Source organism: Arthrobacter sp. TMT4-20, from assembly GCF_054510775.1.
The window spans coordinates 173015-216371 of record NZ_JBTNDW010000004.1; the positions used below are offsets into that span (position 1 = coordinate 173015).

General features: G+C 65.5%; 36 protein-coding genes (1 of these 36 only partly in view). 16 read left to right on the top strand and 20 right to left on the bottom strand.

Features of this window, described 5'->3' with window-relative positions:
* Together ACX80Z_RS06145 and ACX80Z_RS06150 are read left to right on the top strand one after the other, a co-directional pair.
* Positions 1-2723: the 3' portion of an FAD-binding and (Fe-S)-binding domain-containing protein gene (locus tag ACX80Z_RS06145; protein WP_459315276.1), read on the top strand. It extends 100 nt beyond the left edge of the window; only the last 2723 of its 2823 coding nucleotides appear in the window; its start codon lies off the left edge, out of view; its stop codon occupies positions 2721-2723.
* Positions 2714-3355, top strand: coding sequence for an MBL fold metallo-hydrolase (locus ACX80Z_RS06150; protein ID WP_459315277.1), 642 nt, complete (start codon positions 2714-2716; stop codon positions 3353-3355). Before ACX80Z_RS06145 ends, ACX80Z_RS06150 begins: the two co-directional genes overlap by 10 nt.
* On the opposite strand, the gene ACX80Z_RS06155 is transcribed toward ACX80Z_RS06150, so the two are convergent.
* Positions 3352-3759, bottom strand: a complete 408-nt coding sequence (locus tag ACX80Z_RS06155; protein ID WP_459315278.1) for a 2-polyprenylphenol hydroxylase — start codon at positions 3757-3759, stop codon at positions 3352-3354. The genes ACX80Z_RS06150 and ACX80Z_RS06155 overlap by 4 nt on opposite strands.
* Positions 3760-3795: 36 nt before the next feature.
* The gene (locus ACX80Z_RS06160) at positions 3796-4254 is read right to left on the bottom strand and encodes a DUF3817 domain-containing protein (RefSeq protein WP_116778164.1); all 459 of its coding nucleotides are present in this window, start codon (positions 4252-4254) and stop codon (positions 3796-3798) included.
* A gap of 183 nt (positions 4255-4437) precedes the next feature.
* Here ACX80Z_RS06160 and ACX80Z_RS06165 point away from each other — a divergent pair, with 183 nt between their 5' ends.
* A complete protein-coding gene (locus tag ACX80Z_RS06165) occupies positions 4438-7980 on the top strand; it encodes a TM0106 family RecB-like putative nuclease (RefSeq protein WP_459315279.1) in 3543 nt (1180 codons plus the stop codon).
* 22 nt (positions 7981-8002) lie between these two features.
* Here the strand turns inward: ACX80Z_RS06165 and ACX80Z_RS06170 are convergent, their stop codons facing one another.
* Complete coding sequence (locus ACX80Z_RS06170) at positions 8003-8545, bottom strand: helix-turn-helix domain-containing protein (protein WP_459315280.1); 543 nt, start codon at positions 8543-8545, stop codon at positions 8003-8005.
* Positions 8546-8641: 96 nt separating this feature from the next.
* Here ACX80Z_RS06170 and ACX80Z_RS06175 point away from each other — a divergent pair, with 96 nt between their 5' ends.
* Positions 8642-9838 carry a benzoate/H(+) symporter BenE family transporter gene (locus ACX80Z_RS06175; RefSeq protein ID WP_459315281.1) on the top strand — a complete coding sequence of 399 codons (1197 nt, stop codon included), beginning with the start codon at positions 8642-8644 and terminating at the stop codon, positions 9836-9838.
* Between the two features lie 120 nt (positions 9839-9958).
* Here the strand turns inward: ACX80Z_RS06175 and ACX80Z_RS06180 are convergent, their stop codons facing one another.
* Positions 9959-10162, bottom strand: a complete 204-nt coding sequence (locus ACX80Z_RS06180) for a cold-shock protein (RefSeq protein ID WP_019483883.1) — start codon at positions 10160-10162, stop codon at positions 9959-9961.
* Positions 10163-10462: 300 nt separating this feature from the next.
* Here ACX80Z_RS06180 and ACX80Z_RS06185 point away from each other — a divergent pair, with 300 nt between their 5' ends.
* The gene (locus ACX80Z_RS06185; protein ID WP_459315282.1) at positions 10463-11233 is read left to right on the top strand and encodes a hypothetical protein; all 771 of its coding nucleotides are present in this window, start codon (positions 10463-10465) and stop codon (positions 11231-11233) included.
* A gap of 21 nt (positions 11234-11254) precedes the next feature.
* Here ACX80Z_RS06185 and ACX80Z_RS06190 read toward each other — a convergent pair whose 3' ends face one another.
* Entirely contained in the window at positions 11255-12226 is a 972-nt protein-coding gene (locus tag ACX80Z_RS06190) for a hypothetical protein (protein ID WP_459315283.1), read from the bottom strand.
* A gap of 148 nt (positions 12227-12374) precedes the next feature.
* Between ACX80Z_RS06190 and ACX80Z_RS06195 the strand changes: the two genes are divergently transcribed.
* Positions 12375-15656 carry a DEAD/DEAH box helicase gene (locus tag ACX80Z_RS06195; RefSeq protein WP_459315284.1) on the top strand — a complete coding sequence of 1094 codons (3282 nt, stop codon included), beginning with the start codon at positions 12375-12377 and terminating at the stop codon, positions 15654-15656.
* 10 nt (positions 15657-15666) lie between these two features.
* A complete protein-coding gene (uvrA, locus tag ACX80Z_RS06200; protein WP_459315285.1) occupies positions 15667-18201 on the top strand; it encodes an excinuclease ABC subunit UvrA in 2535 nt (844 codons plus the stop codon).
* 23 nt (positions 18202-18224) lie between these two features.
* Here uvrA and ACX80Z_RS06205 read toward each other — a convergent pair whose 3' ends face one another.
* A complete protein-coding gene (locus ACX80Z_RS06205) occupies positions 18225-18464 on the bottom strand; it encodes a YegP family protein (protein WP_459315286.1) in 240 nt (79 codons plus the stop codon).
* Between the two features lie 246 nt (positions 18465-18710).
* Between ACX80Z_RS06205 and ACX80Z_RS06210 the strand changes: the two genes are divergently transcribed.
* Together ACX80Z_RS06210 and fdhA are read left to right on the top strand one after the other, a co-directional pair.
* Positions 18711-19181 carry a DUF4383 domain-containing protein gene (locus tag ACX80Z_RS06210; RefSeq protein WP_019483876.1) on the top strand — a complete coding sequence of 157 codons (471 nt, stop codon included), beginning with the start codon at positions 18711-18713 and terminating at the stop codon, positions 19179-19181.
* 177 nt (positions 19182-19358) lie between these two features.
* Positions 19359-20576: a formaldehyde dehydrogenase, glutathione-independent gene (gene fdhA / locus ACX80Z_RS06215; protein WP_024476496.1), complete on the top strand. Its 1218-nt coding sequence runs from the start codon at positions 19359-19361 to the stop codon at positions 20574-20576.
* An 82-nt stretch (positions 20577-20658) separates the two neighbouring features.
* Here the strand turns inward: fdhA and ACX80Z_RS06220 are convergent, their stop codons facing one another.
* Entirely contained in the window at positions 20659-21129 is a 471-nt protein-coding gene (locus ACX80Z_RS06220; RefSeq protein ID WP_459315308.1) for an acyl-CoA thioesterase, read from the bottom strand.
* Positions 21130-21400: 271 nt separating this feature from the next.
* Here ACX80Z_RS06220 and ACX80Z_RS06225 point away from each other — a divergent pair, with 271 nt between their 5' ends.
* Positions 21401-22102: a LysM peptidoglycan-binding domain-containing protein gene (locus ACX80Z_RS06225; protein WP_019483873.1), complete on the top strand. Its 702-nt coding sequence runs from the start codon at positions 21401-21403 to the stop codon at positions 22100-22102.
* Positions 22103-22216: 114 nt separating this feature from the next.
* On the opposite strand, the gene ACX80Z_RS06230 is transcribed toward ACX80Z_RS06225, so the two are convergent.
* From ACX80Z_RS06230 to ACX80Z_RS06240, 3 genes are all read right to left on the bottom strand, one after another.
* Positions 22217-24541 carry a Tex family protein gene (locus tag ACX80Z_RS06230; protein WP_459315287.1) on the bottom strand — a complete coding sequence of 775 codons (2325 nt, stop codon included), beginning with the start codon at positions 24539-24541 and terminating at the stop codon, positions 22217-22219.
* A 115-nt stretch (positions 24542-24656) separates the two neighbouring features.
* On the bottom strand, positions 24657-25325 hold the full coding sequence (locus ACX80Z_RS06235; protein WP_459315288.1) for a hypothetical protein: 669 nt from the start codon (positions 25323-25325) through the stop codon (positions 24657-24659).
* A 125-nt stretch (positions 25326-25450) separates the two neighbouring features.
* Positions 25451-26476: a hypothetical protein gene (locus tag ACX80Z_RS06240; protein WP_459315289.1), complete on the bottom strand. Its 1026-nt coding sequence runs from the start codon at positions 26474-26476 to the stop codon at positions 25451-25453.
* Positions 26477-26548: 72 nt separating this feature from the next.
* On the opposite strand from ACX80Z_RS06240, the gene ACX80Z_RS06245 reads away from it, so the two are divergent.
* The 4 genes from ACX80Z_RS06245 (at position 26549) to ACX80Z_RS06260 (ending at position 30065) form a co-directional block, all read left to right on the top strand.
* Complete coding sequence (locus ACX80Z_RS06245) at positions 26549-27019, top strand: SRPBCC domain-containing protein (RefSeq protein WP_019483869.1); 471 nt, start codon at positions 26549-26551, stop codon at positions 27017-27019.
* A gap of 75 nt (positions 27020-27094) precedes the next feature.
* Positions 27095-28225: a type III polyketide synthase gene (locus ACX80Z_RS06250; RefSeq protein WP_024476268.1), complete on the top strand. Its 1131-nt coding sequence runs from the start codon at positions 27095-27097 to the stop codon at positions 28223-28225.
* The gene (locus ACX80Z_RS06255; RefSeq protein ID WP_019483867.1) at positions 28226-28945 is read left to right on the top strand and encodes a methyltransferase domain-containing protein; all 720 of its coding nucleotides are present in this window, start codon (positions 28226-28228) and stop codon (positions 28943-28945) included.
* On the top strand, positions 28938-30065 hold the full coding sequence (locus tag ACX80Z_RS06260; protein ID WP_459315290.1) for an FAD-dependent oxidoreductase: 1128 nt from the start codon (positions 28938-28940) through the stop codon (positions 30063-30065). The genes ACX80Z_RS06255 and ACX80Z_RS06260 overlap by 8 nt, the downstream gene beginning before the upstream one ends.
* Positions 30066-30093: 28 nt before the next feature.
* Here the strand turns inward: ACX80Z_RS06260 and ACX80Z_RS06265 are convergent, their stop codons facing one another.
* The 3 genes from ACX80Z_RS06265 to ACX80Z_RS06275 form a co-directional block, all read right to left on the bottom strand.
* Positions 30094-31764, bottom strand: a complete 1671-nt coding sequence (locus tag ACX80Z_RS06265) for a thiamine pyrophosphate-binding protein (protein WP_459315291.1) — start codon at positions 31762-31764, stop codon at positions 30094-30096.
* On the bottom strand, positions 31765-32757 hold the full coding sequence (gene speB / locus ACX80Z_RS06270; RefSeq protein WP_459315292.1) for an agmatinase: 993 nt from the start codon (positions 32755-32757) through the stop codon (positions 31765-31767).
* A gap of 180 nt (positions 32758-32937) precedes the next feature.
* Positions 32938-33516, bottom strand: coding sequence for a helix-turn-helix domain-containing protein (locus tag ACX80Z_RS06275; protein WP_459304661.1), 579 nt, complete (start codon positions 33514-33516; stop codon positions 32938-32940).
* 185 nt (positions 33517-33701) lie between these two features.
* Here ACX80Z_RS06275 and ACX80Z_RS06280 point away from each other — a divergent pair, with 185 nt between their 5' ends.
* Positions 33702-35234, top strand: coding sequence for a sodium:solute symporter family protein (locus tag ACX80Z_RS06280; RefSeq protein ID WP_024476269.1), 1533 nt, complete (start codon positions 33702-33704; stop codon positions 35232-35234).
* Between the two features lie 135 nt (positions 35235-35369).
* Here the strand turns inward: ACX80Z_RS06280 and ACX80Z_RS06285 are convergent, their stop codons facing one another.
* The 4 genes from ACX80Z_RS06285 to ACX80Z_RS06300 all read right to left on the bottom strand — a co-directional run bounded on the left by ACX80Z_RS06285 (position 35370) and on the right by ACX80Z_RS06300 (position 39174).
* Positions 35370-36611, bottom strand: a complete 1242-nt coding sequence (locus ACX80Z_RS06285; protein WP_459315293.1) for an AI-2E family transporter — start codon at positions 36609-36611, stop codon at positions 35370-35372.
* Between the two features lie 35 nt (positions 36612-36646).
* The gene (locus tag ACX80Z_RS06290) at positions 36647-38353 is read right to left on the bottom strand and encodes a long-chain-fatty-acid--CoA ligase (protein WP_459315294.1); all 1707 of its coding nucleotides are present in this window, start codon (positions 38351-38353) and stop codon (positions 36647-36649) included.
* 79 nt (positions 38354-38432) lie between these two features.
* Positions 38433-38768: a DUF202 domain-containing protein gene (locus tag ACX80Z_RS06295; protein ID WP_019483860.1), complete on the bottom strand. Its 336-nt coding sequence runs from the start codon at positions 38766-38768 to the stop codon at positions 38433-38435.
* A 10-nt stretch (positions 38769-38778) separates the two neighbouring features.
* On the bottom strand, positions 38779-39174 hold the full coding sequence (locus ACX80Z_RS06300) for a YidH family protein (RefSeq protein WP_459315295.1): 396 nt from the start codon (positions 39172-39174) through the stop codon (positions 38779-38781).
* A gap of 266 nt (positions 39175-39440) precedes the next feature.
* On the opposite strand from ACX80Z_RS06300, the gene ACX80Z_RS06305 reads away from it, so the two are divergent.
* Positions 39441-40538: a VIT1/CCC1 transporter family protein gene (locus ACX80Z_RS06305; RefSeq protein WP_459315296.1), complete on the top strand. Its 1098-nt coding sequence runs from the start codon at positions 39441-39443 to the stop codon at positions 40536-40538.
* A gap of 18 nt (positions 40539-40556) precedes the next feature.
* On the opposite strand, the gene ACX80Z_RS06310 is transcribed toward ACX80Z_RS06305, so the two are convergent.
* Genes ACX80Z_RS06310 through ACX80Z_RS06320 form a run of 3 tightly spaced genes read right to left on the bottom strand, consistent with a single transcriptional unit; the run spans position 40557 to position 43184 of the window.
* Positions 40557-40994 carry an SRPBCC family protein gene (locus ACX80Z_RS06310; protein ID WP_459315297.1) on the bottom strand — a complete coding sequence of 146 codons (438 nt, stop codon included), beginning with the start codon at positions 40992-40994 and terminating at the stop codon, positions 40557-40559.
* 4 nt (positions 40995-40998) lie between these two features.
* On the bottom strand, positions 40999-42564 hold the full coding sequence (locus ACX80Z_RS06315) for an MDR family MFS transporter (RefSeq protein WP_459315298.1): 1566 nt from the start codon (positions 42562-42564) through the stop codon (positions 40999-41001).
* Complete coding sequence (locus ACX80Z_RS06320; protein WP_459315299.1) at positions 42561-43184, bottom strand: TetR/AcrR family transcriptional regulator; 624 nt, start codon at positions 43182-43184, stop codon at positions 42561-42563. Before ACX80Z_RS06320 ends, ACX80Z_RS06315 begins: the two co-directional genes overlap by 4 nt.
* Positions 43185-43357: the final 173 nt, after the last annotated feature.

Here is a 43357-nt window from a genome sequence, read left to right on the forward strand (position 1 = left end):
TCATCCCCCAGGCGGTGGTGGTGCCCTCCGACGCTGCCGAGGTGGGGGCCTTGCTGCGGGCCAGCGCCGCGCAGGGCCTTCCGTTGACCCTCCGCTCGGGAGGCACCAGCCTCAGCGGGCAGGCTGTCACCGACAGCGTGTTGGTCGACGTGCGCAGGAACTTCCGGGAGATCGAGGTGCTCGACGACGGCGCCCGGGTGCGGGTCCAGCCGGGCGTCACTGTGAGGGCACTCAACGCCCGGCTGGCCCAGTATGGGCGGAAGTTCGGCCCGGACCCCGCCAGCGAAGCGGCGTGCACCATCGGCGGGGTGGTGGCTAACAACTCGTCGGGAATGAACTGCGGCACCACTGACAACGCCTATCGGACCCTCGAGTCGGTGACGGTGGTGTTGCCCAGCGGCACCGTCGTCGACACCGCGGCCGCCGACGCGAACCCCAGGTTACGGGCCCAGGAACCTGACCTTTTTGACGGGTTGCTGCGCTTATCCGCACGGCTGCGGGACAACCCCGCGTCCGTGCGGACGGTGCGCCACCAGTTCTCCATGAAGAACACCATGGGGTACGGGCTGAACTCCCTGCTCGACTTCAACACCCCCGCCGACATGCTGGCCCACCTGATTGTGGGCAGCGAGGGCACCCTGGGCTTCATCGCCGAGGCGGTGTTCCGCACCATTCCCCGCCCGGCGTTCGCGGCGACGGGCCTGCTGGTGTTCCCGGACCTGGAAACCGCGACTGCAGCCCTGCCCGCCCTGGTCGATTCGGGAGCGGCGACCGCTGAGCTGATGGACGCCGTCTCCCTGAAGGTGGGTCAGACCCTGACGGGGGCTCCCGACGTCGTCCGCGGCCTCAACATTCTGCAGCACTGCGCGCTGCTGGTGGAGTATTCGGCGTCGTCGGCGGCTGAACTCGACGATCTGCAGGGCGACCAGTCGCGGCTGCTCGCAGGTCTCGGGCTGAGCGAACCTGCCCGTTTCAGCTCCGACCCGGCGGCCCGGGCGAGCCTGTGGCAACTCCGCAAGGGCCTCTATGCGTCGGTGTCGGGGGCCAGACCGCCGGGCACCACTGCCCTGCTGGAGGATGTGGTGGTCCCCGTCCCTGCGCTGGCGCGCACCTGCACCGAACTGACCAGGCTGTTCGGCGAGCACCGTTACAGCGACAGCGTGATTTTCGGGCATGCCAAGGACGGCAACATCCATTTCATGCTTACCGACCGGTTCGCTGCCCCCGACGAGCTGGAGCGGTACCGGGCATTTACCGAGGACATGGTGGATCTGGTGCTGGGCGAGAACGGGTCGCTGAAGGCCGAGCATGGCACCGGCCGCATGATGTCGCCGTACGTCCGCCGGCAGTACGGCGCTGAGCTGTACTCGATCATGCGTGAACTCAAGCAGTTGTTCGACCCGGCCGGCATGCTCAACCCGGGAATCATCCTCGACGACGACCCGGAGGCCCACCTCCGCCACATCAAGACCGCGCCACCGGTGGCCCCCGAGGTGGACCGCTGCGTCTCCTGCGGCTTCTGCGAACCAGTCTGCCCCAGCAAGGACATCACCCTCACCCCACGCCAGCGCATCGTGACCCTGCGCGCCATCGAGCAGGCACGGCTCGACGGCGACCCCGGCTTGGCGGCGCGGCTCGAGGACGATTACGACTACGAGTCGGTCCAGACCTGCGCCGTCGACGGCATGTGCCAGACCGCGTGCCCGGTGGAAATCAACACGGGGTCGCTGGTCAAACGGCTGCGCCGCGACGGTGCCGGACGAGCCGCGAACCTGGCGTGGGACGGGGCGGCGCACCGGTGGAACCTGGTCACGCGCGGCGGCGGGCTGGTGCTCGACGCCGCAGCGAAGGTTCCCGACGCCGTCGTCGTCCCGGCGAACCGGCTGGCCCGGGCGGTGCTGGGGCACGACACGGTGCCCCTGTATTCCGCCGAGTTGCCGTCGGGCGGGGCCCGGCGGGCGCCGCCCGCCCCCACCACAGCACCCGACGCCGTGTACTTTCCGGCTTGCGTCGGGACGATGTTCGGGCCGGCCGGGACCGGTTCGGGAGTACAGACGAGTTTCGCGTTGCTCTGCGAGCGCGCGGGGCTTTCACTGCTGGTACCGGCTGGGATTGACGGGCTGTGCTGCGGGACGCCGTGGTCGTCGAAGGGCATGGCCGCGGGTGAGGCGACGATGCGGGCGAAGACTGTCGCAGCGTTGCGGGAGGCCACGCACGACGGCGAGCTCCCGATCGTCTGCGACGCCTCCTCCTGCACGGAGGGGCTCAACGGCGCGCTTGGACAGGCCTCTCGTGAACTGGAGGCGTCCGGCAGGCCACCGCTGGTAGTGCTGGATGCAGTGCAGTTTGTGGCCGACCGGGTGCTGCCCCTGCTGGGTGCCGTCGAACCGCTCGAGTCGCTGGCACTGCATCCCACCTGTTCCTCGACGCGGCTGGGCCTGAACCCGGCCCTGGAGGCGGTGGCCGGCGTCGTCGCGAGTGAAGTGCTGGTCCCTGAAACGTGGGGGTGCTGCGCCTTCGCCGGTGACCGCGGGATGCTTCACCCCGAGCTCACCGCGTCCGCCACGAGCCGGCAAGCCGTCGATGTTGCCGGCTTCAACGCCTCGGCCCACGCCTCGTGCAACCGCACCTGCGAACTGGGAATGACCCGGGCCACCGGGGAGGACTATCGCCATATCCTTGAACTACTAGAGGAAAGAACGAGGATCCCCCCATGCGACTGATCGCCCCGAATTGCTACCAGCTCGAAAATTCGAAGGGTGCAAACGGGTATCTGGTCAGCGCCAACGGGTCCACAGCGATCATCGACCCGGGCATGCCGGGCGGGTATGCCCGGTTGCTCGACGAGCTGCAGGACGCGGAGCCGGTCATTGGCCCGGTCACTGACATTCTGCTGACTCACTACGACGCCGATCACACCCGGGTGGCGAAACGCCTGCAGCAGACCCTGGGGGTGCCGGTCTGGCTCGGCGCCGAGGACGCGGCGATCCTGCGCGGCGACGTGCCGCCACCAACCCGTTTCAGGCGCTTCCTGGCCAGGGTGTTCCCCACCGACTATCCGGCGCGGGTGACCGAACTGACCGGCGAGCAGAGCATCTTCGACGGCCTCGTGGCCTTCCCGACGCCGGGCCACACCCCCGGGCACATGGCGTTCCAGTTCGGTGAGGTGCTCTTCTCGGGCGACGCGGTGTCCGTCTCCACACACGGTGAGCTCAGGCAGTTCTACCGGCTCACGATCAGCGACGCGGCACAGGCCCGGCAGACCGAGGAACTCCTCAGGGCCAGGATCGCTGGCGGCTCGGTGCGGTGGGTCTGCGCCGGCCACAACGCCCCGGCGAAAACCCGGACCCGCTAGCTGTCCTTGGCCGGCCCATCCTGGGGTGAGGCCTTGGGAGAGGCCTTGGGTGAGGCCTTGGCTGGTGCGGCGTCCGCTGCGGGTTCGTCGGGAGTCCTCAGGTCGTCGAGGGCCTTCAGGGCTTTTTCCCAGCGTTTCTGCCGTTCGGCGGGTGACTGCTCCCACCAGGGGGTGCCGCGCTCACCGAGGCCCTCCTTGGCGAGCTGCACGCGGCGTCGCGCGTCCTTCACCTTGGGTTCCTGTTTGGCCTTGCGGTATTTGTTGACTGCCGAGCGGCCTCGGCCCAGTTGGGACAGCAGCTGCTTCTCGACGTCGTCGGGCAGCGTCGGATCGGCGCGGCGCCATTTCCTGCCTTCATGCAGGAAGAACCGGTCGTCGTCGGGCGTCTGGGGTGTGCTGGTCATGCCCGCCTATCGGTGAAGTGGTGTGGTATCAACTTACTAGCTGCTGGGGACCGGCGGGCCGATGACGAGCAGGGCGGCGAAGACCACGGCGATGCCTGCCACTGACACCACGGCGGCGATCAGCGGTTTGCGCAGCACCCAGGCCTGCAGCTGTTCGATTGGGCCGCGCGGGGTGTCAGCTCCGGGAGCGAGCCGCCAGCCGCCGTCGAGCTTCCCGCGGCGTTCCATGGTCTGGTCGAACACGACCGACGCGAGCGGCACCACTGCGGAGAGCAGTCCGAGCAGCCCCACCTTGGGTGACCAGCGCTGGTTCACCCAGACGAAGATGGTGACCACCACGAACATGAGGAACACGAAGCCGTGGATCCCGCCCGCTGGCGAGATGAGCGCCTCGGTTGTCTGGGTGACGTATTTGAGGAACATCGCCAGGAGCAGGAAGGCCCAGGTCAGCGCCTCGGCAACGGCGACGGTGCGGAACAGGATGCGGGGGCTCATCGGTTTCTCCAAAGGGGTCGGTCCTTCCAAATTACCGCAGCCCGGCCCGCCGGACCTCACCGGGCTGGCGTTGGACATGTCACACCCGACCGGGCCGCCCGCCAAACTGTCAGGGGGAAATGGTTAGCTGAGAGCGTCCTGATACCGTGAACAGCTCCAAGGTTGCAGCCGCTGGGAGGCACAGTGTTTCTTCTCGACCCGACGGTCCCCGGTGCATTGCCGGACCTGGTTTTTTCGGCCACCGATCTGGTGACTGCCGCCGAATGCGAGTACCGGCTGCTCTCCGTCCTCGACGAGAAGCTGGGCCGCTCCACCAAACCGGAGTTCGACGTCGACGCCATGCTGGAGCGCACCGCCGTCCTGGGTGACGTTCATGAACGCAAGGTCCTTGACGCCCTGATGGCCGAGCACGGACCGTGGAATCCGGCTGCCGGGACTGGCGTGTACGACGTCGTACCCGCTGCGGGCATGGAACGTGCCCTGCTGGAAACCAAGCACCGGGAATCGATAGCCGCACTCCGGTCGGGCGCCGACGTCGTCTTTCAGGCCGCGTTTTTCGACGGCCAGTTCCATGGCAGATCCGATTTCCTGGTGAAAACCGCCGAAGGCTCCTATGCAGTGTGGGACACCAAACTGGCCCGCCACGCGAAGGTGAGCGCTCTCCTGCAGTTGGCGGCCTACGGCGACCAGCTGCTCGCGGCGGGCATCCCCACGGCACCCGAGGTCACCCTGGTCCTGGGCAACGGCGCCCATAGCGTCCACAGCCTGTTGGACATCCTGCCCGTGTTTCGCGAGCGTCGCGACCGGTTCCTGCGCCTGATCGACACCCACCGCAGCCAGCCCGAGCCGGTGCTGTGGGACAGCCCCACGCATTCTTCCTGCGGCCGCTGCAACTACTGCCAGCTGAAAGTCGCCGAGACCCGGGACCTGCTGCTGGTGGGCGGGATGAGCACCACCCGTCGGGCGAAGCTGCACGAGATCAACATCAGGACCATTGACCAGCTCGCTGCCATGGAGGTTCCCGCGACGGACAAGAGCCTGCTCCGGCTCCGTGACCAGGCCCGCATGCAGACCGGTACCGCCCACCCTGATGGCAGCGTCGAGTACACCGGCAAGGACGGCGTGCCCACCACACTGAGCTACCGGGTACTTCCCGATCACACGCTGGCCACGCTCCCGGCGCCGAGCCAGGGCGACATCTTCTTTGATTTTGAGGGCGACCCCCTGTGGCAGGACAGCGCCGGACGGTGGGGGTTGGAGTACCTGTTCGGCGTCGTCGAGAACCCGGACCGTGCCGGCGACCCTCCGCCGTTCCTGCCGCTGTGGGCCCACTCGCGCGTCGAGGAACGTCATGCCTTCACCGACTTCCTGGAATACGTTGCGCAGCGCCGCGCCCTGTACCCCGACCTGCACATCTACCATTACGCCTCCTATGAGAAGACGGCGCTGCGCAACCTGTCGCTCGCCCATGTGGTGGGCGAGGACGCCGTGGACACCCTGCTCCGGGAGGGCGTTCTGGTGGACCTCTACGAGACGGTGCGCCACAGCCTGCGCATTTCGGAGCACTCCTACAGCATCAAGAAGCTTGAGCCCCTCTACATGGGCGAGCACCTGCGCAGCGGGGACGTGACCGACGCCGGAGCATCAGTGGTTGCCTATGCCGACTATTGCACGGCACGGGATTCCGGGAACGACGCCCTGGCCGCCGAGATCCTGGCCGGCATCCGCGACTACAACGAGTACGACTGCCTGTCGACCCTGCGCCTGCGTAACTGGCTACTGGACCGTGCCGCGGAGCGGGGCATCGCCGCTCCCCCCGCTCCGCGGGCTGACCTGCCGGGCGAGTTGGCGGAGCCCAGCCCTGAGGAAACCCGGCTCCTGGACTATCTGGAGGGCTTACCGACCACCCGCGCGCTCACCGACGACGAGCAGGCGGTGGCGATGGTCGCCGCCGCGGTGGGCTATCACCGCCGCGAAGACAAGCAGTTCTGGTGGGAGCACTTTGACCGGCTGGACAGGGCTGTCGAGGACTGGGCGGACACCCGGAACGTTTTCGTGGTGCAGCGGGCCGAGGTGCTCGCCGACTGGGAAAAGCCCACCCCCCGCAGCAACCCGGTCCGCACCCTCCGGTTGTCCGGAGTAGCCGCCGAGGGGTCGGACTTCGAGCCGGGTAAGTCCCTGTTCCGCATGTATGACCAGCCGTTGCCTGACGATCTGGCAGCCGAGGATGCTGGGACCTCGCTCAGGGCTGGCTGGTTTGGCACCGAAGTGATCCGCCGGGACCACGACGGGGTCAGGGATGTGCTGGAGGTCCGTGAAAAGCTCAGGAAAAACGGCGCCGAATACGGTCAGGTCCCCGTCGCGTTGACCCCCGATCAGCCCATCGCCACGAAAACCATCCGCGCCGCCCTGTCCGAGCTGGCCCACCAGGTGGGCTCTGCCCTGCCCGGCCTTCCCCCCAGCCCCGGGCTGGAAGTGCTGCGTCGGGCCAGCCCCACGCTGTCTGGTCTGCGGGCCCTGCCGGTGGTGGTCGACGGCGACTACGTCACCGCCATCACCGAAGCCGTGACCGCCCTGGACAACTCCTACCTGGCGGTGCAGGGCCCCCCGGGCACCGGAAAGACCCATGTCGGCTCCCACGTCATCGCGGCCCTCGTGGCGCGCGGTTGGAAGGTGGGTGTGGTGGGGCAGTCCCACAAGGTGGTGGAGCACCTGATCCGGCGGGCCCTGGCCGCGGGCGTCCCGGCCGAGCGCACCGCGAAGAAGACCAAGGATCCCCACGCACCCTGGTCGCATGCCACCGACGACGGCGTTGCAACGCTCCTGGGTTCTCCGGGCGGGGCGCTGGTCGGCGGCACCGCCTGGACCATGACGGGAAGCAAGGTTCCGCCTGGCTCACTGGATCTGCTGGTCATCGACGAAGCCGGGCAATACTCGCTGGCCAATACGCTGGCCGTTTCCCGTGCCGCCTCGCGGCTGTTGTTGCTCGGCGATCCGCAGCAGCTCCCGCAGGTCACCCAGGGCACCCACCCCGAACCGGTGGACACGTCGGCGCTGGGCTGGCTTTCGGCAGGCCACGCCACGCTCTCGCCCGAGCTGGGCTACTTCCTGGCCGACAGTTGGCGGCTGCACCCCGACCTCTGTGCAGCGGTATCCCAGCTGTCGTACGACGGGAAACTCGAGTCGGCACCGGCGGCTACCCAACGATTCCTCGACGGACCTCCAGCAGGGGTGGAATGCATCGCAGTGGCGCACACCGGGAGAACTACTTCAGCACCCGAGGAGGCCGGCGAGGTAGTCCTTCAGGTCCACCGTCACCTGGGCCTGTCGTGGACCGGCGGGGCGGCTGAGCTGCCGCGCCCCCTGGAGCCGGAAGACATCCTGGTGGTGGCTGCGTATAACGCGCAGGTCCAGCTGATCCAGGACCACCTTGCGGCAGCTGGTCTGAGCGATGTCAGGGTGGGAACCGTCGACAGGTTCCAGGGTCAGGAAGCCCCGGTGGTCCTCGTCTCGATGGCCTGCTCCGCCGCAGCCGAGGCGCCGCGAGGGATCGGCTTCTTGCTGAACCGCAACCGGATCAACGTTGCAGTATCGCGGGGGCAATGGCGGGCAGTCGTGATCCGCTCCCCCGAACTCACCCACCATTTACCGTCCCGGCCAGAACAGCTTGAGGATTTGGGGGCGTTTATTGGTTTGTGCACCGCGCGGACGGGTGTCCTGCTGTAGTGGCCCTTAGCCGGGCGCTGCCTTAGCCGGGCGGCGGTGAACTGATGGTCAGGACCGCTACGGCGCCCTCCCCTGCTGCGGTGTAGGAGTGGTGATCGTCGCTGCGCCACGAATGAAACTCACCGGCCGTGATCGTGAGCTCCTCGGCGGCGCGGCCCACCCTCGCACTGCCGCGGACCACCAGCAGGTGTTCGACGACGCCCGGGCCGTGCGGGGGTGACACCCGCGAACCGTCCGGCGCAATGGTGAGCCAGTACACCTCGGTGATGCCGCCGTCGTCGTGATGGCGGCTGCCCATCAGCCGAGCGCTGACCGCTTCGTCGCTGGCCTCCGCACCTGGTTCCTCGCCGAGGAGCACCGCGAGCGGCACGTGCAATGGCGCGGCCAGTGCATACAGCGTTTCGAGCGTGGGGTTGCGTTGGCCGGTCTCCAGCTCGGATAGCGTTCCCTTGCCGATCCCGGCCTGCGCCGCCAAACCCGTCAGGGAGAGGCCCTGCTCTGAACGTAGCGTCCTGATGGTCCGTCCCACTGCGGTCAGCCGATCGGGGGTGGATCTAGTGGTCATTGAAGGCCTCCTCCGGCTAGGATAACAGCGTTCCGTATACAGAACTGATGTTTTCGGGACCTCTTCGACCAGCCGCACAGATTGCGAGACCACACCGTGCCGCCCACCGCAACACACCCGACCCTCCGGGAACCAGTGCTCGCCGGAGTGGTGACCGCACTGGTTGGTTTCACCTCGTCATTCGCGGTGGTACTGGCCGGCTTGCGGGCGGCTGGCGCCACCGAGCAGCAGGCTGCGTCGGGGCTCCTTGCGTTGACTGTCATCTTCGGCGCCGGAATGATCCTGCTCTCCACTGTCTACCGGCTTCCGATCACCCTGGCCTGGTCCACCCCCGGCGCGGCGCTGCTGGCTGGTGCGGCCTCATACGACGGCGGGTGGCCCGCCGCCGTCGGCGCGTTTATTGTCACGGGCGCGCTGATCGTTGCCACCGGCGCGATCCCTGCCCTGGGCCGGTTGATCGGCCGCATTCCGACCGCTCTGGCGCAGGCAATGCTCGCTGGGGTGCTACTCCCGCTGTGCCTCGCGCCGTTTCAGGCGTTGGGGAGTATTCCCCTCCTGGTGCTGCCCTTGATCCTGATCTGGCTGGCGGGAACACGGTTCGCCCCACGGTGGGCGGTACCCCTGACCCTGCTGGGCGCCCTGCTGGTGATCGCCGGTTATCTGGTGATCAACCGGATCACCCTCGACTGGGCTGCCGCAGCACCGACGGTTGAGCTCACCACCCCCGAATTCAGCGTGCAGGCGATGGCCAGCATCGCTTTGCCGCTGTACATCGTGACGATGGCTTCACAGAATGTGCCCGGAGTGGCGGTTCTTGCTTCGTTTGGGTACCGGACACCGTGGCGTCCGTCGATGTTCGTCACCGGTCTCGGCACCGCGGCGGCAGCGCCCTTCGGCGGTCATGCCATGAATCTCGCGGCACTGTCGGCGGCACTGTCCGCTGGCGAGACGGCCGGGCACGATCGCAGCCGCCGGTGGATCGCGGCCGTTAGCGCGGGCTGTTGCTATCTGGTGCTGGCCAGCGTGTCAGCGGCGCTGGTAACTGTGGTCGCCGCAGCACCTCCCGGCCTGATCGAGACGGTGGCCGGGCTGGCGTTGATGGGGACCATGGCGACGGCGCTGGCTGCTGCACTGGCAGAGGTTGGCCAGCGGATGAGCGCCGTCGTGACTTTTCTCGTCGCCGCGTCGGGGCTGACCCTGGCAGGGGTTGGCGGCGCCTTCTGGGCCCTGATCGCCGGCCTGCTGGTCCGCTGGGTGCTGGAGCGCCGGTCAATCGATCAGCCGCGCCCATAGCCCGACCCCCGGATCGGGTGCACCCCACCCACCTCTGGATCGGGGTTTTGTCCTTTAACGCAAAATAGGGCGGGAATTGCTTCCCGCCCTATTTCAGTGGTCATTGACCACTAAGTCGAACTAGACGACCTGGATGTTTACGGCCTGAGGACCCTTGGGGCCCTGCTCGGTCTCAAAGCTAACCTTCTGGTTCTCGTCGAGGGACTTGAAGCCGCTCGAGTTGATAGCGGAGAAGTGAGCGAACACATCGGCGCTGCCATCTTCTGGCTCGATGAAGCCGAAGCCCTTGTCAGCGTTGAACCATTTCACGGTACCTGTTGCCATTTTTAATCATCCTTCTGGAAATATGAAACTGATCCCGACTGTCGGGTAGTTTCAGTCGCGGCGTTCGTTTCCCGCTTCTACAGAAAAAGCGGCTGGCCCGTCTGGGTTTCGCCGCTTGAAATACAAAATGCGCAACACTACAACTGCGTACGAGTCTACATGGAATTCGCCGAAGGTAAAACCGGGCACTGCGCCAGGCGCTCTCAGTTGCCCGGTCAACACCCTTATAGGTGGAGGGAACCATTCGGGCAGGCCGCCCAGTTAAACCCGTTGACGCGTTGTTGTTGACGGAAGGGGTGTGTGATCGCAAGGGGCGAGGTGGGCGGGCGACGACGTCGGCCGCAGTGGGTGGTCCTGTGGATTCTCCTGCTCGGGGTGGCCGGATCGGTACTGGTGTTCCTGGGACCCGGCCTGGCCGGTGGCTTGCGCGTGGAGGGCAGTTCGCTCCTGGCCGGTCCGGAGTGCACGGTCGAAACGGCTGAGGGCGACGTCGGGCTTGACCGCGACGAGGCGAAGCTGGCCACCACAGCTGTTGCGCTCCGCCTCAGGGGGCTGGAAGCCCCCGACACCACTGGCATTGACGCTGCGGTGCTCCAACAACTGACCGACGGGCCGGCCAGTGATGCGGGCCCCAGTCTGAGCTGCCGGGGGTCGGCAGCCAGCGACCTCGAGGAACAGGAACTGACCGGCTCCGGGCTCACGTCCCGCGCCGAAGAGGTGCGGGTGGCAATGACCGAGGTCTTCGGAGACCAGAGCCTGGGTGGGTTCGCTCCGGGCGGGATCGGCCAGGGACACGGCGGAGAGTCCACTCACTACGACGGCCGTGCCATCGACATCTTCTTCCGCCCGGTGACCGAGGACAACCGGCGCCAGGGCTGGATCCTGTCCCATTGGCTCGTTGCGCACGCGGAGGATCTGGACATCCAGTACGTCATTTTCGACGACGAGTTCTGGAGCGCTCATCTATCCCGGGGCGGCTGGCACCACTACGAAGCGCCAGCCCCGGGTAATGAGATCCTGCGCCACCTCGACCACGTGCACGTGGATGTGCTCGGTGGAAGCCCCGGCTAACGTCCTGACCCACATCGCGGGTCAGGGTCCGGAGGAGCCGATCGCGGCTAGATTCGTCGTCCCGGCCACCGCCCCGACCGCTACGGTGCCGGTTGCCTCTCGCCCGAGGTACCACCCTTTCGTGCGTTCAGCGCCTTCGCCTGGCCGGATCTGCCAGCGGGTATCGCTGACTCGCACGAGCGGTGCTGACGCCGCGAGGTTGAGATCCACCGGGAGAACGACGGTGTCGGTTACCGGCTCGCCACCCTGACATCCGTCGCTAACGAATCGGTCGAACTGGATGGACCCCGATGCGGTGGCTGTTCCCAGCTTGCGGCCGATGGTCAGCACACCCGGCCCGGACCCGACAACGAATTGCTCGCGGATGGCGGTGGTGCCGTCACCGCAGTCAACCAGTTCGACGGTGAGGCTCGACGCGCTGACCGTCGTTGCTCGCTCCGGTGGGCTGGTGGTGCTGGCCTGCACTATCGCGTCCTCGAAGAGAACCCCGAGGCCACCGGTGGGCTCAGGCGTCGTCCCGGTAACTGTGATCTGGACGTCCTGTGCGGGCAGCACCGACACCGACTCAGGTTCGCCGCATCCCGGGCTATCGGTCACTGTCAGGTCCACGACTGCGTGTCCCAAAGCCTCCTCGAGGCTGTGCCCAATGTCGAGCTCCACCGGACCGGGCTCCCGCGATCCCCTGCCTTCGGTCTGGATCGTGGTGGTAGCGATGTCCTCACTCAGGTCCGGACAGCTGATCGTGGCAGCCCGGGACAAGAACACATCGACGGTTGCCTCGCCTTTGACGTCCTGCCGGAAGGAGACGGCGCCCGCATAGGCTCCGTCCGTCTCCGGGAAAAGATTGACCGCGGCCTGGTAATACCGCAGCTCACTTAGCTGCGTACCGCCGGGCGGTGCCGCTACTGCGGCAGTGGAGAGGGTCGGAGCGATGAGCAGCAACGCCACCACGCAACCTACCAATTTGCGCCGTACACCCGTGCCTGGCTTCATGGCCTGCTCCCTGCCCTCCCCCAAAATTTACGCCCGGGGCGGGCACAAGTCACCGGTTTTCTGACCGCCATCTCATCGCCGCGAGTGCTCTCGAGCTGCCCCTCCCTAGCTCACTCGATCCGTCGGTGGCGCGTGAGAGCATTAATCCATGCCACGGACCAGCTCCCCCATGATCGATGTCACCGACATCATTCGCATGGTGGGCGGCGCCTCGTTCCAGCGCGGGCAAACCTATGCGAAACAGGGTGCGGTCAGCCAGCTCGCCTGGGACCCCTCGGGCAACACCCTCGACGCACGGGTGCAGGGAAACTCCCCCGCCGCCTACCGCACCCGCCTCTTCCTGTCCGAAAAGGGCGACGGGCGGTACCACCTGAGGGACAGCTTCTGCAGCTGCCCCATCAGCCTCGACTGCAAACACGTGGCCGCCACGGCGCTGCAAAGCAACACCGAGCACCTGCTCTCCCGGCAGGAACTTACTACCCCCATCCGAAAGGCGGAGCAGGTCGGCTGGCAAAATTCGTTATCCGGGCTGATCACTCCAACGCCCGACGACGGCGTCACCACCCCGACGCCGCCCACCCCACTCGCGCTGCAGTTTGAGCTCCGCGCCGCCGCAAGCCCGCAGCACGGCTGGGGGTCACCCCGATCATCGCGGAAGGCAGCCACACCACGGCTCGGGGTACGCCCGGTGGTCCGCAACAGCAGGGGCAACTGGGTCAAAAACAACCTCTCCTGGGGCAGCATCAGCTACCAGACCTACGGCGTCCTCCTCGACCCCGACCAGCACCGCTGGTTTTCCCAGTTCCCCTCCCTCCACCGCGGAACCGGGGTCAGCTACTTCGGCAACAACGATTCCTGGCTCTACCTTGAGGACTTCAGCAACCCGCTGCTGTGGCAGTTGTTGCGCGAAGCACAGCGCCTCGGCGTCGAGTTTGTCGGCTCCACCAAGGGCGTCTCAGTGGTCCTGGCGGGCACCGCCAGCCTGAAACTCGATGCGACCTCCACCCCGGAGGACCAGTTGCAGCTGTGCCCGGTGCTGGAAATCGACGGCCATCAGCACCCAGCGGACACTGCCCGACCGATCAGCACCCACGGCATCTACACGGTGCAGCCAGGCAGCCCCACCCAGAGCACTGTCGTTACGCTGGCCCCAACATCCAAACGGCTCACCGATCACGACATCGGGTTGCTGTTGCAGACGGCCCCGGTGGTCGTCCCAGCCGGGGAAAAGCCACTGTTCCTCGACAGTTTCTACCCGCGGCTGCGCCAGGCCATTGAGGTGATCAGCAGTGACGGGTCGGTGACGTTCCCTGACATCGCCCCTCCCCTGCTGATCCTGACCGCTCGTTACACGTCCGGCGACCGGCTGGAGCTGACCTGGGACTGGGAGTATCGGCTCGGCGATGACGCCACGCGCAAGCCGCTGCGACCGGAACCCGGCGCGCAGGACTATCGGGACGCGTCCGCCGAGGCGGAGATCAGCCGCACCGCGCGTGCCCACCTCGGAACCACCCCGCTCCAGGCGCTCACCCTCGAGGACATGGCTGCCGTCGAGTTCACCGAAGACACCCTGCCCCGGCTCCAGGAACTGGCTGGCGTCAGGGTTGACGTGATCGGCGAGCAACCCACCTACGAGGAACTGACCGAGCCGGCCCAGCTGACCATCACCACAGTCGAAACCGACAACCGCGACTGGTTTGACCTCGGCGTACTCGTGACAGTGCAGGGGCGCAAGATCCCCTTCGACCACATTTTCCGGGCCCTCGCGCAGGGGAAAAAGAAGATCAAGCTGGTGGACAACAGTTACCTGTCCATGGATCAGCCCGTCTTCGAGCAGCTCCGCGAGCTGATCGAAGAGGCCCGCGCGCTCAACGAGTGGGAGCCCGGCCTGAAGATCAGCCGGTATCAGGCGGGGCTATGGGCCGAGTTCGAGGACCTGGCGGAGGAAACCGAGGAGGCTCAGGGCTGGCGGAGCGCTGTCGCAGGGCTGAACGACCTGCAGGAAATCACCCCCACTTCCCTGCCGGCCACCCTGGTCGCCACGCTCCGCCCATACCAGCAGGACGGCTTCAACTGGCTGGCGTTCCTCTACCACCACGGGCTCGGCGGGGTCCTGGGCGACGACATGGGCCTCGGCAAAACCCTGCAAACCCTCGCACTGCTCACCCATGCCAAGGAAACCGGCGAAACCAAACCCTTCCTCGTCGTCGCACCCACCTCCGTGGTCCCCAATTGGGTTTCCGAGGCCCAGCGCTTCGCCCCTGGCCTCGCCGTCGTCGGGGTCACCGACACCCAGGCGAAAAGCGGCAGCGATCTGGCGGCCCTGACGGCGGGGGCCGACGTCGTCGTCACCTCCTACACCCTGTTCAGGCTCGACTTCGAGGGCTACCAGGCACCGGAATGGGCGGGCCTGATCCTCGACGAGGCGCAATTCGTGAAGAACCGTACCGCCAAGGTGCACCTGTGCGCCAAGGAATTCTCGGCGCCGTTCAAGCTCGCCATTACCGGCACGCCGATGGAGAACAACCTGATGGAGCTGTGGTCGCTGTTCTCCATCACCGCGCCGGGCCTGTTCCCGTCGGCCCGCCGGTTCACCGAGGACTACCGCAACCCGATCGAGAAGTCCGGCAACACCGAACGCCTCGCCCGCCTGCGCCGCAGGATCAGGCCTCTGCTGATGCGGCGCACCAAGGAGGCTGTCGCCTCTGACCTGCCCCCTAAACAGGAGCAGGTCCTGGAGGTTGAGCTGCATCCCCGGCACCGGAAGATCTACCAGACCCACCTGCAGCGCGAACGCCAAAAACTGCTCGGCCTGATCGATGACCTGGACCGCAACCGGATGATCGTCTTCAGGTCCCTCACCCTGCTGCGGATGCTGAGCCTGGACGCCTCGCTGGTGGATCAGGCGTACGACGGCGTCCCGTCGGCGAAGCTCGACGTCCTGTTCGAACAGCTCGAGGATGTGGTGGCCGAGGGGCACCGGGCCCTGGTGTTCAGCCAGTTCACCTCGTTCCTGAAAAAAGCCGCCGAGCGGCTAACTGCCCAGGGGATCGAGTACAGCTACCTCGACGGGTCCACCCTGCGCCGCGGGGACGTGATCAACAAGTTCAAGGACGGCCGGGCGCCGGTGTTCCTGATCAGCCTCAAGGCCGGCGGGTTCGGCCTGAACCTCACCGAAGCCGACTATGTGTTCCTCCTCGACCCGTGGTGGAATCCCGCCACCGAAGCGCAGGCCGTCGACCGCACCCACCGCATCGGCCAGACCCGCAACGTCATGGTCTACCGGATGGTGGCCACCGGCACCATCGAGGAAAAGGTGATGAAGCTCAAGGAACAGAAGGCGAAACTGTTCAGTTCGGTGCTCGATGATGACGCCGTCTTCAGCTCAGCCCTGACCGCCGACGACATCCGTGGCCTGTTGGAGGGCTAAAGTCGAAGGGGTGAGTCAACAACTATCAGCCGACCTGCCCGCAGCCACCCCCACCACCGGATTTGTCCAGGTGCGTGGAGCTCGGGAAAACAATCTCCGCAACGTGAGTGTCGACGTGCCACGGGATGCAATTGTCGCCTTCACCGGTGTCTCCGGCTCGGGGAAATCCTCACTCGCCTTCGGCACCATCTACGCCGAAGCGCAGCGCCGGTTCTTCGAATCCGTCGCCCCCTACGCGCGTCGTCTGATCCAGCAGGGTTCCAACCCGCGGGTCGACGAAATCACCGGCCTGCCGCCCGCCGTCGCCCTCCAGCAACGCCGCGGCACACCCAGCTCCCGCTCGACGGTGGGCACCGTCACCACCCTGTCCAACTCGGTGCGGATGCTTTTCTCCCGGGCGGGTACCTACCCTGAGGGCGCCGAGTCGCTGGACTCCGATTCCTTCTCCCCCAACACCGCCGCCGGCGCCTGCCCGCAGTGCCACGGCCTGGGCATCGCCCACACCGTCAGCGAGGAATCCCTTGTTCCCGACACGTCCCTGACCATTCGCGACGGCGCCATCGCCGCCTGGCCGGGAGCCTGGCAGGGCAAAAACCTTCGCGACGTCCTGGGTGAACTTGGTCACGACATCGACACCCCGTGGCACCAGCTCCCGAAGGAATCCCGTGACTGGATCCTTTTCACCGAAGAGCAGCCGGTTGTCCAGGTCACCCCCCAGCGGGACCGGGTCGCCAAGCCCTATAGGGGCCGCTTCTGGAGCGCGAAGAGCTATGTGCTCCACACGCTCGCCGACTCCTCCAGCCAGTCGATGAGGGAACGTGTCCTCCAATTCATGCACAGCGGCCCCTGCCCGCTGTGCGAGGGCAGCGGCCTGCAACAGGCCGCGCTCGCCGTGACCTTCGCCGGGTACTCGATCGCCGAGCTCACCGCCGTCCCCTTAGCCGAGCTCGCGGCGATCGTTGAACCCACCGCCACCCTGCAGCACGCGGGATCCAGCTCACGCGCCCTGAGCTCCGGCGAAACCACGGAGGTTGCCGTCACCCTGACCAAGGACCTGCACCAGCGCGTCAGCGTGCTGCTGGACCTGGGGCTGGGCTACCTCAGTCTCCGTCGACCCACCCCCACCCTGTCTCCCGGTGAGATGCAGCGGTTGCGCATCGCAACCCAGCTCCGTTCCGGCCTGTTCGGCGTGATCTACGTCCTCGACGAACCCTCGGCTGGTCTGCATCCCGCCGACGCGGAACCGCTGCTGGAGGTCCTGCAGCAGCTCAAATCCTCGGGTAACTCGGTGTTCGTGGTGGAACACGACATGGACGTGGTCCGCAGCGCGGACTGGGTGGTCGACGTGGGACCCAAAGCCGGCGAAGCTGGCGGCGCAGTCCTCTACAGCGGTGCTGTGGCGGGACTGGCCGACGTCGAAGCCTCAGTCACCCGCCCGTTCCTCTTCCCGGAACAAGCGCCACCCGCCGCCCGTGCAGCACTGCGGGAACCCAGCCGCTGGCTCACGCTCAGCGACATCACCCGGCACAACCTCCGCGGCCTTGACGCGGCCATACCCCTCAACGTGCTGACCGCCGTTACCGGTGTCTCCGGCTCCGGCAAGTCCACGCTGGTCTCCCAGGTGCTTGCCGACGTCGTCAACGATTACCTGCGGGCGGGCGCCCCGGCGGACGATTCCGACGACGACGGCAGCGACCGCGACTGCGCACCCGGGGACCACATGACCGTGGGCCATGTGGAAGGCCTCGACCTGATCGACCGGCTGGTCCGGGTGGATCAGCGCCCGATCGGCAGGACCCCCCGGTCCAACCTCGCCACCTACACTGGCCTGTTTGACGCCGTCCGCAAGCTGTACGCCGCCACCGACGAAGCCAAAGCCCGCGGGTACGGAGCCGGCCGATTCTCCTTCAATGTGACCGGCGGCCGTTGCGAGACGTGTCTCGGCGAGGGATTCGTCTCGGTCGAGCTTTTGTTCCTGCCCGGCAGTTACGGGCCGTGCCCCACCTGCGACGGAGCGCGCTACAACCCGGAGACCCTTGAGATCACTTATCAGGGCCGGACCATCGCCGATGTCCTCGGACTTACCGTCGACGCCGCCGCGGAATTCCTCGCCGACGTTCCGGCAGCTGCACGCAGCCTCACCACGCTCCGCCAGGTGGGGTTGGGCTATCTGCGGCTCGGCCAGCCGGCCACCGAGCTCTCCGGCGGTGAGGCGCAACGTATCAAGCTCGCCACCGAGCTGCAACGTGCCCGCCGCGGCCACACCCTGTATCTCCTGGATGAGCCCACCACCGGGCTACACCCGTCGGACGTGCAGCTGCTGCTGACGCAGCTGAACAACCTGGTCGACGCCGGCAACACCGTCGTCGTCGTCGAACACGACATGTCGGTGATCGCCGCGGCGGACTGGGTGCTGGACCTGGGTCCTTCCGGCGGCGACGACGGCGGCCGGATCGTGGCCGAAGGGACGCCGTCGTCGGTCGCTGACAGCACTGTCAGCCGAACCGCGCCCTACCTGACGCGGAGACTCAACACCGCCGGCTGAGGACCTTCAAACACCTGACCTGGTCAGCGGCGCTGCCCACTGAAGGCCTGTTTTCCCGCCGCATTCGCGCTGGGGTGGTAACTGTGGCTCTGATCGGCGACCGGCCCGGTGCCGGCAATTTCGCGCATTTCTTCGATGCCTGCGACCGCTTCGGGTTTCGTCTGGTAGTAGGTGGAAACAGCCACCAGCGCGCCGTCTCCTGCCATGAGTTTGATCCGGTACCCGCTGTCGTGCGCATCCACTATTTTGAAGTAGCCTGACACTTTCTTACCTCCTTGTAAGGAATGTCTGAACGGTACCTACATACTAAGCATCCTTAGGTCCAATGGGTACGGTCCGGGAGGATATTTTCGCGGTATTTTCAGGTCTTTCGTCCTATCCGGCTTCCTCTACCAGCGGTAAAATAGAAGTGCTGGCACGGTAGTCACACCACTGCCAGCGGCCCTGTAAAAGCCCGGCGAATAGATTCCAATTTCATCAGGTTCTTTTCTCGATCCAAGGGAGGGGAAATGACTACCGCATCACACCATGCACGTGACTTTCATGTGACCCATGAGCTTGTTCGCGCTGGCTCAATGGGAATGGGAGTAGTCTTTCTGCTTTTGGGCGTTCTGGCCTTTGTGCCAGGACTAACGACACAGTATGGTTCGCTGGCCGTCGCCAGCGGCTCGGAGGCGCTACTCTTCGGCGTCTTCCAGGTGTCCATCCTGCTCAACCTCGTCTATCTGGTTGTCGGAGCAGCCGGGATCATCATGAGCAGGGACAGCTTCGGTGCCCGCAATTTCCTGCTGGGCAGCGGTGCCTTGTTTTTGATCATGTGGATCTACGGGGTGGTCATCGACCTCAACTCGACGGCCAACTTCCTGTCCTTCAATGCGGCGGGTAACTGGATGCATCTGGTTCTCGCGTTGGTCGCGGGCGCCGTAGCTATTGTGCATATCGCCCGGACCCGTGGAGGTGGCCAATCAACCAATATCTAATCAGCGGCCTACGGCCCAGATCATAAATGTTGCCTTGCACCGACTCTGTTGGTGCAAGGCAATCTGGTTTAAGGCGATTGCAACCTTCTTGCAACCTTGGTGCAACCCGGATCACGATACGTTCACTATGGGCCCGGTCACCGACGACAGGGCTGTTCGGAAACGGAAGGGAAGCTCATGCCTGGAAACAAAGCCGTTGCTTACAAAGGACCCGGGAAAGTGGAGGTCATCGATATTGACTATCCCACCTTCGAGCTAAAAGATGGACCAGGAGTGAACCCGGCCAATGTGGGCCGTCAGGTGCACCACGGTGTCATCCTCAAGACTGTCACTACGAATATTTGCGGCTCCGACCAGCACATGGTCCGGGGCCGTACTACTGCCCCCTCCGATCTGGTGCTGGGCCATGAGATCACCGGCGAAGTCGTTGAGGTAGGCCGCGACGTCGAATTCATCAAGGTGGGCGACATCTGTTCGGTGCCCTTCAACATTGCCTGCGGACGCTGCCGAAACTGCAAGGAACGCAAGACGGGTATCTGCCTGAATGTGAACCCTGACCGCCCGGGAAGTGCCTACGGGTACGTGGACATGGGCGGCTGGGTGGGAGGCCAGGCGGAGTACGTCCTGGTGCCCTACGCCGACTGGAACCTACTCAAATTCCCGGACCGGGATCAGGCCTTGGAGAAAATCCTGGACCTGACCATGCTCTCGGACATTTTCCCCACGGGATTCCACGGCGCGGTCTCCGCGGGGGTGGGCGTTGGCTCCACGGTCTATGTTGCTGGTGCGGGCCCTGTTGGCCTTGCAGCAGCTGTATCGGCGCAGCTGCTCGGTGCCGCTGTGGTGATCGTCGGCGACCTCAACGAGGAGCGCCTGGCGCAGGCTCGCAGTTTCGGCTGCGAGACCGTGGACGTGTCCAAGGGCGATCCGAAGGATCAAATCGAGCAACTGATCGGTGTGCCCGAGGTGGACTGTGGTGTGGATGCGGTGGGCTTCGAGGCGCGCGGCCACGGGTCTGATGCATCCCACGAGGCGCCTGCCACGGTGCTCAACTCGCTGATGAGCCTCACCGCTGCTGGCGGCGCACTGGGCATCCCTGGCCTGTATGTGACGGGTGACCCGGGAGCCGTGGACGACGCCGCGAAGGTCGGGTCCCTGTCCATCAGCCTCGGAACCGGTTGGGCCAAGTCCCTGTCCTTCACCACCGGCCAGTGTCCGGTGATGAAGTACAACCGGGGCCTCATGATGGCGATCCTGCATGACAAGGTGCAGATTGCCAAGGCGGTGAACGCCAAGGCGATCGGTCTGACTGACGCACCTCGCGGCTATCAGGAGTTCGACGCCGGTGCCGCCACCAAGTACGTGCTCGATCCTCACGGGTACGTGGCTTCGTAAGACGACCGCAAGGCTGCGGGCACCACTTCTGGTGCCCGCAGCCTTGCGTGTCAGGTGCCAGCGGCCGGGTATGTCAGGGGAGTCAGGGGAACAGCGAAGCGCCTCTGTACGGCGTCAGGGCGTCCTTCTGCTCCTCGCTGAGCCGTAGGACGCTCCCTGAGCTCGTGTCAACAAAGGCGAGGATCGTTTCCGCCTTCACACAGGCCACCCCGGTGAGGGGGTCCAGGACCAGGTAGGAGAGGGTGAAACTGGCCGGTTTGAGGGCACTCACCCAGACATCGATCCGCACCGGAACGTTGCGGTAATCGAGGGTGTCCACAAACCTGACCCGATGCTCGACCACGAGCGCCTGAGTGCCCGGATTGACCGAGGAAAACAGTGCAACCGGCGGCTGGTCACCCTCGGCTCCCGTCCCGCCGGGAGCCCCGAAAGCGTGGATTCTCGCTTCCTCCAGAAGCCGTAGTACCTGTACATTGTTGATGTGCCCGTAGGCGTCCATGTCGGACCACCGCATCGGCACCAAACAGGTCAGTGTTTGACCACCCAAAACCATCCCTTTTCCCACCCTTTCGTCAAGCATCGCCATGTCTCGATTTGGCAACGATTGGAATCTGTTCTACCGTAGACGATAACCCGTTCAGGGAAACAACCGGCTGCCTAGTTCTTCGAACAGCAGCTTGATATGCCCGGTGCTGCCAATCCACCCGACGTTGCTCGTCCGGCAGCCACCAAAGACCTGACCACAAAAACAGTCGAGGCGAGCAGCGGCGCAAAAATGTCCGGGGACGGAACTAGCGTTGGTGGCCTTTCGGAGCATCAGACCCATGAAGAACCAAAAATTCAGCACTAACGCGCGCCGCGGCGTAGCAGTCATCGCTCTTGCCGGCCTTGGCCTCGGAGCATCAGCTGGAGTGGCGAACGCAGCCCCCGGCAGCACCTGGGACGCCCTCGCACAGTGCGAGAGTGGCGGAAACTGGGGCATCAACACCGGAAACGGCTTCTCCGGCGGCCTCCAGTTCACCCCCTCCACCTGGGCAGGATTCGGCGGACAGGGCGCCCCTCAGGACGCCAGCCGCGAGCAGCAGATTGCCGTAGCAGAGAACGTTCTGCAGGGTCAGGGCTGGGGTGCGTGGCCAGCGTGCTCGGCCAAGCTCGGCTTGAGCGGTGGAGCGAACCCATCGGCACAGCCAATGCAGCAGGCACCTGTTGCGCAGGCACCCGTCCAGGCGCAGGCTGAGCAGATTCAGCCTCAGGTTGCCCCAGCACCAGTTGCTCAGGCTCCCGTAGTCCAGGCTCCCGTAGCTCAGGCACCAGTTGCTCAGGCTCCTGTGGCGGCGGCTCCCGTTGCAGCTCCCGCACTCAGCGGCGACACCTACACCATCGAGTCCGGCGACACCCTCAGCACCATCGCCGCCAAGCTGGGCGTTGTTGGTGGCTGGCAGGCACTGTACGAAGCCAACGCCGACACCATCATTCACGCTGACCTCATCTTCACCGGTGATGTTCTGCAGCTCCCGGCCTCATAGCCTCACGCTGTAAACAACTGCACAACGACGACGGCGGCCGCCCGGGATTTCCTGGCCGGCCGCCGTCGTCGTTGTGCGTTGAGGGTCGTCGTTGTGCGTTGAGGGTCCGGGGCGCTAGGCCAGGCCCGCCTTCTTCAGCGCATCGGCCATCGCGGAGTTGGCGGGCGGCGCAGGGGTACGCGCTGCGGGTGGCTTTGCCGCACGCGGCTTGACCGCTCCCCTATCCGGCCGCGGTTTCTCTGGTCGGCTGCTTTGGGGTCCCCCGCCCGGCTCGTCGTCAAGGCGCAGTGTCAGGGCAATCCGTTTGCGCTCCGGGTCGGCCTCCAGCACCTTGACCTTGACGATCTGCCCCGACTTCACCACCTCGTGCGGGTCGCTGATGAAACGGTTCGCCATGGCCGAGATGTGGACCAACCCGTCCTGATGCACTCCGACGTCGACGAATGCACCGAAGGCTGCAACATTGGTCACCACTCCGTCGAGGGTCATGCCGGGTTTGAGGTCGGAAATCTTCTCGACGCCCTCGGAGAAGGTGGCAGTCACAAATTCGGGCCGCGGATCCCGTCCGGGTTTCTCCAGCTCCGCAACGATGTCCTTGATGGTGGGAAGCCCGAAGGTGTCGTCCACGAAAGCCGTCAGGTCCAGTTCCCGCAGGGCGGTGCCGCCCTGGCTGAGAATCTTCCGCGCCACACCGTAGGCTTCCGGGTGGACGCTTGAGGCGTCGAGGGGCTCCGAGCCGCCCGAGACCCGCAGGAAGCCTGCGCATTGCTCGTAGGCCTTGGCCCCGAGCCGTGGCACCTTCAGGAGATCCGCCCGCCGGGTGAAGCGGCCGTTGGCGTCGCGGTGGGCCACAATGTTTTCGCTGAGCAGCCCTCCGACGCCAGCCACCCGGCTGAGGAGCGACGGTGAGGCAGTGTTCACGTCCACTCCCACCGCGTTGACGCAGTCTTCGATGACCGCGTTCAGGGACCGCTCCAGGTTGGCTGCTGTCACGTCGTGCTGGTACTGGCCCACACCAATGGATTTGGGGTCGATTTTCACCAGTTCGGCGAGGGGGTCCTGCAGGCGGCGCGCAATTGACATCGCACCCCGCAGGGACACATCAAGGTCCGGCAGCTCGGCCGAGGCCAAGGCCGACGCCGAGTACACCGACGCACCGGCCTCGGACACCACCAGTTTCTGCAGCTTCCGCTCGGGCATCCGCTTGATCAACTCGGTGGAGAGCTTGTCAGTTTCCCGTGAAGCGGTTCCGTTGCCGATCGCGATGAGTTCGACGTCGTGGTCCGTGACCAGTTTCGCGAGTGACGCGAGCGCAGCATCCCACTTCTTCAGGGGAGCGTGCGGGTACACGGTATCGGTGGCAACAGCCTTGCCGGTGCCGTCGACCACCGCCACCTTGACGCCGGTGCGGAGCCCCGGGTCAAGCCCCAGCGTGGTCCTACCGCCGGCTGGCGCCGCGAGGAGGACGTCCCTGAGATTGGCGGCGAAGACCCGCACCGCCTCGGTCTCAGCGGCAGCGAACAGGCGCACTCGGAGGTCCAGCGATAGTTTGGCCAGAATCCGGCGCCACGATTGCTGGACCGTCTGGGCGAGCCAGGCATCTGCGGGGCGGCCGGCAGGGGCAATTCCCAGCACCGCCGCCACCGAGTTTTCGTACCGGGTGCGCGCCTTGGCGAACTCTTCAGCGTCTGCCGGGTTTCCCTCGGCGATGGCCAACTCCAGCACGCCCTCTTTCTCGCCGCGGAACAGGGCGAGGACGCGATGCGAGGGCATGGTGGACGGGGCCTGGGCGAACTGGAAATAGTCGGCAAATTTCTGGCCCTCGGCTTCCTTACCGGCCCGGACCTTCGACCGCATGAGGCCTTGTCTCCAGAGTCTCTCCCGGGCCGAGGTCAGCAGGTCCGCGTCCTGGCCGGCGCGTTCCACCAGGATCGACCGGGCGCCGGCCAGCGCTTCCTCAGCATCGGGAACATCGCCGGTCACGTACCTGGCCGCCTCGGCCGCGGGGTCCAGGGACGGGTTCCTCACCAGCGCATCAGCAAGCGGTTCCAGCCCCGCCTCGCGGGCAATCTGTGCCTTGGTCCGTCGTTTGGTCTTGAAGGGCAAGTAGATGTCCTCAAGGCGGGATTTGGTATCGGCGCCCGCAATAGCGGCACGCAACTGATCGGTGAGCTTCCCCTGCGCCTCGATCGAGTCGAGGATGGCCCGACGACGGTCCTGCAGTTCGCGCAGGTACCTCAGCCGCTCGTCGAGGGTCCGGAGTTGGGTGTCGTCGAGTGAACCGGTGGCCTCCTTGCGGTATCGGGCCACGAAAGGGACAGTCGAACCGGCGTCGAGGAGGTCCACCGCGGCCTTCACCTGCCAGGCACGGACTCCGAGTTCGTCGGCGAGGAGGTCAAAGATGGTGGCGTCAGAAGTCAGATGTGGCACGTGAGCCATTGTCGCCTACGGTGGGGGCTGCGTTCCAACCGGCGCGGAGTTCCCGCCCTGAAACAGTGGTGCTACCCTCCGAGGACTCGCGGCATCTGCGCCGCGAACTCTTCCCAGCTATCGGCTAGGCGCAGGAATCCTGGTCCATGGTGATGACCAGCGGATGCTTGCCGGTAAACGATCCGTCTGCCGTGGAGTAGTCAATCTCGACGTACTCGGAGGTCCCCCTGTCGGCTTCGTCGTCGAGGGAAACCGAGACCACCACGTTGAGATACTCCAGGGTGGAGATCTCGTAGCCGACAGCGGGGACGGGTTCAGTGAAGAACACATTCTGGGGCATATCCGCCATGTCGGCCATGTCGCCTGAGCCGTGCGCCTCGGTGTGCTCATCGCCGCCGCCCATGACCGTCCCGTCCTCCATGCCGTGGGTCCCGTGACCGCCCCGATTGGCTGGCGTGACTTCCGCGGAGTTCAGGGTGACGCCGGAGGGCGAACCGAGGCTGACGTCGTCGATCGTGAACGATTCGAGCGTTTCGTTGTGGATCAGGACCGTGTATTCCTGGTAGCCGAGTGCAGGCTGGACCGAGCAGAGCTTGGCACCGTTGACGCCGAGTTGGAGCGGATCCTCGCCGAGCGATGCCGCAATGACTTCGGTCTCGGAAGCGTCCGCGACCGCCTGTTCCGGCGGCGCACCATTGACGTTCAACGGGTTCTCTTCCATGCCGCCGCACCCGGAGGTCAGGCCGACGGCGAGCACTGAGATGCCCAGGATCGTTGCGGTTCTGCTTGCCATGGGTCCTCATGCTCTCGGGTTTTAGTGCCACCGGACGCGGCCAAGACTCCGGCCTGCGCTTACCTGTTCTTCGTATCCGGTGGCGGTGCGGTTTGGTGAGCCACGCAACATCTCCCGCCAAGCCCCTACTCGTAAAGCACGTAATCCGGTTTGGGCTGCAATCCGAGGACCTCCGGTGGCAGCATCAGCGCGCCGTGAACGGTGTCTTCTTCGAAGAAGAGTTTGAAGCCGGGATTCACTGTCGGCGGGAGTTCCAGCATCAACTGGTTGTAGGTCTCAATTTTCGCGCCGGGCGCACCGATCCCGTCGACACTCTTGATCACCTCGACGCCGTCGTATTCACCCACCGCACCTTCGTTGGTCACCACTGACGGGGCAACCTGGTGGAACACCAGCGCCTTCTGGGGCAACTGGTGCTCGGTCACCAGGTCATCGAGGTATCCGGCGATCCGATCAATTTCCTCCCCTGACGTCTGCCCATAGGACAGGCCCGGAAGCTGTTCCCCGGAGATATCCCATTCCGGGTCCAGCGCAAGTCCCACATCGGGTTCCAGGAGCCACTTTTCGAGTCGTTCAACTTCTGCAGTCATGGTGGAGCGTCCCGGCTGGACATTGAGCAGCAGCAGCGCGTCGTGCCGCCGGGCCGCCGCCAGGTAGGACTCGATGAACTCGTCCGAGGCTGGGGCGCGGTAGAGCCCGTCCGCCCCGGGAGAAGCCTGCACGACGACGGTGATCAGTTCCAACACCGGCAGGATGCTGCGTCCGTCGGCGTACTGCTCACCAAGAAGTTCCATCTCCTCGACCCGCTCGTCAATGTCACCGATCCCCAGCCGGCCCATCCCCTCGGACGTCGGATGGCCGCTGAACCCGACCAGCCGGTAGTCAGGGAACAGGTCGGTGCCGCCGCGGGGCAGTTCGAGCGGTTCGGGTTCGACGACGGCGGTTGGCTCGACGGTTGGCGCCACGCTGGGGTCGACGGCGGGCGACTCGCTCGCAGCTGGAGCCGTCGTCGTCGTTGGCGTCGCTGCATTTCCGGCCACACCACCGGACGCACCACCTGCCGCGCAGCCGGTGAGCAGAAGACACAGGGACAGCAGAATTGGCACCCCGGCACCCCTGATCGGGTGGTCGAAAGGATTGGTGTGGTGCATGTCATTCCTAGGCGAGAGTGTTGGTCAGTCTTTGCGCCCTTAACGGTACAGGCGCTGGGCTACGCTGAACCCATGACTGAGCCAGCGTTCGTGCACGACACCGAGATTGCCACCTCCCCGCTCCGGCTGTGGGAAGCTTTGACCGAGGGTGCCGTGACGCGTCGTTACTGGTCCGGACGCCGGGTGGAGTCCACCTGGGTGCCGGGCTCCCCCATCCGCTTCTATGAGAGCAGTTCGGAGACAATCACCCACCACGGGGTGGTGCTGGAGGTAGACGAGCCGAAGCGCTTGTCATACACGCTCCGCGAAGTACCAGCCGGCGAGGATGGGCACACCGACCCTCAGGACGACGCTGCGTCCCGCATCACGATTGACGTTGAACAGGTGGCCGGCGGCGGGGTGCGGTTCCGCCTCGTGCAGGACCGGCTTGCGGAGGCGGCGGAGCTGGCAGCCGTGGGCAAAAGCTGGGCTCCCATTCTGACGAACCTCCAGGCGCTCCTGGAGAATGACAACGCCCAGTATCCGGCCCCGGGCAACCAGTAGGGATTTCGGGCTCGTCCGGTCGAGCCACGGCGGGCGCTCATTGTATTTACCGGCACCCATCACTAAGAATGAACTATGACAGTAATCATGAGGTCCCTAGAAACCGCAGTTCCTGAGACCGTTATGGTGCAGTCGGATGTGAGGGACGTCTTCGCTGCGCAGCCGGGACTGAACCGGCTCGGGACGCGTCTGGTCGGCGCGGCCTTCGACTCCTCGGGAATCAACACCCGGTACACCGCGGTGAAGGAAATGACCCTGGACGCCCCGTCCGAGAACCCGGTCTTCTTCGATTCCGCTGAACGGCGCATCCTGTCCCCCAGCACCAAGGTGCGCAATGAGGTGTACGCGGAAGAGGGCACCAAGCTGTTCGTCGAGGCAGCCGACAAGGCCCTGACAGCCGCCGAGGGCATTGAACCGGCGGATGTCACGCACGTCATCACCGTCTCCTGCACCGGCTTTTTCAACCCCGGACCGGATTACAAGGTGGTTCGCGCGCTCGGGCTGAGCCCGGCCGTGCAGCGCTACCACCTCGGCTTCATGGGCTGCTACGCCGCCTTCCCCGCCCTGCGGGCCGCCAAGTCCTTTTGTGAGGCCGAGCCGGACGCAGTGGTCCTGGTGGTCGCAGCCGAACTGTGCTCCCTGCACGTCAGGTCTTCCAACAACCCTGACACCATTGTTGGGTCGTCGCTGTTCGCCGACGGTGCGGCAGCGGCAGTGATCAGTGCGCGGGAATACGAGGCCACCGCGCCCGCCCTGAGCCTGGATTTCTTCGAGACGGTCCTGACACCCGTCGGCGAGGAGTCAATGGCGTGGAACATCGGGGACGAAGGGTTCGAGATGGTGCTCGGCACCTACGTGCCCCACATCATCGATGAGCATATTGTGGGGGCGCTGGAGCCGTTGCTGGCCCGCGACGAAACCCTCGCCGACAAGCAGTACAAGGACATTGAGCACTGGGCGATCCACCCGGGCGGGCGGAGCATCCTGGACAAGGTGGAGGCCAAACTGGACCTGAAGGAGGACCAGTTGGTGCCGGCGCGGGAAACCCTCCGCGATTACGGCAACATGAGCAGCGCCACCGTGATGTTCGTGTTGAAGCACATTCTGGAGCAGCCCTTTGACGGCGCCGACGAGCGGATCTGCTCAATGGCGTTCGGCCCCGGCCTGACGGTGGAAACCGCACTGTTCACCAAGGTGGGTCCCTGAGTGCAGTTCCCCGCTCTCCGCGAGAACGGTTTCCTCGCGCACCGCGACGCTGATGCGGTGGAGGAGATGGACAAGCCGGATTGCGACCCGGTCCTGCTGGACCGGACCTACTCACAGTTCGGGTTGATCAACGCGACGGTCGCTGGCTGGCGGCGCACCTGGTCGGCACAGATCCGCCCCCGACTGTCACCGTCGCGGCCCAGCACCCTGCTCGATATCGGGTCTGGTGGCGGGGACATGCCGCGGGCGTTCGCCCGCTGGGCGGCCCGGGATGGCCTGCAACTCTCGATCCTGGGCATCGACCCCGACGACCGGGCGCACGCGTTCGCGACCTCGCAGCCGCCCGTGCTGGGGTTGAAGTTCCGGCGCGCGTTCAGCACCGATCTGGTGGCCGAGGGGCTGAAGTTCGACGTCGTGACGTCCAACCACCTGCTGCACCATCTGGCGCCGGAACAACTGCAGTCGTTGCTGGCCGACTCGGAGCAGCTGAGTAGCGGGATCACGCTGCACAACGACATTGAACGTAGCCGGTTGGGCTACCTCTTGTTTTCCCTCGGCACTCTTCCGCTCCGCCGCTCCCTGATCCGGCAAGACGGGCTGACCTCGATCCGCCGCAGCTATACCGCCGCCGAATTGGCGTCCGTCGCTCCGCCCGGCTGGGAGGTCACAGCGAGGTTCCCCTCCCACAACCTGCTGGTTCACCGGGCGCCCCATGCATGACGTCATCGTCGTGGGCGGCGGTCCGGTGGGCCTCTTCGCGGCAATCCTGCTCCGCCAGGCCGGGCTGGAGGTGCTGCTCCTGGAGCAGCGGATCACCCGGAGCGGCCACTCGCGAGCCATCGGCATCCACCCGCCGGCCCTGGCGTCACTCGCCCAGGCCGGGGTGGCCGATGAGCTGATCAGCCGCGGCGTCAGGATCGGTGCGGGGGTTGCCCGCAGCGCTGGCAGCGACGTGACCCGCCTGTCCTTCGCGGACCTGGAATGCGACTACCCGTTTGTGCTCGCGGTACCGCAGATCCGGACCGAGCAGGTGCTGGAAACCCGTTTTGCCGCCGTCGCACCCGGTGCGTTCCGCCGGGGCGTGACGGTCACCGCGGTCCATGACATTGGGGCGTCAATGCTGGTGACCACGTCAACCGGTGAGGTGCTGCAGGCGCGGCTCGTCATTGGGGCCGACGGCGGCAAGAGCACCGTGCGGTCCAGCGCCGGGATCCCCGCGTCGCTGCAGCGGTACCCCGACACCTACCTGATGGGCGACTTTGCTGACTCGTCGGCGGACCGGTCGACGGCGGTGCTGTATCTGGAGCCGGGCGGGATTGTCGAGTCCTTCCCGCTACCGGACGGGGTACGGCGCTGGGTGGTGCGGACGTCCTCGCTGGTCGCCTCGCCGACCCCCGACGTTCTGGCGGGGCTGATTCTTGCCCGCACCGGCGTGCGGGTGGACGTGGACAGCATCTCGATGCTGAGCGCGTTCGACGTGCACCGGCGGCTGGCCCAGCGGCTCGTGTCCGGGCGGACCGTGCTGATTGGGGACGCGGCCCACCAGGTGAGCCCGATCGGCGGGCAGGGGATGAACCTCGGGTGGCTCGATGCCACCGAGCTGGTCCCGATCATCACGGCGTCACTGGTTGACGGTCGCGACGTCGGCCGCGACCTGTCGGCATTTGACCAGCGACGCCGTCGGGCTGCTGTGACGGCTGCACGCCAGGCTCACCTGAACATGGCGCTCGGGCGCCCCCTGCCGCGGCCGGTGCTGGCGGCCCGGAACGCCCTCCTGGGCCGGTGCAACGCGGTGCCGGCCGTCCACGACACTATTGCCCGCACCTTCACCATGCAGTGACACCTCCCCGGGTTCCCCCGTTACCGGACTACAGGTGGGTGGGGGCGAACAGGCGGAGCAGGGTTTCGACCACGACGACGTTGGGCCCCTCCGCGGCGAAACTGTCCTCCAGCGCCTGCCGCACGTCGCCCGGGGCCACCTTGACCGCAGGCACACCGAAGGCTTCGGCGAGCTTCACGAAGTCCGGCCGGGCCAGCTCGGTGGCGGTGGCCTTCCCGAACGCGCCCTCCATGTACTCGCGCAGGATGCCGTAACCGCCGTCGTCGACAATCAGCCACGTGACCGGCAGGTTGTGCTGCTTGGCGGTGGCCAGTTCGGCAATCGAATACATCGACGATCCGTCACCGGAGACCGCCAGGACACGTTCCCCGAGCCCGACGGCGCCACCAATCGCGCCGGGGAAACCGTACCCCAGCCCGCCAGCGCCCTGAGCCGAATGGAACTGCCCATCTTTGGCATCCCAGCAACTCCACGCCCAGTAGGCGGCGATGGTCATATCCCAGTAGGTCTGCAGTCCGGCCGGCGCGGCGGCGCGGATGTCCGCCATAAACTTGCGTTCAAGTGCGAGGTCCTGCGCATCCAGCCGCCCCTGCACCTTGGCGAGGGTTTCGGCGACCAGCGTGACGGCGTCGTACCCGGCGGTGCGGTCACGGTCCAAGGCGGGCAGCGCCTCATCGAGGGCAGCGAGCGCCTGGCCGGCGTCGGCACGGATGCCCAGGGCTGGCCGGTTGGATTCGAGTACCCGGGGTTCCGCGTCGATCTGGATGATGCGCCCCCGCGGTTCGAGCGTGAAGTAGTTGCTGGTCACCTCACCGAGCGAGGATCCGACCACCAGCACCACATCGGCATCCTCAAGAACCTCGGTAACGTAGCGGTCCTCCACCCACGCCTGCAGTGACAGCTCATGCTCCCACGGGAACGCGCCGTTCCCGCCGGGCGAGCACAGCACGGGGGCGCCGAGCTTCTCCGCGATGGACAGCAGCCACGGTTCGGCGTTGCCACGACGGGTTCCGCCGCCAGCCACGATGGCCGGACGCTTGGATTCCGTCAGCCACTTCACTGCCTCGCGGACCAGCTCCACCCGGGGGGGGTTGTCGAAGGGCTCCGCGAGCGCGTCCTCGACCTGCGGCACCATCACCGGGTCGAGCAGCACATTCTGCGGCACCTCGATCCAGACCGGCCCCTGCGGTGAGGAAACGGCCTCGGTCCAGGCGTCCTGAATGGCTGAGGGGATGCCCGAGGCGTGCTGAATCAGCCGCTGGCTCTTGGTGACGTTCGCCGCCGAGGCCTTCTGGTCGTCGAGCTGGTGCAGCATGCCCTTCCGCCGGGCGCCCAGACCCTCCAGCGGGATCTGGCTGGCAATGACCACCATTGGCACGCCGGTGGCGTAGGCCTCCTGCAGGCCCGCAAGCGCGGTCAGCGCGCCCGGCCCGGTCGACAGGAACAGCACCCCCACTTGCCCGGTGGCGCGGGAGAACCCGTCGGCGGCGAATGCCGAGTTGTTCTCCACCCGCGAGGAAACGAAACGCAGCTCCGACCGGGACAGCGCATCAAACAAACCCAACGCGTGCTGGCCGGGAATGCCGAAAACGGTGGTCGCTCCGAGGGCGCTGAGGGTCTCGACGACGAGGTCCCCACCGTTGCGCTCACCTGTCAGGGGCGCCGGCGGTACTGTTGCAACACTGTCACTGGTGACCATTTAGCGTTCCTCCGCCGTGGTGTTGGTAATGGCCTGGTCCGCCATCAGGCTCACCAGGTCGTAGGCGACGTGCGATGCCGCGACGCCGGTGATCTCCGCATGGTCGTAAGCGGGGGCGACCTCGACGACGTCGGCCCCGATCAGGTTCATCCCGCGCATCCCGCGGAGGATTTCCAGCAGCTCACGGCTGGTGATGCCACCCGCCTCGGGTGTCCCCGTCCCGGGGGCGTGCGCCGGGTCCAGCACGTCGATGTCGATGGAGATGTACAGCGGGCGGTTGCCGATCCGGTCCCTCAGCTTGGCAATCACCTCGTCGACACCCTGTCGGAACACGTCGGAGGAGGTGACAATCCCGAACCCGAACCGACGGTCGTCCTCGAGATCCTTCACCCCGTAGAGCGGGCCGCGGGTGCCCACGTGGGAGATGGCCTCGGTGTCGAGGATGCCCTCCTCTACCGCGCGCCGGAAGGGTGTGCCGTGGGTGTACTCGGCGCCGAAATAGGTGTCCCAGGTGTCGAGGTGCGCATCGAAGTGCAGCATCGCCACGGGTGCGCCGGCGCGTTCGGAGGCAGCCCGCAGCAAGGGCAGCGCAATGGTGTGGTCGCCACCCAGCGTGACCAGCTTGGTGCCGTCGGCGGTCAGATCGAGGGCATTCTGCTGGATGGTTTCGATCGCCTCGTTGATATTGAAGGGATTAACCGCCATGTCGCCGGCGTCGGCCACCTGTACCCGCTCGAACGGGGAAATGTCCAGGGCCGGGTTGTAGGGGCGGAGTAGGCGCGAGGATTCGCGGACGTGGTTGGACCCGAACCTGGCCCCCGGCCGGTAGGACACCCCCGAGTCGAAGGGGACACCGACGACGGCGATGTCGGCCCGGTCCACCTCGTCGAGTCGCGGCAGCCGGGCAAAAGTCGCGGCGCCGGCATAACGGGGAATCCGTGAGGAATCGATGGGGCCAATGTTTCCATTGGCCGTGACGCGCGGCTGTTCCATGGGTACCTCCGGGTTGGGGAAACAGAAGTTGCCATATAAGCATCAACTGTTTTTCATAAGGCTAATTGTGATGCCCGTCTCGGTCAACACTGAAGCCGCCGAAACAGGGTGACAACTCCCCCTTAAAGGATCCGTAAATTGCACCCGCATCACCGGTCCTCCAGGCCTGCGGTCCGGGTATTATCCGCCGGAAGCCGCGGGGACCAGGGTCCAGAGAACAATCGCTTCCAGATCGGTGGGATTGAACCAGGTGTGGGGTTCACGGCCGGGGAACGTGACGGTGTCCCCGGCCTCCAGTTCATACCGGTCATTCGAGAAGATCAGGACAAAACTGCCGGCAACAACGTGCAGCGTCTCCACCTCGCAGTCAACCGAATAAAGTTCGCTCTCGCCCCGCCCATGGGGCTCGATGACCGCGCGGATCATCTGGAGCCGCCGCTCGGAGCGGGCCGTCACCAGGCGTTCGTTAATGCCTTCACCACCGAGGCTGATCCGCGGAGCCTCCGCCAGGCGGGTCAGGTGGGTCTCCGGCACCAGGAAGAGGTCACCGATCGAGATGGAAAGGACCTGGCAGAGCGTCACCAGAGAGGCGACCGACGGTGACGTCAGGTCCCGCTCCACGCGGCTCAGGAACCCTTTGGTCAGCCCCGTGGCAGCCGCAACCTGTTCGATGGTCATCCGCTGGGATTGCCGGGCAGCACGGATTCGTGACCCGATGGCTACCGGGGCGTTGCTGGGTTCTACGGGCAGGGCCTTCACTGGCTACCATCTCTCTGCGCAGGACAATCACCCGGGCGGACATCGACTATGAGCATACCGAGGATTCCCCTAGGACCGCCTTGATCGCACACTTGACCTGTTAGCAAGGTCACAACTAGCCTATAGCGAAACATAAGTTTTCTATAGGTTACTTTCTAACCGAAACCCCCACATTCAGGAGCACCATGGAATTCATCAATATTGCGATCGTGGTGGTCTACCTCGTGGGCATGCTGGCGTTCGGCTGGTGGGGCAAGTCCCGCACCAAGAACACGAGCGACTACCTTGTCGCCGGCCGGCGCCTCGGCCCACTTCTGTACACCGGCACCATGGCGGCGGTAGTACTGGGCGGCGCCTCGACCGTCGGTGGCGTCGGCCTCGGTTACACCTACGGCATCTCGGGCATGTGGCTCGTCGTCGCCATCGGGGTTGGGGTGCTGCTGCTCAGCCTCCTCTTTGCTCCAACCCTGCAGAAGCTGAAGATCTACACGGTCTCCCAAATGCTCACCCTGCGCTATGGCGCCGAGGCCACCAAGGCCTCAGGCATCGTCATGCTGGCCTACACCCTGATGCTCTGCGCTACTTCTACCGGAGCCTACGCCACCATCTTTGTGGTGTTGTTCGGGTGGGACCGCGCAGCCTCGATCGCCGTCGGCGGTGCGATCGTGCTGATCTACTCGACAATCGGCGGCATGTGGTCCATCACCCTGGCCGACATGGCGCAGTTCATCATCAAAACCATCGGCGTGTTTGCCCTGATGCTGCCCTTCGCCCTGATCAACGCTGGCGGTTTCGACGGCATCTCCGAGCGTGCCGGAGCCGAGTTCTTCAGCATCACCGGCATCGGCCTGCAGAGCATCATCACCTACTTTGTGGTGTACACCCTGGGTCTGCTCATCGGGCAGGACATCTGGCAGCGCGTCTTCACCGCCCGGACACCCACCGTGGCCCGGTGGGGTGGAGTGACGGCAGGCGTCTACTGCATCCTCTACGGCGTCGCCGGCGCGATCATCGGCATGTCGGCCAGCGTGATCCTCCCCAACATCGAGTCCCAGGACGATGTGTACGCGGATATTGCCATCAACGTCCTGCCGATCGGCATCGGCGGACTGGTGCTGGCGGCTGCCGTCGCCGCCATGATGTCTACGGCATCCGGTTCACTGATCGCCGCTGCGACAGTGGCGCGTGCCGACGTCGTGCCATTCGTCAGCAGCTGGTTTGGCCGTGGCGGCCAGAGCAGCATCGACACCACCACGGAGGACGAGGCCGAGAATCCCGAGCACGATGTCACCGCCAACCGCTGGTGGGTGCTGGGTCTGGGCCTGGTCGCCATCGCGCTGGCGGTCATCGTCCAGGACGTGGTCGCAGCTCTCACCATTGCCTACGCCATCCTGGTTGGCGGCCTGCTGGTCTCCATCATCGGTGGACTGGTCTGGAAGCGGGCCACCGGCGTCGCAGCAGCGGCTTCGATGGCTGCCGGCACGGTCTTCACCCTCGGCACCATGATCTACCTTGAGGTCAACGCCGAGAACCAGTACGACGGTATCTACGCCAACGAACCGATCTACTACGGACTCATCGCTTCGGCCCTGGTGTTTGTGATCGTTTCGTTCCTCACCAAGCGCACCGACCCGGCGGTCATGGCCGCCTGGGAGCGTCGTGTGGCGGGCGCCGCTGAGGACGAGGTCGCAGTACCCGTCACCTCCACCACCCGCTAGCCCGCAACGCAGAGCCGCCGCTCCCACCTAGGATCGAGTCAACACTCATAGCCGATTTCCTTCCGGAAACCTGTTATTGGTGTTGACTCGATCCGGGGGTGGGGGTGTCGCGGGGGCGAGCCGGGGTGCCCAGGCCTACGACTTGGCTGTCGAGGATTTGATCTTCCGGCCAGGCCTGCTGCTGCGGCCACGGCCGACGGCGTCGGCCTTGGTATCAATCTCGGCTTGCCTGATGTCGGCGGGGGTCACTGGTCCGTCTTCTTCACCGGTCCAGGACTTGATGGCACTCCAGGTGACTGCCGCAATGGGCACCGACAGGATGGCGCCGACAATACCGGCCAGGATGGTGCCGGCGGTCAACGCCACCAGAATGACCAGGGCGTGCACGCTCAGGGAGCGGCCCATCACCACAGGCTGCAGGAAGTTGCCCTCGATCTGGTTCACGGCAATCACCACGATAATCACGATCAGTGCGGTAGTCGGCCCGTCTGACACGAGTGCCACCAGAGCGGCGAGCGCTCCGGCCGCCGTCGCACCCACCAGGGGAATGAACGCACCAACAAACACAATGACCGCGAGCGGGAGCGCCAGTGGGATGCCCAGGATGAACAGGGCGATGCCGATGACCACCGAGTCAACTGAAGCGACAATCGCGGTTCCCCGAACATACCCACCGAGCGTCTCCAGTCCGTGCATTCCCACGCGGCGGGCCTTGACCAGCCGCTCACCCTTGAAGGGCCGCAGGACAAAGGCGAAGATCCTGTCCCCGTCCTTGAGGAAGAAGAACAGGATGACCACCATCAGCACAGCCCCGGTGAGGAACTCGCCGGCTGCCGTAATGCCCGATACGGCACCGGCTCCGGCTGTGGCACTGGTGGCGAAGTCGATCAGCCATTCCTGCGCGTCGGAGATCTGCTGCTCATCGATGGGCAGCGGGCCATCGCGGACGAATTCGTAAATCTGGTCGAAGCCCTGCGATGCGTTGTCGACCAGTTCGTCGAGCTGGCTCTGGACAGCGAAGACGATGCCCGTGATCACACCACCCAATACTCCAAGCAGGAGCAGGAAGGAGAACGCGGTGGCGAGCGCACTGGGCCACCCTTTACGCCGCAACCAGTTCACCAGCGGGCCGATGGCGGCCGCGAGAATCAGGGCAATGATCAGTGGGATCACTACCAGGCGCACCTGGATCAGGCCGTAGATCACGATGACCGCCAGCACCAGGATCAGCAGAACCTGAGCTGCGCGTGTGCTGCTGCGGCCCAGCGAGTCCCGCCAGGGGCTCCCCACCGGCTCTGGGGTGTCGACGTCGGCAGTTTCCTCCCGGCGTTCTTCCCCACGCGGTGCCTCCTTGGTGCGCCTGAAAATGTTAAACACAGTCCCTGTCTCCTTGTTCACTGGGGTGGCGCATTTCAGCTGTCGCCGGCAATTAGTTGATCTCGAACCCGGCGCCGCAGCACCTTGCCGATGAGTGACCTCGGCAGTTCTTCTACCACCACAATACGGCGCGGCACCTTGTAGGCGGCGAGGGAGCCCCGGCAGAAGGCTTTCAGCGCGTCCCCGCTGAACTGGTGTCCCTCACGGATCACGACGGCGGCCACCACCTCTTCGCCCCCGCCCGCCAGCGGCAGGCCAACCACCGCCGCATCGGCGACACTGTCATGGTCGAGCAACGCTTCCTCCACCTCGGTGGGCATGACGTTGAACCCGCCGGTGACGATGATCTCTTTGATCCGGTCCACGATGGTGACATAGGAGTCGGCATCGACCCGGACGATGTCACCGGTCTTGAACCAGCCGTCGGAACTCAGGACAGCCCGCGTGTCCTCATCGTTCCGCCAATAACCCTGGAACACCTGCGGTCCGCGGATGAGGAGTTCGCCGGGATCTCCGGGCGCACGCTCACTACCGGCATCCTCGGGGTCCACGACCCGGATTTCCGTATTGGGGAACGGCACCCCAACGGTTCCGGGCTTACGCGTGGGGCCAATTGGATTGCCGAGCGAGATGGGCGAGGTCTCGGTGAGCCCGTACCCCTCCACCAGGTATCCACCGGTCACCGACTCCCACAACTCGATGGTCGCCAACGGCAGATTCATCGCACCGGAGATCGCGAAGCGAATGCTCTTCAGACTGACCCCACGTTCCACCGCGCGCTTCGCAAGACGCTCATAGATCGGTGGAACAGCGGGCAGGAAGGTGGGCGGGTGGGTTTTCGCTGCGTCCAGCACCAGGTCTTCATCGAACTTGGGGAAAAGGACCAACCGGGCCCCAATGCTCATGGCAAACGTCAGACAGAGGGTGAGCCCGTAGGCGTGGAACATTGGCAGGACGGCGTAAATGACTTCCTTCCCGTCATCCAGGCCTGGCACCCATGCCCGTCCCTGCGCCGCATTGACGAGTAGGTTCCGGTGGGTGAGCACCGCCCCCTTGGGGTGCCCGGTGGTGCCACTGGTGTATTGCAGCACCGCAATGTCGGTGGCCACGGGCCCCGGATGGGTTACGTCCAGCCGCTTGTTCTTCACCAGGTCGACCCACCGGGTGACGCTTCGACTGCCGGAGAGCTTCGCTGTGGTGGTCAACGCCTTGCGTGAGTCCTTGGCCTTCCGGATGGGAAGCCTCAGCGCTGCCCGTTTCGCGAACGGCATGGCCCGCGTCAGATCGACGGTCACAATGGTGGTGACGTGGACGTCTGCGGGCAGATCCTGCACCCGCTGCGCTGCCTTGTCCCAAACAACTGCCAGCCGTGCGCCGTGGTCCTCGAACTGGTGCCGCAACTCGCGGTCGGTGTAGAGGGGGTTGTGCTCCACGACAATGGCGCCGAGCCGCAGGACAGCATAGAACGCCACCACATGCTGGGGACAGTTTGGCAGCACCAGCGCCACCCGGTCTCCCGCTACGACACCCAGCCGATGCAGGCCTTCGGCCGCGCGCTGGATCTCCTCACCGAGCTGGCGGTAGGTCGTCTCGGCTCCGAAGAACTCAAGGGCGACCTTCCTGCCGTAGTTACGTGCGGATTCCTCAACGAGGTTGACGAGGGAGCCGTCGGGGATGGCGACGGCGGCGGGCACACCCGGGCCGTAGTTTTGTACCCATGGGGCAGTTGAATCAAAAGTCATCAGTCTACTTCCTGTCTTGGCCTGTTGAACTCTATCCTGCTTCGCCGGGCGGTCGCTCACTGTCCAACAGCTTTTTTCCTCACTCATGCAGCGACTGGAACAGGACAGCGTAGATGCCAGCGGCACCCACCGCGACCACCACCACGGTAGTCCAGAGCACCGCAGTCACATCTGCTTTCAACACACCACTCCTGACCCCCTTGAGGTTCCGGCGATACCGGAGCCGTTGGCTCAGGTAGATTCCCAGCGCCGCAGCGAGTGAGGTGCCGGTGAGGATCATCGCAAACCAACCGTGCTCCGGCAGCCATCGCACAAAGAGCACACCGCAGATCACCAGCGCCAGCAGGGTCCTCCCCCAGGCAAGTGAGGTGCGTTCCGGCGGCAGGCCGGTGTCGACGGGGTGGTCGCGGTTCATCGGGGGCCTGTCAGGCCGATCGGCTGTAGATCACGACCACGACCACCGCCGCCACTACCGTTGCGCCGAGCGCGAGCAGCGGGGCGAGGAGCGACAGGGGTAAGGGCCGCCCTTGGCGCATGGCCCGCTCGACGATCAACCATCTCCCACACGCTCCGGCGGCAAGCAGCATGGCCAATACCAACAGGAGAATCGCCAGGGCTTTGCGGATGACCGGATCGAACAACTCAGCGGTGAACGCTTCAATCGCTATGCCGCCAGCCAGCAACGCCAGGGACGTCCGGATCCAGGCCAGGAACGTCCGCTCGTTCGCCAGCGTGAACCGGGGATCGGGATCTGCTCCGCCCTGCAGCAGCCACTGGGTCAGTGATCCACGACGGGGGGACTCATCTGCTGGGCTGGCCATGGTTTCATCCTAGCGAGGCTTACCTCCATCGGTGGTCTTCTGATGAGGCGTCCTCGGGCTAAGATTGACGCTGAGAAGGGGAGTAGCTCCCGCGTTCGTCCCGCACCAGCGGGGCTCGGCGCAGCGGCCTGTCGACATACTGGCCATCGAAGACGATGGCCCGGCAATCCACCGGTGACCTAGACCGGCGAGCGAGACCTTCGGCCGCTTTAACGACGGCCGGAGCCCCGTCACGGCACTGGTCGCTACAGACCAGGAGATCCCACGTGACACCACAGTCAGACCAGCCAGCCCCGGCAGATATTCGCCGCTGGCGCCAATACCTGGCCGACGAACGCGCCGAAGCCGCCACCTACCGCTACCTGGCGAGCCGCCGCGAGGGCGAGGAACAAGAAATTCTGCTCGCCCTTGCCAAGGCCGAAGGCAGACACGAGGCCCACTGGCTCTCACTCCTCGGGCCCGACGCCGGCAAGCCTGCGCGGCCTTCGTTCCGCAACCTGGTGCTGGGCTTCCTCGCCAGGCGGTTTGGCAGCGTCTTCGTGCTGGCCCTGGCGCAGCGTGCCGAAAGCAGGTCCCCCTACGCCGCGGACCCCACCGCCACCGACGCGATGGCTGCTGATGAACAGATCCATGAGGAAGTCATTCGGGGGCTTGCGACCCGGGGCCGCAACAGGCTATCGGGCAACTTCAGGGCCGCAGTGTTCGGGGCTAACGACGGACTGGTCAGCAACCTGGCCCTCGTCCTGGGTGTCGGCGCAACCGGTGTCTCCACCGGGTTTGTGTTGTTCAGCGGCGTCGCGGGCCTCCTCGCCGGAGCGCTGTCCATGGGTGCCGGCGAGTACGTGTCCGTCCGGTCGCAGCGGGAGCTGCTCGCAGCGTCGCGGCCCACCCAGATCACGCTCACCGCCGCCAAGGAACTGGATATCGATGCCAACGAACTGGTGCTGGTCTACCGCGCCCGCGGCATGTCCCTGGAGGCGGCCGAGCATCGCGCCTCGGAACGGTTGGGGCTCCGTGACTGCGACTGTGATCCGAGCCTGTCCCTCCAGCCGGAAATCACTGGTGACCGCGACGCTCATGAACACATCGGCACTGGCCTGGGCGCGGCGGGTGCCAGCTTCTGCTTTTTCGCCTCGGGGGCCCTGATCCCCATCCTGCCGTACCTGTTCGGGCTGAGCGGGATGACGGCCGTCCTCGTCGCCTGCGTTCTGGTGGGACTCGCGCTGCTGGGAACGGGCGCCGTCGTCGGGCTTCTCTCCGGAGCGTCGCCACTGAAGCTGGCGTTACGGCAGGTGGCGATCGGCCTCGGTGCGGCCGCCGCTACCTACCTGCTCGGGCTGCTGTTCGGCGTCGGGCTGCTGTAACGGCCAGTAGCTGCTGCGTCAGGACTTGGTCACGTAGTTTTCGAGCTTGATGAGGGTTTTTTCCATGGCAACCGGATTCTTCCGCAGGAACCCCATCGGCCGCAGCACAATCTTCCCAGTCACCGAACGCGCATCCCACTGCTCGGTGACCAGGGTGCCGCCGTCGCGCGGTTCGAGGACGTAGCTCCAGGTGGCCTTGGTGAAGTGGCGCCAGGTAATCCGGCGGCCTTCCTCGAACTCGGTCACCTTGTTGAGGATCTTGTACTTCGCGCCGATCCGCATGTCCATGCCGAACTTGGCGCCCTCGTACAGCCGCTGCGGTCCACCTGACTGTTCGCCCTGGACGGTGTCGGAGCCGTCAATCACGCTGTGCAGCGCCGGGGTCGCCAGGACCTCGAAAATGTCGCTGGCCGGGGCGTTGATGAATCGTTCACGGGTAATCAGATAGGAACTCATGCCCCTATTCTGCCTTGCTGGCCTGGGTGGCTGGTTCAGGGTCCGCGGCGATCGACGTCGCAAGAGGGGCCTCTTTCACGAAGAACAGCAGGATCGCGGCGATGATTCCGAGCGGCGCCATGTAGAGGAAGAGTGGTGTGAGTGCGTCGTTGTAGGAATCGATCACCGCGTTCCTCGCGGCCTCCGGGAGCGTGTAGACCAGTTCGGGGGTGAGCGAGTTGACCCCACCCTCGGTGCTGACCGCCCCACCGGGAAGCCGCTCGGTCAGCAGGTCAGCGACCCGTGTCGTGAAGAGACTACCGACGATGGCCGACCCCAGGGTGGCTCCGATCTGACGGAAGTAGTTGTTCGAGGCGGTAGCCGTCCCGACCATCCGGTTTGGGAAGGTGTTCTGCACAATCAGCACCAGGATCTGCATGCTGAGGCCCAGCCCGGCGCCAAGCAACCCGAGGTACGTGCAGATTACCCAGAGCTCGGTGGCGGGTTGGATGGTCGAGAGCAGGAAGAGTGCGACGGCGACCAGCAGTGACCCGGCGATCGGCATCCACTTGTAGCGGCCGGTCCGGCTGACAAGCAGCCCCGATCCGGTGGAAGTGAGCAGCAGCGCCCCCATCATCGGGATCATCAGCAGGCCAGCGTTGGTGGCACTTGCTCCGGTGACCATCTGCAGGTAGGTCGGCATGTAGCCGACGGCGCCGAACATGGTGACGCCGATCAGCAGGCCGCCAGCGGTGGTGAGGTTGAAGTTGCGTTCCCGGAAGAGGTGCATCGGAAGGATCGGCTCGTCCGCACGGCGTTCGACCAGGACAAAAGCTACGCTGGTGACCACCGCAGCAGCGATCAGGCCCAGGATCGTCAACGAGGTCCAGTCGTACCGGGTGCCGCCCCAGGTGCCCACCAGCACAATCGAGGTGGTGGCAAGGGCCAGGAGGACCATGCCTGCGACGTCGGGCTTTGACCGCTTCCTCTCCTTGCCGGGAAGGTGCAGGAAGAAGACGACGACGAGGATCGCGAGGATGCCCAACGGCATGTTGATCCAGAACATCCAACGCCAGCCCGGACCTTCAGTGAAGAATCCGCCAAGCAGGGGCCCAGCTACCGAGGCGAACGCGAAGACCCCGCCCACGGCGCCCATATATTTGCCGCGTTCGCGGGCGGGAACGACGTCGGCGATGATCGCCTGGGAGAGGATCATCAGCCCACCGCCACCGACGCCCTGGATGGCCCGGCCGGTAATCAACCACGGCATGTCGGGGGCAAGCCCGCCGACGATTGAGCCAGCCATGAAGATGCTGATCGCGATGAGCAGCAGGTTTTTGCGGCCCATCAGGTCACCGAGTTTGCCGTAGATCGGCATCACGATGGTGGCGGTCAGGATGTAGGCGGTGATCACCCAGAGCATCTGGTCCACCCCGTTGAGCTCGCCCACAATGGTGGGAAGCGCGGTACTGAGGATCATCTGGCTGAGGGCTGCCAGCAGCATTGAGAGCATCAGGCCGATGAACAACAGGAGCATGCCGGTGGGCTTCTCGACAACGACAGCTGGAGTGGTTTTGGTTGTGGTACTCATTGAATTTCCGGGAGGACCTCTCTGAGGAGTGCGTTGGCGGTACTGAGAGCCGCGAACTGGTTGTCTAGTGTGGGGGCGTGTGCAGATTCCTGCATCGCGTAACGCATGGGGGCTCCGGCGATCAGCACGATCATCCGGGAAATGTCTTCGGCCCGGTGGCGCCGGGCGACGTCGGCCCACTTGGCTGAGGCGGTGATGCCTTCGGTGAGGACGTCACGGACCAGCTGTTCCACCTTCAGGAAGTAGCCGAAGCGGCGCTGGCGCAACTGGGGGAACCGCCGCACCACCTCCATCCGGAGGCTGTCGCCGTCGGCGCCACCCTCAGTGGAATGCACCACCTGCACGAGGAGCCGGGAAACCTGGTCGAGGAGGTCCGCGTCGACGTCGAAGGCCGCCAGCCAGGAGTCGTCGATGGAGGGGTCCTGGAGGCCGAGGATTGCGTCCTCTTTGGTGCCGAAGTAGTTGAAGAAGGTGCGGGCCGAGACGTTGGCCTGGGCAGCAATCGCCTCGGTGGTGACGCGGTCCGGGCCGTTTTCGAGGGTGAGCCTGGCCGCGGCATCATGCAGCGCAGCCCAGGTCTCTGTCCTCTTTCGGTCCCGCAAGGAAATTAGTTGACTCACCAAACTATTGTGGCACTGGACGACCTTTTACACAACTGCAAAATTGCGGCTCTGCACAATTCGTCCGTCTGGTTGCCGTTAAACGCCGAACGCGGGGGGGGGGGGGGGGGAGAAGGGGGTGGGGAGGGGGGGGGGGGGGGGGGGGGGGGGGGGGGGGGGAGGGGTGTGGGGGG

What these genes read in the sequence shown, in the direction of transcription:
- ACX80Z_RS06225 (WP_019483873.1), top strand. Translation starts at nt 21,401, where the DNA reads ATGAAGAACCAAAAATTCAGCACTAACGCGCGCCGCGGCGTAGCAGTC.
- ACX80Z_RS06155 (WP_459315278.1), bottom strand. Translation starts at nt 3,759, where the DNA reads ATGACCAGCACACCCCAGACGCCCGACGACGACCGGTTCTTCCTGCAT.
- ACX80Z_RS06250 (WP_024476268.1), top strand. Translation starts at nt 27,095, where the DNA reads ATGACAGTAATCATGAGGTCCCTAGAAACCGCAGTTCCTGAGACCGTT.
- ACX80Z_RS06245 (WP_019483869.1), top strand. Translation starts at nt 26,549, where the DNA reads ATGACTGAGCCAGCGTTCGTGCACGACACCGAGATTGCCACCTCCCCG.
- ACX80Z_RS06295 (WP_019483860.1), bottom strand. Translation starts at nt 38,768, where the DNA reads ATGAACCGCGACCACCCCGTCGACACCGGCCTGCCGCCGGAACGCACC.
- ACX80Z_RS06180 (WP_019483883.1), bottom strand. Translation starts at nt 10,162, where the DNA reads ATGGCAACAGGTACCGTGAAATGGTTCAACGCTGACAAGGGCTTCGGC.
- ACX80Z_RS06230 (WP_459315287.1), bottom strand. Translation starts at nt 24,541, where the DNA reads ATGGCTCACGTGCCACATCTGACTTCTGACGCCACCATCTTTGACCTC.
- ACX80Z_RS06280 (WP_024476269.1), top strand. Translation starts at nt 33,702, where the DNA reads ATGGAATTCATCAATATTGCGATCGTGGTGGTCTACCTCGTGGGCATG.
- speB (WP_459315292.1), bottom strand. Translation starts at nt 32,757, where the DNA reads ATGGAACAGCCGCGCGTCACGGCCAATGGAAACATTGGCCCCATCGAT.
- ACX80Z_RS06235 (WP_459315288.1), bottom strand. Translation starts at nt 25,325, where the DNA reads ATGGCAAGCAGAACCGCAACGATCCTGGGCATCTCAGTGCTCGCCGTC.
- ACX80Z_RS06240 (WP_459315289.1), bottom strand. Translation starts at nt 26,476, where the DNA reads ATGCACCACACCAATCCTTTCGACCACCCGATCAGGGGTGCCGGGGTG.
- ACX80Z_RS06300 (WP_459315295.1), bottom strand. Translation starts at nt 39,174, where the DNA reads ATGGCCAGCCCAGCAGATGAGTCCCCCCGTCGTGGATCACTGACCCAG.
- ACX80Z_RS06260 (WP_459315290.1), top strand. Translation starts at nt 28,938, where the DNA reads ATGCATGACGTCATCGTCGTGGGCGGCGGTCCGGTGGGCCTCTTCGCG.
- ACX80Z_RS06195 (WP_459315284.1), top strand. Translation starts at nt 12,375, where the DNA reads ATGCCACGGACCAGCTCCCCCATGATCGATGTCACCGACATCATTCGC.
- ACX80Z_RS06265 (WP_459315291.1), bottom strand. Translation starts at nt 31,764, where the DNA reads ATGGTCACCAGTGACAGTGTTGCAACAGTACCGCCGGCGCCCCTGACA.
- ACX80Z_RS06290 (WP_459315294.1), bottom strand. Translation starts at nt 38,353, where the DNA reads ATGACTTTTGATTCAACTGCCCCATGGGTACAAAACTACGGCCCGGGT.
- fdhA (WP_024476496.1), top strand. Translation starts at nt 19,359, where the DNA reads ATGCCTGGAAACAAAGCCGTTGCTTACAAAGGACCCGGGAAAGTGGAG.
- ACX80Z_RS06315 (WP_459315298.1), bottom strand. Translation starts at nt 42,564, where the DNA reads ATGAGTACCACAACCAAAACCACTCCAGCTGTCGTTGTCGAGAAGCCC.
- ACX80Z_RS06310 (WP_459315297.1), bottom strand. Translation starts at nt 40,994, where the DNA reads ATGAGTTCCTATCTGATTACCCGTGAACGATTCATCAACGCCCCGGCC.
- ACX80Z_RS06170 (WP_459315280.1), bottom strand. Translation starts at nt 8,545, where the DNA reads ATGACCACTAGATCCACCCCCGATCGGCTGACCGCAGTGGGACGGACC.
- ACX80Z_RS06150 (WP_459315277.1), top strand. Translation starts at nt 2,714, where the DNA reads ATGCGACTGATCGCCCCGAATTGCTACCAGCTCGAAAATTCGAAGGGT.
- ACX80Z_RS06210 (WP_019483876.1), top strand. Translation starts at nt 18,711, where the DNA reads ATGACTACCGCATCACACCATGCACGTGACTTTCATGTGACCCATGAG.
- ACX80Z_RS06190 (WP_459315283.1), bottom strand. Translation starts at nt 12,226, where the DNA reads ATGAAGCCAGGCACGGGTGTACGGCGCAAATTGGTAGGTTGCGTGGTG.
- ACX80Z_RS06220 (WP_459315308.1), bottom strand. Translation starts at nt 21,129, where the DNA reads ATGGTTTTGGGTGGTCAAACACTGACCTGTTTGGTGCCGATGCGGTGG.
- ACX80Z_RS06160 (WP_116778164.1), bottom strand. Translation starts at nt 4,254, where the DNA reads ATGAGCCCCCGCATCCTGTTCCGCACCGTCGCCGTTGCCGAGGCGCTG.